At 58.7% G+C, this 57378-nt stretch carries 51 protein-coding genes (1 of these 51 only partly in view); 19 read left to right on the forward strand and 32 right to left on the reverse strand.

All coding sequences use genetic code 11. The features are described 5' to 3' along the window. Nucleotides 1–189 precede the first annotated feature (189 nt). Complete coding sequence (locus ACWKWM_RS14075) at nucleotides 190–708, reverse strand: glycine cleavage system transcriptional repressor (RefSeq protein WP_483846724.1); 519 nt, start codon at nucleotides 706–708, stop codon at nucleotides 190–192. A 442-nt stretch (nucleotides 709–1150) separates the two neighbouring features. On the opposite strand from ACWKWM_RS14075, the gene ACWKWM_RS14080 reads away from it, so the two are divergent. Then, complete coding sequence (locus ACWKWM_RS14080; RefSeq protein WP_483846725.1) at nucleotides 1151–3328, forward strand: malate synthase G; 2178 nt, start codon at nucleotides 1151–1153, stop codon at nucleotides 3326–3328. Between the two features lie 175 nt (nucleotides 3329–3503). Here ACWKWM_RS14080 and ACWKWM_RS14085 read toward each other — a convergent pair whose 3' ends face one another. Beyond that, nucleotides 3504–3950 (reverse strand): response regulator, encoded by a 447-nt coding sequence (locus tag ACWKWM_RS14085; protein ID WP_483846726.1) that lies wholly within the window; start codon nucleotides 3948–3950, stop codon nucleotides 3504–3506. Nucleotides 3951–4178: 228 nt separating this feature from the next. Between ACWKWM_RS14085 and ACWKWM_RS14090 the strand changes: the two genes are divergently transcribed. From ACWKWM_RS14090 to ACWKWM_RS14110, 5 genes are all read left to right on the forward strand, one after another. Further along, a complete protein-coding gene (locus ACWKWM_RS14090; protein ID WP_483846727.1) occupies nucleotides 4179–6113 on the forward strand; it encodes a putative nucleotidyltransferase substrate binding domain-containing protein in 1935 nt (644 codons plus the stop codon). A gap of 13 nt (nucleotides 6114–6126) precedes the next feature. Next, nucleotides 6127–6846 (forward strand): 3'-5' exonuclease, encoded by a 720-nt coding sequence (locus tag ACWKWM_RS14095; RefSeq protein WP_483846728.1) that lies wholly within the window; start codon nucleotides 6127–6129, stop codon nucleotides 6844–6846. 175 nt (nucleotides 6847–7021) lie between these two features. Continuing rightward, a complete protein-coding gene (locus ACWKWM_RS14100; RefSeq protein ID WP_483846729.1) occupies nucleotides 7022–8155 on the forward strand; it encodes a PepSY-associated TM helix domain-containing protein in 1134 nt (377 codons plus the stop codon). Then, complete coding sequence (locus ACWKWM_RS14105) at nucleotides 8152–8331, forward strand: hypothetical protein (RefSeq protein WP_483846730.1); 180 nt, start codon at nucleotides 8152–8154, stop codon at nucleotides 8329–8331. Before ACWKWM_RS14100 ends, ACWKWM_RS14105 begins: the two co-directional genes overlap by 4 nt. A 193-nt stretch (nucleotides 8332–8524) precedes the next feature. Beyond that, on the forward strand, nucleotides 8525–9154 hold the full coding sequence (locus ACWKWM_RS14110; RefSeq protein WP_483846731.1) for a glutathione S-transferase family protein: 630 nt from the start codon (nucleotides 8525–8527) through the stop codon (nucleotides 9152–9154). Nucleotides 9155–9348: 194 nt separating this feature from the next. Here the strand turns inward: ACWKWM_RS14110 and creD are convergent, their stop codons facing one another. The 4 genes from creD to rloA2 all read right to left on the reverse strand — a co-directional run bounded on the left by creD (nucleotide 9349) and on the right by rloA2 (nucleotide 13560). Further along, nucleotides 9349–10713 carry a cell envelope integrity protein CreD gene (creD, locus tag ACWKWM_RS14115; RefSeq protein WP_483846732.1) on the reverse strand — a complete coding sequence of 455 codons (1365 nt, stop codon included), beginning with the start codon at nucleotides 10711–10713 and terminating at the stop codon, nucleotides 9349–9351. Between the two features lie 189 nt (nucleotides 10714–10902). Next, complete coding sequence (creC, locus tag ACWKWM_RS14120; RefSeq protein WP_483846733.1) at nucleotides 10903–12321, reverse strand: two-component system sensor histidine kinase CreC; 1419 nt, start codon at nucleotides 12319–12321, stop codon at nucleotides 10903–10905. After that, nucleotides 12321–13001: a two-component system response regulator CreB gene (gene creB / locus ACWKWM_RS14125; RefSeq protein WP_483846734.1), complete on the reverse strand. Its 681-nt coding sequence runs from the start codon at nucleotides 12999–13001 to the stop codon at nucleotides 12321–12323. Before creB ends, creC begins: the two co-directional genes overlap by 1 nt. Before the next feature lie 58 nt (nucleotides 13002–13059). Further along, nucleotides 13060–13560, reverse strand: coding sequence for a retropepsin-like aspartic peptidase RloA2 (gene rloA2 / locus ACWKWM_RS14130; RefSeq protein ID WP_483846735.1), 501 nt, complete (start codon nucleotides 13558–13560; stop codon nucleotides 13060–13062). Between the two features lie 191 nt (nucleotides 13561–13751). Between rloA2 and yihG the strand changes: the two genes are divergently transcribed. After that, complete coding sequence (gene yihG / locus ACWKWM_RS14135) at nucleotides 13752–14651, forward strand: 1-acylglycerol-3-phosphate O-acyltransferase, YihG family (protein WP_483846736.1); 900 nt, start codon at nucleotides 13752–13754, stop codon at nucleotides 14649–14651. A 74-nt stretch (nucleotides 14652–14725) separates the two neighbouring features. Here the strand turns inward: yihG and ACWKWM_RS14140 are convergent, their stop codons facing one another. The 4 genes from ACWKWM_RS14140 to ACWKWM_RS14155 form a co-directional block, all read right to left on the reverse strand. Beyond that, nucleotides 14726–16171: a catalase gene (locus ACWKWM_RS14140; RefSeq protein WP_483846737.1), complete on the reverse strand. Its 1446-nt coding sequence runs from the start codon at nucleotides 16169–16171 to the stop codon at nucleotides 14726–14728. Nucleotides 16172–16470: 299 nt separating this feature from the next. After that, nucleotides 16471–17304 (reverse strand): thymidylate synthase, encoded by an 834-nt coding sequence (locus ACWKWM_RS14145; protein WP_483839030.1) that lies wholly within the window; start codon nucleotides 17302–17304, stop codon nucleotides 16471–16473. Nucleotides 17305–17375: 71 nt separating this feature from the next. Further along, nucleotides 17376–18188, reverse strand: a complete 813-nt coding sequence (gene lgt / locus ACWKWM_RS14150; protein ID WP_483839031.1) for a prolipoprotein diacylglyceryl transferase — start codon at nucleotides 18186–18188, stop codon at nucleotides 17376–17378. A 60-nt stretch (nucleotides 18189–18248) separates the two neighbouring features. Continuing rightward, complete coding sequence (locus ACWKWM_RS14155) at nucleotides 18249–19028, reverse strand: sulfite exporter TauE/SafE family protein (RefSeq protein WP_483846738.1); 780 nt, start codon at nucleotides 19026–19028, stop codon at nucleotides 18249–18251. 114 nt (nucleotides 19029–19142) lie between these two features. On the opposite strand from ACWKWM_RS14155, the gene ACWKWM_RS14160 reads away from it, so the two are divergent. Then, complete coding sequence (locus ACWKWM_RS14160; RefSeq protein ID WP_483846739.1) at nucleotides 19143–19889, forward strand: NRDE family protein; 747 nt, start codon at nucleotides 19143–19145, stop codon at nucleotides 19887–19889. A 139-nt stretch (nucleotides 19890–20028) separates the two neighbouring features. Here the strand turns inward: ACWKWM_RS14160 and ptsP are convergent, their stop codons facing one another. Both ptsP and ACWKWM_RS14170 read right to left on the reverse strand, forming a co-directional pair. After that, nucleotides 20029–22308: a phosphoenolpyruvate--protein phosphotransferase gene (gene ptsP, locus ACWKWM_RS14165; protein WP_483839034.1), complete on the reverse strand. Its 2280-nt coding sequence runs from the start codon at nucleotides 22306–22308 to the stop codon at nucleotides 20029–20031. Between the two features lie 21 nt (nucleotides 22309–22329). Further along, nucleotides 22330–22809, reverse strand: coding sequence for an RNA pyrophosphohydrolase (locus tag ACWKWM_RS14170; RefSeq protein ID WP_483839035.1), 480 nt, complete (start codon nucleotides 22807–22809; stop codon nucleotides 22330–22332). 165 nt (nucleotides 22810–22974) lie between these two features. Between ACWKWM_RS14170 and ACWKWM_RS14175 the strand changes: the two genes are divergently transcribed. Beyond that, complete coding sequence (locus ACWKWM_RS14175; protein ID WP_483846740.1) at nucleotides 22975–23631, forward strand: histidinol-phosphatase; 657 nt, start codon at nucleotides 22975–22977, stop codon at nucleotides 23629–23631. A 98-nt stretch (nucleotides 23632–23729) separates the two neighbouring features. On the opposite strand, the gene ACWKWM_RS14180 is transcribed toward ACWKWM_RS14175, so the two are convergent. Together ACWKWM_RS14180 and ilvA are read right to left on the reverse strand one after the other, a co-directional pair. Beyond that, nucleotides 23730–24158: a DUF2269 family protein gene (locus tag ACWKWM_RS14180; RefSeq protein WP_483846741.1), complete on the reverse strand. Its 429-nt coding sequence runs from the start codon at nucleotides 24156–24158 to the stop codon at nucleotides 23730–23732. Nucleotides 24159–24345: 187 nt separating this feature from the next. Next, nucleotides 24346–25860 (reverse strand): threonine ammonia-lyase, biosynthetic, encoded by a 1515-nt coding sequence (gene ilvA, locus ACWKWM_RS14185; RefSeq protein ID WP_483846742.1) that lies wholly within the window; start codon nucleotides 25858–25860, stop codon nucleotides 24346–24348. A gap of 252 nt (nucleotides 25861–26112) precedes the next feature. Between ilvA and rpiA the strand changes: the two genes are divergently transcribed. After that, a complete protein-coding gene (gene rpiA / locus ACWKWM_RS14190; protein ID WP_483846743.1) occupies nucleotides 26113–26784 on the forward strand; it encodes a ribose-5-phosphate isomerase RpiA in 672 nt (223 codons plus the stop codon). A 166-nt stretch (nucleotides 26785–26950) separates the two neighbouring features. Here the strand turns inward: rpiA and ACWKWM_RS14195 are convergent, their stop codons facing one another. The 4 genes from ACWKWM_RS14195 to ACWKWM_RS14210 form a co-directional block, all read right to left on the reverse strand. Continuing rightward, the gene (locus ACWKWM_RS14195; protein WP_483846744.1) at nucleotides 26951–27859 is read right to left on the reverse strand and encodes an SdiA-regulated domain-containing protein; all 909 of its coding nucleotides are present in this window, start codon (nucleotides 27857–27859) and stop codon (nucleotides 26951–26953) included. Between the two features lie 207 nt (nucleotides 27860–28066). Then, on the reverse strand, nucleotides 28067–28990 hold the full coding sequence (locus ACWKWM_RS14200; protein WP_483846745.1) for an SdiA-regulated domain-containing protein: 924 nt from the start codon (nucleotides 28988–28990) through the stop codon (nucleotides 28067–28069). Nucleotides 28991–29156: 166 nt separating this feature from the next. Beyond that, the gene (locus ACWKWM_RS14205) at nucleotides 29157–29822 is read right to left on the reverse strand and encodes a fumarylacetoacetate hydrolase family protein (RefSeq protein WP_483846746.1); all 666 of its coding nucleotides are present in this window, start codon (nucleotides 29820–29822) and stop codon (nucleotides 29157–29159) included. A gap of 63 nt (nucleotides 29823–29885) precedes the next feature. Next, nucleotides 29886–31280: an FAD-binding oxidoreductase gene (locus ACWKWM_RS14210; protein ID WP_483846747.1), complete on the reverse strand. Its 1395-nt coding sequence runs from the start codon at nucleotides 31278–31280 to the stop codon at nucleotides 29886–29888. A 170-nt stretch (nucleotides 31281–31450) separates the two neighbouring features. Here ACWKWM_RS14210 and serA point away from each other — a divergent pair, with 170 nt between their 5' ends. After that, a complete protein-coding gene (serA, locus tag ACWKWM_RS14215) occupies nucleotides 31451–32680 on the forward strand; it encodes a phosphoglycerate dehydrogenase (protein ID WP_483846748.1) in 1230 nt (409 codons plus the stop codon). A gap of 76 nt (nucleotides 32681–32756) precedes the next feature. On the opposite strand, the gene gbcB is transcribed toward serA, so the two are convergent. Beyond that, a complete protein-coding gene (gene gbcB, locus ACWKWM_RS14220) occupies nucleotides 32757–33857 on the reverse strand; it encodes a glycine-betaine demethylase subunit GbcB (protein WP_483846749.1) in 1101 nt (366 codons plus the stop codon). Between the two features lie 330 nt (nucleotides 33858–34187). Here gbcB and gbcA point away from each other — a divergent pair, with 330 nt between their 5' ends. Next, nucleotides 34188–35486, forward strand: coding sequence for a glycine-betaine demethylase subunit GbcA (gene gbcA, locus ACWKWM_RS14225; protein ID WP_483846750.1), 1299 nt, complete (start codon nucleotides 34188–34190; stop codon nucleotides 35484–35486). Between the two features lie 861 nt (nucleotides 35487–36347). On the opposite strand, the gene etfB is transcribed toward gbcA, so the two are convergent. From etfB to ACWKWM_RS14255, 6 genes are all read right to left on the reverse strand, one after another. Beyond that, nucleotides 36348–37148, reverse strand: a complete 801-nt coding sequence (gene etfB, locus ACWKWM_RS14230; RefSeq protein ID WP_483846929.1) for an electron transfer flavoprotein subunit beta — start codon at nucleotides 37146–37148, stop codon at nucleotides 36348–36350. After that, nucleotides 37138–38358 carry an electron transfer flavoprotein subunit alpha gene (gene etfA, locus ACWKWM_RS14235; protein ID WP_483846751.1) on the reverse strand — a complete coding sequence of 407 codons (1221 nt, stop codon included), beginning with the start codon at nucleotides 38356–38358 and terminating at the stop codon, nucleotides 37138–37140. Before etfA ends, etfB begins: the two co-directional genes overlap by 11 nt. Further along, on the reverse strand, nucleotides 38358–40304 hold the full coding sequence (dgcB, locus tag ACWKWM_RS14240) for a dimethylglycine demethylation protein DgcB (RefSeq protein WP_483846752.1): 1947 nt from the start codon (nucleotides 40302–40304) through the stop codon (nucleotides 38358–38360). Before dgcB ends, etfA begins: the two co-directional genes overlap by 1 nt. 171 nt (nucleotides 40305–40475) lie before the next feature. Continuing rightward, nucleotides 40476–42536, reverse strand: a complete 2061-nt coding sequence (dgcA, locus tag ACWKWM_RS14245) for a dimethylglycine demethylation protein DgcA (RefSeq protein WP_483846753.1) — start codon at nucleotides 42534–42536, stop codon at nucleotides 40476–40478. 15 nt (nucleotides 42537–42551) lie between these two features. After that, nucleotides 42552–43082, reverse strand: a complete 531-nt coding sequence (locus ACWKWM_RS14250; protein ID WP_483837133.1) for a DUF5943 domain-containing protein — start codon at nucleotides 43080–43082, stop codon at nucleotides 42552–42554. 77 nt (nucleotides 43083–43159) lie between these two features. After that, a complete protein-coding gene (locus ACWKWM_RS14255) occupies nucleotides 43160–44137 on the reverse strand; it encodes a dipeptidase (protein ID WP_483846754.1) in 978 nt (325 codons plus the stop codon). A 228-nt stretch (nucleotides 44138–44365) separates the two neighbouring features. On the opposite strand from ACWKWM_RS14255, the gene ACWKWM_RS14260 reads away from it, so the two are divergent. Both ACWKWM_RS14260 and ACWKWM_RS14265 read left to right on the forward strand, forming a co-directional pair. Further along, nucleotides 44366–44770, forward strand: coding sequence for a lysozyme inhibitor LprI family protein (locus tag ACWKWM_RS14260; RefSeq protein ID WP_483837135.1), 405 nt, complete (start codon nucleotides 44366–44368; stop codon nucleotides 44768–44770). 48 nt (nucleotides 44771–44818) lie between these two features. Beyond that, nucleotides 44819–45241, forward strand: a complete 423-nt coding sequence (locus tag ACWKWM_RS14265; protein WP_483846755.1) for a DUF3010 family protein — start codon at nucleotides 44819–44821, stop codon at nucleotides 45239–45241. 103 nt (nucleotides 45242–45344) lie between these two features. Here the strand turns inward: ACWKWM_RS14265 and ACWKWM_RS14270 are convergent, their stop codons facing one another. Then, nucleotides 45345–46295, reverse strand: coding sequence for a GlxA family transcriptional regulator (locus ACWKWM_RS14270; protein WP_483846756.1), 951 nt, complete (start codon nucleotides 46293–46295; stop codon nucleotides 45345–45347). 315 nt (nucleotides 46296–46610) lie between these two features. Between ACWKWM_RS14270 and cdhC the strand changes: the two genes are divergently transcribed. The 3 genes from cdhC (at nucleotide 46611) to ACWKWM_RS14285 (ending at nucleotide 49256) form a co-directional block, all read left to right on the forward strand. Further along, complete coding sequence (gene cdhC, locus ACWKWM_RS14275; protein ID WP_483846757.1) at nucleotides 46611–47498, forward strand: 3-dehydrocarnitine:acetyl-CoA trimethylamine transferase CdhC; 888 nt, start codon at nucleotides 46611–46613, stop codon at nucleotides 47496–47498. Nucleotides 47499–47679: 181 nt separating this feature from the next. Then, nucleotides 47680–48645, forward strand: a complete 966-nt coding sequence (locus ACWKWM_RS14280; protein ID WP_483846758.1) for an L-carnitine dehydrogenase — start codon at nucleotides 47680–47682, stop codon at nucleotides 48643–48645. A 131-nt stretch (nucleotides 48646–48776) separates the two neighbouring features. Further along, nucleotides 48777–49256 carry a thioesterase family protein gene (locus tag ACWKWM_RS14285; RefSeq protein ID WP_483846759.1) on the forward strand — a complete coding sequence of 160 codons (480 nt, stop codon included), beginning with the start codon at nucleotides 48777–48779 and terminating at the stop codon, nucleotides 49254–49256. Nucleotides 49257–49423: 167 nt separating this feature from the next. Here ACWKWM_RS14285 and fba read toward each other — a convergent pair whose 3' ends face one another. From fba to tkt, 6 genes are all read right to left on the reverse strand, one after another. Continuing rightward, the gene (fba, locus tag ACWKWM_RS14290; protein ID WP_483837141.1) at nucleotides 49424–50488 is read right to left on the reverse strand and encodes a class II fructose-bisphosphate aldolase; all 1065 of its coding nucleotides are present in this window, start codon (nucleotides 50486–50488) and stop codon (nucleotides 49424–49426) included. Nucleotides 50489–50611: 123 nt separating this feature from the next. Then, a complete protein-coding gene (locus ACWKWM_RS14295; RefSeq protein ID WP_483846760.1) occupies nucleotides 50612–50935 on the reverse strand; it encodes an MliC family protein in 324 nt (107 codons plus the stop codon). 50 nt (nucleotides 50936–50985) lie between these two features. After that, nucleotides 50986–51213 (reverse strand): hypothetical protein, encoded by a 228-nt coding sequence (locus ACWKWM_RS14300; protein WP_483837143.1) that lies wholly within the window; start codon nucleotides 51211–51213, stop codon nucleotides 50986–50988. 28 nt (nucleotides 51214–51241) lie between these two features. After that, nucleotides 51242–52405 (reverse strand): phosphoglycerate kinase, encoded by a 1164-nt coding sequence (locus ACWKWM_RS14305; RefSeq protein WP_483846761.1) that lies wholly within the window; start codon nucleotides 52403–52405, stop codon nucleotides 51242–51244. Between the two features lie 16 nt (nucleotides 52406–52421). Further along, nucleotides 52422–53471 (reverse strand): erythrose-4-phosphate dehydrogenase, encoded by a 1050-nt coding sequence (epd, locus tag ACWKWM_RS14310; RefSeq protein WP_483846762.1) that lies wholly within the window; start codon nucleotides 53469–53471, stop codon nucleotides 52422–52424. 179 nt (nucleotides 53472–53650) lie between these two features. Beyond that, entirely contained in the window at nucleotides 53651–55648 is a 1998-nt protein-coding gene (tkt, locus tag ACWKWM_RS14315; RefSeq protein WP_483846763.1) for a transketolase, read from the reverse strand. Nucleotides 55649–55906: 258 nt separating this feature from the next. Between tkt and ACWKWM_RS14320 the strand changes: the two genes are divergently transcribed. Next, nucleotides 55907–56926 (forward strand): ArsR/SmtB family transcription factor, encoded by a 1020-nt coding sequence (locus ACWKWM_RS14320; RefSeq protein WP_483846764.1) that lies wholly within the window; start codon nucleotides 55907–55909, stop codon nucleotides 56924–56926. After that, on the forward strand, nucleotides 56923–57378 hold the 5' end (the start) of the coding sequence (gene metK / locus ACWKWM_RS14325) for a methionine adenosyltransferase (protein ID WP_483846765.1). 735 nt of this gene lie beyond the right edge of the window; 456 of the gene's 1191 nt are visible here — the first part of the coding sequence; it begins with the start codon at nucleotides 56923–56925; its stop codon lies beyond the right edge, outside the window. The genes ACWKWM_RS14320 and metK overlap by 4 nt, the downstream gene beginning before the upstream one ends.

Below are 57378 nucleotides of genomic sequence, written 5' to 3' on the forward strand. Positions count from 1 at the left end.
GCTGTTCGTTGGCTTCCATAAGAATGCCACCGTGGCGCACAGACGCCTCGGCTTGGGCGAGTCCATCCAATTACAGAGATCACCAGCAGCGGGCAATCTCTGTGCTTTTATAGGAGCTAACTTGTTGGCGAGGCGGGATGTCAGGTGCGGCATCTCGCGAACAAGTTCGCTCCTACAGAAATCAGCGGCTCACTCCTGCGACTTGAGCACCAACTCAACCATCAAATCATCGGCCAGCGTTTCGAGGTGCTTTTGCAGCACTTCTAGCGACAACGTGGTCGGCACCCCCAACAAAGCAATGGCGGTAAACAGCGTCTCGCTGCTCATCGGGGCGGGGGACACGTCGGTGGTCAGGCGCTCGACATTGACGCCCTGCCCGGTCAGCAATTTGGTGATATCTCGTACGATGCCGGGCCGGTCGTTGCCTACCAGCTCCATGCTGATCGGCCGGGTCGTGCCCGCATTCTCGACGCCGCTTTCGGCAAACTGAGTGCGGATGCCGTCTTTGGCTAACGCCTGTAGCGCACTGATCAGCTCTTCACGCGATGCGAGCGGCACGCTCAAGCGCAAGATCCCCGCGAACTGCCCAGCCATGTGCGTCATGCGGCTTTCCAGCCAATTGCCGCCATGGCTGGCAATGCAGGAGGCGATCTGTTCAACCTGACCCGGTTTGTCGGGGGCAAATACGGTGACGACGAGATGATCCACAGTCAATTCCTCTTCTTTTGCTTTCAGCAGTCGGGCAAGCCCTGACCTGCACAGGTATCGGCCAAGTATAGGCAGATGCCACGTGAGCACGGCTACGTTACCCGCGATCTTAATCGTGTACTGTTTTAATAATTATCTGGAACAATCTGCCATATTTTTGAGAACATCTTGGCCCTATGCGTGACCGACTATGAAAATCGGGTCGTTCGGTGACATATTTAGTCTGATTCTCACGTCACAAGTCATCATGTAGTATTGCGCCGCAGTCACTACATGACCCTGAACATAACGCTGAAACGATGCCTGAGCCACATCACTGCACACCCAGGCCCAGCCGCCAGCGATGGCATGTTCTGGACGGGTAACAGCGATTCGTCGATGGCTTTAATAAAAAGCGCGCTCAAGATTGAAGCGCAGATAGCTGAGTAGAGTGAGGCAAGCAATGACTGAACACGTTCAAGTCGGTGGTCTTCAGGTCGCCAAAGTGCTGCTGGATTTCGTGAACAACGAAGCCCTCCCCGGAACCGGTCTCGATGCTGCCGCGTTCTGGAGCGGTGCCGATACGCTCATTCACGAGCTGGCGCCGAAGAACAAAGCCCTGCTCGCCAAACGTGATGACTTGCAGGCAAAAATCGACGCCTGGCACCAGTCCAATGCCGGCAAGACTCATGACGCCCCGGCTTACAAAGCTTTCCTGCAAGAGATCGGCTATCTGCTGCCAGAAGCAGCGGACTTTAAAATCACCACGCAAAACGTCGATGAAGAAATCGCTCGTATGGCCGGGCCACAACTTGTGGTCCCGGTGATGAACGCCCGCTTCGCCCTCAACGCGTCGAACGCGCGCTGGGGTTCGTTGTACGACGCGCTCTACGGCACCGATGCCATCAGCGAAGCCGACGGCGCTGAGAAAGGCAAAGGCTACAACAAGGTTCGCGGTGACAAGGTCATCGCCTTCGCCCGCGCCTTTCTCGACGAAGCCGCGCCGCTGTTTGCTGGCTCGCATGTCGACTCCACCGCCTACAAGCTGGTCGACGGCAAACTTGTTGTCACGCTCAAGGGCGGCAGCAATTCCGGCCTTTCAGACGACGCACAACTGATCGGTTTTCAGGGTGAAACATCAGCGCCAACGTCCGTGCTGCTCAAACACAACGGTCTGCATTTCGAAATCCAGATTGACGCCGCAAGCCCTGTGGGCCAGACCGACGCGGCTGGCGTAAAAGACGTGCTGATGGAAGCCGCGCTGACCACCATCATGGACTGCGAAGACTCTATCGCAGCGGTCGATGCCGACGACAAAGTGGTGGTCTATCGCAATTGGCTGGGCCTGATGAAGGGTGATCTGTCCGAGGAAGTCGCCAAGGGCGGCACTACCTTCACGCGCATCATGAACGCCGACCGCGTGTACACCTCGCCCACCGGCGAACCGGTCACGCTGCACGGTCGTTCACTGCTCTTCGTGCGCAACGTCGGGCACCTGATGACCATCGACGCGATCCTCGACAATCAAGGCAACGAAGTCCCCGAAGGCATTCTCGACGGCCTGATGACCAGCCTCGCGGCGATTCATAATCTCAACGGCAGCAGCACCCGCAGCAACAGCCGCACCGGTTCGGTGTACATCGTCAAACCGAAGATGCACGGCCCCGAAGAAGCGGCGTTCACCAACGAGCTGTTCGGTCGCATCGAAGATGTCTTGCGCCTGCCGCGCAACACGCTGAAAGTCGGGATCATGGACGAGGAGCGTCGCACCACGGTCAACCTCAAGGCCTGTATCCAGGCCGCCAGCGAGCGTGTGGTGTTCATCAACACCGGTTTCCTGGACCGCACGGGTGACGAAATCCATACCTCCATGGAAGCCGGCCCGGTGGTGCGCAAAGCGCAGATGAAGGCCGAGAAATGGATTGGCGCGTACGAAAACTCGAACGTCGATATTGGTCTGAAATGCGGCCTGCAAGGGCGTGCGCAGATTGGTAAAGGCATGTGGGCCATGCCGGACCTGATGGCCGCGATGCTGGAACAGAAAATCGCCCATCCGCTGGCTGGCGCGAACACCGCATGGGTGCCTTCGCCAACAGCAGCGGCTTTGCACGCGCTGCACTATCACAAGGTCGATGTGTTCGCGCGGCAGGCTGAGCTGGCTCAACGCGCGCCTGCCTCGGTCGATGACATCCTCACCATCCCGCTGGCACCGAACACAGACTGGACGCCGGAAGAAATCCAGAACGAACTGGACAACAACTCCCAAGGCATCCTCGGATACGTGGTGCGCTGGATCGATCAGGGCGTGGGTTGCTCGAAGGTGCCGGACATCAACGACATCGGCTTGATGGAAGACCGCGCTACGCTGCGGATTTCCAGCCAGCACATTGCCAACTGGCTGCGTCACGGCGTGGTCAACGAGCAGCAGGTGATGGAAAGCCTCAAGCGCATGGCCCCAGTGGTTGATCGTCAGAACGACGGCGACGCGTTGTATCGCCCGTTGGCGCCGGATTTCGACAGCAACATCGCGTTTCAGGCAGCGGTGGAGCTGGTGGTCGAAGGCACCAAACAACCGAACGGTTACACCGAGCCTGTGCTGCACCGTCGGCGTCGTGAGTTCAAGGCGAAGAACGGGCTGTAATTTAGCTCAACAAAAAAGGCGGCGCGTCTCACGACACGCCGCCTTTTTTCGACCACCAATCTGTTGGAGCGAGGCTTGCCCGCGAAGAGGCCAGCACTGGCAATATATATCCAAAACCCGATGCACAGCTTCGCGGGCAAGCCTCGCTCCAACAAACCTGTTTTTAGCGGGGGTTTCACTCCACCCCCAACTCCCGCTTCACCAACCGCAACAGCTGTTTGGTGTTGATCGGCTTGAGCAGGAAGTCCACGACGCTCAGATGCATCGCATCAATCGCATCGCGCACATGCGCGTCGCCCGAGACGATGATGATCGGCAACGCTGCGCGATCGGAATCACGTATCTGCCGAATCAGGTCAAGCCCGTCGCAAGGCGCCATGCGCAAGTCGGTGATAAGCAGTCCGATGGACGGGAGCGTTTGCAGCAAATGCATCGCGCTGTTGCCGCCAGCTGCGGTGATACAACTGATGTCGTTGAGACTGAGGATTTCGGCGAGCAACTCGCGCGCGTCCTTGTCGTCGTCGACGATCAATACCCGTTGTGGCGATTGTGAGGATGGCGCCGACATCACCTCATTGAGGGCTTCGCGCTCTTCATCACTCAAAATGTCGTGATCGAACATACCCGTCTCACTTCCCGTCGACTAAATTCTGACAGCGGATACGTATGAATCTGCTGCACGCATCAACATCTTCCTGCGGTGCATACCGCTTTTTGCTGGCGTTCGCCTGCAGTTCCAGCGCATCAAACAGCAACTGCGCACGCCCTTCAACGCCTAAGACTTACGTCCAATGGGCACTGCCGATTAAGCGGTCGACCATGGAGCTCATAAAAACAAGCGGTGTCAGTCATGAGCAAAGCGGACGCTTTCACCCAGGCAGGAAAAACAGCGGTGCTGCAAAACATTCACGGCACGATGCAATTTCTGCAGAAATTCCCGCCCTTCAACCAGATGGAAAACGCCCACCTGGCTTACCTGGTTGAACAGTGCCAGCTGCGTTTCTACGCTACCGATGAGAGCATCATCAAGACTGGCGATGGGCCAGTAGAACACTTTTACATCGTGAAGCAGGGCCGCGTTGTGGGTGAAAGACCACATTCAGCTAAAGGCGGCACCGAAACGACCTTTGAAATCACCTCGGGTGAGTGCTTTCCGCTGGCCGCTTTATTGGGTGAACGCGCCACTCGCACCGAGCACCTGGCAGCCGAAGATACGTTCTGCCTACAGCTCAACAAGCAGGCCTTCATCAAGCTGTTTGCGCTCTCCAGCCCCTTCCGCGATTTCGCCTTGCGCGGCGTCAGCAGTCTGCTTGACCAGGTCAATAGAGAAGTAAAGCAGAAAGCTGTGGAAACTCTCGGCACCCAGTATTCCCTTAACACTCGCTTGGGTGAACTGGCGATGCGGCATCCCGTGACGTGCGGACCGCAAATGCCGTTGCGTGAAGCGGTCAAGCTGATGGACGAGCAGCAGGTGGGCAGCATCGTGATCGTCGATGAGGCCAAGGCGCCGCTGGGGATTTTCACCCTGCGCGACCTGCGTCAGGTGGTGGCGGACGTCAATGCCGACTTCGGGCTCCCCATCGAGCGCAGCATGATTCAAGCGCCGTTTTATCTGAGCCCCGACGCCAGCGCATTTGACGCCGCCATCGCGATGACCGAGCGGCACATTGCGCACGTTTGCCTGGTCAAGGATCAGCGCCTGTGCGGCGTGGTCTCGGAGCGCGACCTGTTTTCGTTGCAACGGGTGGATCTGGTGCACCTGGCGCGGACCATTCGCACCTCGCCGCGCATCGATGCATTAAGCAACATGCGTGGCGATATCGTGCAGTTGGTAGATCGCATGCTGGCGCACGGGGCGTCATCGACGCAGATCACCCAGATCATCACCCTGCTCAACGATCACATGGTTTGCCGGGTCATCGAACTGACGCTGGAGGAAAAAGGCGATCCGGGCATCCCGTTCACCTGGCTGTGTTTCGGCAGCGAAGGCCGTCGCGAACAAACGCTGTACACCGATCAGGACAACGGCATTCTGTTCGAAGCCACGGACGCGGCCGACGCTGCGCGCATTCGCGGCCAACTGCTGCCGATCGCCGAACGGATCAACCAAAGCCTGGCGCTGTGCGGCTTTGCGCTGTGCAAGGGCGGGATCATGGCCAGTAACCCTGAACTGTGCCTGTCGCGCGTTGAATGGGCGCGGCGTTTTGGTTCGTTCATTCGCGAGGCGACGCCAGAAAACCTGCTGTCTTCGAGCATCTACTTCGACCTGCGCGTAGTCTGGGGCGATGAAAGCGGCGGCGAACAACTACGGCGCAGCATTCTTGATCAGGTAGCCGACAACAAACTGTTCCAGCGCATGATGGCTGACAACGCCTTGCGCCAGCGCCCGCCAGTTGGGCGTTTCAAGGATTTTGTGGTGGCGCGCAAAGGCAGTGAAAAAGACACCCTGGATCTCAAGACGCAAGGCCTGACTCCGTTCGTGGATGGCGCGAGATTGCTAGCGCTGGCCAATGGCATCGCCGCCAACAATACGCTGGAACGCTTGCGCCAACTGGTCGCCAAAGAGGTGATCGATCCACTCGATGGCTCCGCGTATGAGGAGGCGTATCACTTCATCCAGCAAACCCGCATGCAGCAGCATCAACAGCAGAGCCGGCAAAATTTGCCGTACTCCAACCGCATCGATCCGGATGTGCTCAATCATCTGGACCGACGCATCCTGCGTGAATCGTTCCGCCAGGCGCAGCGGCTGCAAACCAGCCTGACCTTGCGTTATCAACTGTGAAACTTCAAAACCGATGAATTTGTTCGAATGGCTCAGGCCAACCAAACGTGCGCAACCGCAAGCTTTGACGATGCAGCAATCAACGCGACTGAGCCAACTGACGCGCCCCAAACCCCTGAGCGAACAGCCGTTGCGCGATCAACGCTGGGTCGTGCTGGACCTGGAAACCAGCGGCCTGAACATGAGCCGCGATGAGGTGCTGTCGATTGGCGCACTGGTGATCGAGGATGGCGCGATCGATTTCGGTCAGCAATTCGAACGCACGTTGCTGCGCACCGATCACAAGCTAAACCCCAGCGTGTTGATTCACGGGCTGGGGCCCAGCGCGATTGCGGCGGGAGTTGAACCGGTGGAAGCGCTGCTGGATTTCATGGAATTTCTGGGGGACAGCCCAGTGCTGGCGTTTCATGCGCCGTTTGATCAACACATGATTGGTCGCGCGCTGAAGGAAAGCCTGGGTTATCGCCTGCAGCATCACTTTTTCGATGCCGCCGAAATGGCGCCGATGCTGTGCCCGCAGGCGTCGTTCCGGCAGGCCGGGCTGGATGACTGGACCGGCTTTTTCGGCCTGCACGCCGAGGAACGCCATCACGCCAGCGCCGATGCGTTGGTCACGGCGGAACTGGCGCTGATCCTGTTCAGCCACGCCCGCCGCCAGGACATCGACAGCCCTGCGCGGCTGGACCAGAGTTTGAGCCAGTGGCGTAGACGGCAGAAATCGCATTCGTTTTAAGGGCGTTACCGCTCGCTGACGACGCAGCGTCTGTTGACGTCTTCTGCGGGCACGACATAACGTGCCCACCAGCGTGAATTACAAATGGGAATCGCTTAGAATCGCGAAGCTGAAAGAAGGGCCACTGCCGCACAGTGGCCCTTTTGCTTTTGGCGCAAACGAGCATTGGAACGTCATGAAAAGCCAAACCATCCGCCGCTGGTCCTTCATCCACACGTGGACCAGCCTGATCTGCACAGTCTTCCTGCTACTGCTGGCGCTCACCGGCTTGCCGTTGATATTTCACCACGAGATCGATCACTTGCTCGGCAACTCGCCAGAGCTCAAGGCAATGCCAGCGGACACGCCGCGTCTGGATTTGCAGCAACTGGTCGCGGCGGCCGAAGCTCATCGTCCCGGTGACGTGATGCAGTACTACGGCAGTGACGACGATGACCCGAACGCCGTGTTCGCGATCATGGGCGCAACCGCAGGGGGCGACCCGAACGATTCCCACACCTTCATGCTCGACGCTCGCACCGGCGAAGCTTTCGAAACACCGTCGGCTAATGGCGGTTTCATGATGGTGATGCTGCGTTTGCACGTGGACATGTACGCGGGGTTGCCGGGCAAACTGTTCTTGGCCTTCATGGGCTTTTTGTTTTTGTTGGCGATTGTCTCAGGCATCGTGCTTTACGCGCCGTTCATGCGCCGGCTGGATTTCGCCACCGTACGCCCGAACAAATCCCGCCGCGTGCGCTGGCTGGATCTGCACAACCTGATCGGCGTTGTAACGCTGACCTGGGCGCTGGTGGTGGGCGTGACCGGCGTGATCAGCGCCTGCGCCGACCTGTTGATATCGGCGTGGCGCGCCGAGAGCATGGCGGCGTTGATCGCGCCCTACAAAGACGTCCCACCGCTGCTGCAACGGGCGCCTTCCACTCATGTGCTGGAGATCGCCGAACGCGCAGTACCGGGCTCGGTGGCGGATTTCATTGCCTTCCCCGGCACCCGTTTTTCGAGCGAGCACCACTACACGGTGTTCATGAAAGGCAGTACGCACCTGACCTCGCATTTGCTCACGCCGGTGTTGATCGATGCCAAGGACTTGAGCGTGACGGCCGTGGTCGAGCGGCCGTGGTACATGGACGCCATGAGCCTGTCGCAACCGCTGCATTTCGGTGATTACGGCGGCATGCCTATGAAAGTGCTGTGGGGCTTGCTGGATGTGTTGACCATCATCGTGCTCGGCAGCGGCGTTTACCTGTGGTGGGTCAGACGCCGGGCCGCGGCGCCTGCCAAGTTGCCTCAGGGCGAGGTGGCGCGTTGAAACGCTCGACCTTCTGGAAAGTATTCGCCCACCCCACATGGATCGCGGTGCTGACAGGGGCAGGCCTGTTCGCAGCGCTGCTCGGCGATGGCTGGTGGGATTCGCTGGCGTGGGTCGGGATGGCGATTCCGGCAGTGCTGAGCGCCAAGGGCTTGATGACACGCCGCGTCATCTGAATTTATCCCGATCTTGTCGGAGCTGACGAGCAACGCAAGGCTGCGATCAGGGTGTTTCAGACCAACCGGTATCGCAGCCCTGCGCTGCTCGTCAGATCCTGCTTGACCTTTAACCCCGGCACTTTCAGGCGGGCTATTGCGGTCTGTTCCTGCGCTGACTAGTCTACGGGGCTGTCAGACAAGAGGAACGTCCATGTCCGCCCCGAGCATGACGCTGTACTACAACGCGGCTTCACCTTTCGCACGCAAAGTGCTGGTGCTACTCCACGAAACCGGACAGACCAGCCGCGTAGGCCTCAAGCCTGTCTCACCCACGCCGGTCAAACCCGACAGCGAACTGTGCCAGGAAAACCCTGCCGGTAAGTTGCCCGCGCTGTGCCTGGCCGATGGCAACGTCCTGCACGACAGCCGGGTCATTCTCGATTATCTCGATTACCAGCATGTCGGCGTTCCGCTGATCCCCCGCGAAGGCTCGGCTAGATGGAGACGCCTGACCCTCGCCTCTCTTGCGGACGCCCTGATGGACGCGGCATTGTTGATCCGCTACGAGACCTTTCTGCGCGCGCCGGAAAAACAGTGGCCCGAGTGGCTCGACAACCAGCAGGAAAAGATCGCCCGCTCGCTGTTGTATTTCGAACAGGAAGCGGTGACCGAGTTGAGTTCCAGTTTTGATATTGCGGCGATCAGCCTGGCAGCAGGTCTGGGCTATCTGGACTTCCGCCAGCCGGACCTTAACTGGCGCAGCAGCTACCCGCGCCTGGCAGCGTGGTATTACGAAGTCAGCCAGCGCCCATCGATGATCCAGACCCAGCCGCCGGTTTGAGCAGTCGTTCCTGCTGATCGAAGGCTGGCATCTGTAGCAGCGAACTTGTTCGCGAGACATCCTGTGGGCATATCGCAGCGCCTGCCTCGCCAACAAGTTGGCTCCTGCAAAGATTCAGTGGCAGGTGCAGCGTCGCCAGCAGCATCTCAACCAAACCCTCCCCCACCCGCTGATCCTCCCGCAACCCCCGCCACCTACTCATGATTCACCTTGACCTTGGCCGGCGCTGGCGCAACGAGGCCGTACCAGTCCAGCTTGCGCGTCAGCACCATGAACACCACCAGCAGACCGAACAGCAGCAACGAACCCATCAACAGTGCGTAGTCCTCGGCGCTGAGCAGCCCGTAAAGCAATGCGTACAGCACACTCAGCGCCAGCGCAAAACCCACTCCCCGGTGCCAGCTCCCGAGTACATGGCAGACGTAAAACCCAATCAGCGACACACAGGCGCTGGCCGACACAAGGTACGCCAGAGCGAAGCCAATGTGCTCGGCCAGCGACAGCAGCAACAGATAGAACAGCGCCAGGGCCGCGCCCACCAACGCGTATTGCACCGGATGCACGGCCAGCCCTTTGAGTACTTCGAACAGCAGAAAACCAGCGAACGTCAGAGCGATGAACAGCAGCGCGTATTTGATCGAGCGATCACTTTTCAAATATTGATCCACCGGCGAAATGAAGCTCACACCGAAGCTTCGGGACTCGAACTCACTGCAGACTTTGTCCACCACGCAGCGGTTGAGTGTTTCCTGCAGGTTCGTTGAGAAGAAGGACGTCTGCCAGCTGGCGCTGAAACCCTCATCAGACACTTCGCGTTGGGTCGGCAGGTAATTCCCGATGAAACTCGGATGCGGCCAATCTGCCGATAGCTGCACGATACTGGTCTTGCCCACCGGGGTGATTTGCAGCTGCCCGGTGCCTTGCAGGCGCAGGTCGAAAGCAAAATTGAGCTGGGCCTGCTCGACGCCGGTTTGCAACGGCAGCTCGACACTCACGCCTTCGCCAAGCAGCGGCACGCGGGTGCCAGGCACGAAATCCAGCTGCTGTCCGTCGAGATCAAGCTTGAGCGCGTTCTCGATACCGCGCACATCGGTGATCCCGACCGCCAGGAACGGCTCCTCAAACTGGTAATCAGCGAAGTCATCGCCCAGACCGAAATGTTCGGGCAGGGCGAAATGGCCGCTGATGTGATTGTCCGCGTGATACAGCCGAGCCTCGTAAATGCCCCGAGCGCGCACTTCGGTCTGCACTTTGCCGTCGAGTTCGAAACGCTCAGGCAAAAAATACAAACGGCCCCGCTCCTGGACCGTGTCTTGATATCGCTCATTGGTCTGGGCATTGAGCTTCCAGATCCGCGTGGTCTTGCGATACGGCACGATCAGTATCGGACCGCTTAGTTGCTGGCTGTAACTGGAGCTGCGGGCGATGTCCTCCACCACTCCGTCGCGCTGGCTTTGCCGATCACTGATCAAGCCATTGATCATCATCAACGGAATCAGCAGCAACAGGATCAACAGCGCGATCACACCTAGTTTGAACAAACTCATGCCACGGTTCATGGGACTCTCCCTTTTTGATGGGGTGAGCTTGAAGAGCGCGTGTAGAGCATGTGTGCGGGAAGTGTGGAGATTGTGTGGAGAAATACAAAACTGTTGGAGCGAGGCTTGCCCGCGAAGTGTGCGACCCGGTTTAACAGAGATACCGCATCATATTCTTCGCGGGCAAGCCTCGCTCCAACAGAGCAACCGTCAATCCAACCAAACCACCACCAACACACCGCCGTCAGCGTTGCCGATCTGTAATTGGCCGCCATGCAGCTGTACCGCTTCTTCAACGAAGTTCAGCCCCAACCCGGTGCTTTTACGTCCGCTGTCGGGGCGCGGCAGCGAATAAAAACGTTCGCTCAAACGCGGCAGTGCGTATTCGGGAATCGGCTCGGCGCTGTTGAACAGCGTGATTTTCAGCCGACCATCCTCGCGCTCGGCAGCGAAGCGAAGCACGCCCCCCGCCGGAGTGAAATCCAGAGCGTTGTCCAGCAGATTGGCGAAGGCCTGACGCAGCAGAAAACGCTCGCCGGTAACAGCCACCTCAGGCGCAATACGCTGATCAATGATCAAGCCCATGCGTTCGATGCGCGCACTGTGGCCGCTCAGTCGCTCATCGATCAGCGCCGCCAATGGCACCACAACCCGTTCCTCCAGCCCTTGCCGCTGCTCGACCATCGCCAGATTCAGCAAACGCTCGATCAACTGCTGAACTCGCGCGCTTTCACTTTCGATGTTGCCGATGAAGCGCTGACGTTGCTCAGGCGTCATGTCTTCGTGCAGCAATTCGGCAGCGCCGCGAATCGCCGCCAGCGGGCTTTTCAGTTCATGGGTCAGCGTGTGCACGTAACGCTCGACGTAGGCCTTGCCTTCCAGTTGCGTGCGCATGTGCTCGACTGCGGTAGACAGTTGCTCCAGCTCCCCTCCGCGGTAATGCGGCAACTCGGCGCGGCGCCCTTCGCTGACGGCTTGGGCATAAGCGGTCAGACGACGCAGCGCGTGGCTCAACCACCACGACAACACCGCGCCGAGCAGCAAGCCCAGCACCACCAACCCGGCGCCGTACCACAGCAATCGGGTTTCAGTGCGGTCGACATACGGCTGAAGCGAGCTGTTGGGCTTGGCCACCGTGACCGCGCCGATGATCTGGCCGTTGTCGCGAATCGGCGCGCCAACGTGCATGACCGAGGTGTTGGGGTCATCGGGATCACTGCGGGTCGAGCGTGCGCCGTATTCGCCGCGCAGGGTCAGGTACACGTCATTCCAGCGCGAGTAGTCCTGCCCTACCGCTTGCTCGGCGGAATCCAGCAGCACGATGCCCTTGGCGTCGGTGACGTAAATACGATTGTTGACCTGATTCTTGGGCATGCCCCAAATCTTCGCGCCAGGCTGGCGCAACCCATAGGCCTTGAGTGCATCGGGGAAGTGGCTCTGATTGAGCGTCCCGGCCTTGACGTCTTCACGAAGAATTTCGGCCAGCAGGTTCGCCGTATCCACCAGCGTTTCTTCGGTGGACTGGCGCACGCCGGGGCGCACTTCTTTCATCACCGTGCTGAGCACGAAGTAACCAGTCAGCGCGATGAACAGCGCGTATACCAGAAAAATCCGAATCCCCAGCGGCATCAGCTGTTTCCTGGGCTGTAGCTGTAACCGAGCCCGCGATGGGTTTGGATCGGCTCGGCGTCGGCGGCGATCAACCGCAGTTTGGCGCGCACGCTTTTGATGTGGCTGTCGATATTGCGCTCGTAACCTGCGTCACTGGAAACGCCCATGGCGTCGAGCAACTGCTCTCGACTGAACACTCGTTCGGGTTGTTCGAGCAAGCTCTGCAGTAAGCGAAACTCATGCCGCGTCAGGCTCAGCGCCTGCCCGCGATAGCTGATCTGCATGCGTTCGGTGCTGATCGAAAACCGCGCACTGCCTGAATTGCTGTCAGTGCGGGGCGTCATGCGCTTGAGGATTGCCCGGACCCGGGCTGTCACCTCCCTTGGGCTGAATGGCTTGACCACGTAATCGTCAGCGCCGATTTCCAGCCCCACCACCCGATCGATTTCGCCGTCACGGGCGCTGAGAAACATCACCGGCACTTCGGTGAATCGGCGCAGTTGCTTGCAGGTTTCGAAACCGCTGATATCGGGAAGACCGATATCGAGGATGATCAGGTCAGCTGGCGTGGCGCGCTGGTGCTCAACCGCCGCTTGCCCAAGCGTCAGCCATGAGGTGGTAAACCCCTCGCCCTGGAGGGCATACACCAGGGTGTCGGCAATGGCGGCTTCGTCTTCGACAATCAGAATGTGGGGCATGGCATCCGAGCGCTTGGGAGAAAGCGCAACGGTGCTGGATGTCAGGCCCCTGCGTCAATCAGCAGTCAGGCTTGTCGGCAATGTAGCGCCGCGCCGGGTTAACCGCTGCGCCGAACTCACGCAAGGCTTTGGCGCCGATCAGCAGCGGATAGTTGAAGTGGCTGCGGTCCACCAGATTGACCTCGACCGTGCGTTTCACGTCACCCAGACACAGCTCCAGATCGACAACCGGGCGCTTGGTCGGATCGACCGGCTCCTCGTCATCATCTCCATCGGAGCGGCCCTTGATGCGGCTGATGCGCGAAACCTTGTGCTCGTAAACCTTGTTATCGGCGTCTTTGGTGGCCAGGCGGAAACGCACCCAGTCATCGCCATCGCGCTTGAACAGCTCAATGTCCTTCGCCGACAGCGAGGCTGTCAGGGCGCCGGTGTCCATCTTGGCTTTGAAAGTTTCGCCGAATTCAGACACCTGAATGTATTCGTAACGGCCGTACACCGTGGGTTCGGCGGCCATGACAGGCAACGCCAGCAAAGAAAGAAGCGCCAGAAGAGATTTCACGTAACAGGATCCTCAAAGGGGTGGGCCGTGCATGAGCCCGATTTTAGACCGCAACGGTGTTCTTCGTTCGATCCCTCAGCAGACGCCGAGTCTATTTGTTTGCGAGTGAAACATTTGTGATCGACCAGCGGATTTGGCGCTGTCGGCAATGCTGCTTATCATTGCCGCCCCATTTGCTCCTGAGTCGTTTTATGCGTCGCGTGCTAACCGGTCTGTTTGTCACGTTCTTGCTGCTGCTCAACACCTTGGTGTTGTTCGGGCCATTGATGGTGTTCGCGCTGCTCAAGCTGGTGTTTCAGGGCGAGATGCGCGATCGCTGCTCGTGGGCAGTGATGTGGATCGCCGAGACCTGGGCCGAGATCGACAAGCTGATATTCAAGCTGTGCATCCCAACCCAATGGGACATCCGCGGCAACGACGGCCTGCGTGACGACACCTCCTATCTGGTGATCAGCAATCATCAGTCGTGGGTGGATATCCCGGCGCTGGTGCAGACGCTGAATCGGCGCACGCCGTTCTTCAAATTCTTCCTCAAGAAAGAGCTGATCTGGTTGCCGTTCCTGGGACTGGCGTGGTGGGCGCTGGATTACCCGTTCATGAAGCGCTACACCAAAGCGTTTCTGGCCAGGCATCCCGAACTCAAAGGCCACGATCTGGAAATCACTCAAGCCGCTTGCGAGCTGTTCAAGCGTCAGCCGGTGACAGTGGTCAATTACCTGGAAGGCACGCGTTTTACCGCTGCAAAAAAAGCCAAGCAAACGTCGCCCCATACCCATCTGCTCAAGCCCAAGGCGGGCGGCGTGGCGTTTGTGTTGGCGGCGATGGGCGAGCAGCTCGACGCGATTCTCGACGTGACCGTGGTTTATCCCCAGGCCGAAATTCCAGGTTTCTGGGATTTGATCAGCGGGCAGGTGCCTCGGGTGATCATCGACATCCAGACTCGCGAACTCGACCCTGCGCTGTGGCAGGGCGATTATGAAAACGACCCGGTGTTTCGCGAGCACGTGCAGAACTGGGTGAATCAGTTATGGATCGAGAAAGACGCGCGCATTACGCAGCTGCTTGAAGAGCGGACCACCACTCCTGTCTGACCTGCGGCTAATCAAATGCGAGTCAAAGAAAAGCCCCCGGCCTTGTGAACCGGGGGCTTTGTCGTTACGGCTATTTAGCGGTGAATCCGCTCCACCGCTGCGGCCACGCCTGCGCCGTATGCCGGATCGGCCAGGCTGCAGTGATCAATGTGCAGTTGAATGATCGGCGTCGACACGCCTTGCAGCGAGCGTGCGGTGTTTTCAAACAATACTTGCTGTTGCGCTGGTGTCATCAGGCGGAACAGATTACCGGGCTGTGAGTAGTAGTCGCCATCCACCCGATGATTCCAGTGGCCGGCAGCGCCTTCTATAGAAAGCGGCGGCTCTCTGAAGTCCGGTTGCTCTTGGAACGCACCTTTGGTGTTCGGCTCGTAGGACGTCATGCCGCCACGGTTACCATCGATACGCATCAGGCCGTCGCGGTGGTAGCTGTTGACGTGCAACGCGGCTTTGGGCGAATTCACCGGAATCTGGTGATGGTTGACGCTCAAACGGTAGCGCTGTGCATCGCCGTAGGAAAACAGGCGGCCCTGCAGCATTTTGTCCGGCGAAAAGCTGATGCCCGGCACTACGTTAGACGGTGCGAAGGCGGCCTGCTCGACATCGGCAAAGTTGTTTTCAGGGTTACGGTTCAGTTCCACCACGCCCACTTCGATCAGTGGGTAATCGGCTTTCGGCCAGACCTTGGTCAGGTCAAACGGGTTGATGTGATAAGCGCCCGCTTCCTTCTCCGGCATGATCTGCACGAACAGTTTCCAGCGCGGGAAGTTGCCGTTCTCGATGCTTTCGTACAGATCGCGGTGGTGCGACTCGCGGTCACGACCCACCAGCTCCTGAGCTTCGGCGTCGGTCAGGTTGGCGATGCCTTGCTGCGACACGAAGTGGAATTTGATCCAGAAACGCTCATGCTGGGCGTTTAGGAAGCTGTAAGTGTGGCTTCCGAAACCGTGCATCTCGCGGTAGCTGCGCGGGATACCCCGATCGCTCATCACCACCGTCACCTGATGCAGGGCTTCGGGCAATTGAGTCCAGAAGTCCCAGTTGTTTTCAGCGCTGCGCATACCGGTGCGGGGGTCGCGCTTAACAGCGTGGTTCAGGTCAGGAAATTTCAGCGGATCACGCAGGAAGAATACCGGCGTGTTGTTGCCGACCATGTCCCAGTTGCCTTCCTCTGTGTAGAACTTGAAGGCGAACCCACGAATGTCGCGCTCGGCGTCAGCGGCGCCGCGCTCACCGGCAACGGTGGAGAAGCGAGCGAACATTTCGGTCTGCTTGCCGATCTCGGAAAAGATTTTGGCGCGGGTGAATTGAGTGATGTCGTGGGTCACTGTGAAGGTGCCGAACGCGCCAGAACCTTTGGCGTGCATGCGACGCTCCGGGATCACTTCGCGGTCAAAGTGCGCCAGTTTTTCAAGAAACCACACGTCTTGCAGCAGCGCGGGGCCATGTGGGCCAGCCGTCTGGATGTTCTGGTTGTCGGGTACAGGGGCGCCGAAAGCGGTCGTCAGTTTGTTGTTCATGGGTGTTGTCTCCACAGGTAAACACTTCATCCGCGCCAGCTGTCTGCTGCCGACCCGGTGTCTATTCGATAGAGAGAACGATATTCAATTAGGCGGTGGGAAGCTCATTGTCACTGCTTACCGGGGGGATAGGCTTTCTCAATTGCTCATTGGCGAATCAATAGTGAACAGCAATCATCAATTTGCGGTTGAACGTCCCGGAGTGAGCCTGCTAGCGATCTGGTTGAGTCAGGCACTTGTTCCGAACCTGACTATCCGCTATCGCGAGCAAGCTCACTCCTACAGCTCTGCTTCAGCGCTTACACCGCCACAGGCGCCTTGATGCTTGGGTCAGCGTCGTAGCCCACGATTTCGAAATCCTCGAAACGATAATCGTAAATGCTGTCCGGACGACGATTGATCTTCAGCGTCGGCAGCTTCTTCGGCGTGCGGGTCAACTGCGTTGCAATCTGCTCTTCATGGTTGGCGTAGGCATGGGTGTCGCCTAGGCTGACGATGATCTCGTGAGGGATCAGGTCGCACTGCTGCGCCAGCATGTGGGTCAATAGCGCCAATGCAGCGGTGTTGTACGGCAGACCCAAAAAGACATCGGAGCTGCGGATATAAAGCTGCATCGACAGTTTGCCGTCAGCCACATAGGCCTGATAGAGCAAATGACAAACAGCCAGCGCCTGACGCCCGGCTTTCACGTTTTCCTGCGGCGAGAGCTTTTCGTCTGGCAGGTATTCGGTGTTCCAGCCGTGGAACAGGATTCGGCGGCTGTTGGGATTGTTCTTCAGGCAGTCGACCATGTAGTCGATCTGATTGATCTTGCCGCCATCCTTGGTCGGCCAGCCAGTCCACTGCGCCCCGTATACAGGGCCCAGATCGCCCTCTTCAGTGGCCCACTCATCCCAGATGGTCACGCCGTTCTCGTTCAGCCATTTGGTGTTGGTGTTGCCGCTGAGCATCCAGATCAGTTCGTTGGCGATGCTCTTGAAATGCAGCTTCTTGGTGGTCAGCAGGGGGAAACCGTCCGCCAGGTTGTGGCGAAACTGACGACCGAACACTGCGGTCGTGCCGGTGCCGGTCCGATCGCCCTTGCGCGTCCCGTTATCGATGACGTCCTGCAGCAGTTCAAGGTATTGCTTCATGCCCAAAGGCCTCTCTGTATCGATGAACAGCCGGGTTGCAACGCCCGGCGCTTCAGTACTTTAGACGCGTGTCAGACGGTCGCGTTTTTCGAAGCCGGTGCGCGGTGGTACGCCAGCCAAATCAGCACCAGACCGGCGATGATCATCGGCAGGCTGAGAATCTGCCCCATCGTGACCCAGCCCCAGGCCAGGTAGCCCAACTGAGCATCCGGGACGCGAACAAACTCGACCACGAAACGGAAGATCCCGTAGAACAGCGCGAACATGCCAGACACGGCCATGGTTGGACGTGGTTTGCGCGAGTAGAAATAAAGAATCAGGAACAGCGCAACGCCTTCCAGCGCGAACTGATAAAGCTGCGACGGATGACGCGGCAACTGCGCCGGATCGCTGAACGGCGGGAAAACCATGGCCCATGGCAGGTCCGTCGGTTTGCCCCACAGCTCAGCGTTGATGAAGTTACCGATGCGCCCGGCGCCCAGACCGATCGGCACCATCGGTGCGATGAAGTCCATCAGCTGGAAGAACGACTTGCCGTTGCGTTTGCCGAACCAGTAAGTCGCGATCATCACGCCGATGAAGCCGCCGTGGAACGCCATGCCGCCTTTCCACACTTCGAAAATCAGCAGCGGATTGGCGATGTAGTTGGGCAGATCGTAAAACAGGACGTAGCCCAGTCGCCCGCCGACGATGACCCCCATGGCGACCCAGAAGATCATGTCCGAGAGCTTTTCCTTGGTCCATGTCGGGTCGAAACGGTCCAGACGACGAGACGCAAGAAACCACGCGCTGCCGATACCGATCAGGTACATGAGGCCGTACCAATGAATTTGCAGTGGGCCGATGGCGACCGCTACCGGGTCAATCTGCGGGTAAGGCAGCATTGCGACTCCTTAGTTGAAACTGGGTTGAAACGCTCTGTGAGCGACACGTAAAAAACGGGATCAGATCAGAAAACTGGTGCCTACCACCACTAACAATAGTGCGAACAGGCGTTTGAGCAGACGAGGCGACAGTTTATGCGCCAGTCGGGCACCGAATTTGGCGAAGAACATGCTGGTCACAGCAATCCCCAACAACGCGGGCAGGTACACGAAACCGAGACTATGCGGGGGCAACAACGGGTCGTGCCAGCCCAGAATCATGAAACTTATTGCACTTGCCAAGGCAATTGGAAAACCACAAGCCGAGGACGTTGCCACCGCTTGTTGCATGGTCAGGCTGCGCCAGGTCAGGAACGGCACGGTCAATGAGCCGCCGCCAATCCCGAAGATTGCCGACGCCCAGCCGATCACGACACCGGCGATAGTCAGACCGGGTTTGCCAGGCGCTCCGCTGGCCTTGGGCTTGAAGTCGAGAAACATCTGGATCGCGACCAGGATCGCAAATACGCCGATGATCTTCTGCAGATAGGGGCCGGAAATGTAGCTGGCGGTCAGCGCGCCGAAGCCTGCGCCGATCAGAATGCCCAAGGTCATCCACGCAACCACAGGCCATTGCACCGCGCCCATCCGATGGTGCGCGCGCACAGACAAGACGGACGTGAACACAATCGTTGCCAACGAGGTGCCTACCGCCAGGTGCGTCAGGACCGATGTATCGAAACCTTGCAGGGTGAAGCTAAATACCAGCACCGGCACAATGATGATGCCGCCGCCCACACCGAACAGCCCCGCCAGCACGCCAGCGCAGCCGCCCAATGCCAGATAGAGCAGAAATTCCATGGGAGCCCCCAAAATGAGACCCGCATGTTACCGGAAGCACGGCTCTGTGCTCTAGCGGCGTGCGATGGATGTCCGACCTATGTGTGCGTAGAGTGGCGAAAAAAGGAGTCCTGCATGTGTTTGATCGTTTTCGCCTGGCGCCCCTCTCACCCGCAAACTTTGGTGCTGGCGGCCAATCGCGACGAGTTTTACGCACGCCCCACGCAGTCATTGGCCCAATGGAAAGATGCTCCAGACGTCTACGCGGGTCGTGACCTGGAGGCGGGCGGTACTTGGCTCGGCATCAACGCTGATGGCCGATTCGCCGCGCTGACCAACATCCGGGATCCGAATCACCCTATGGGAAGACGTTCACGGGGCGAGTTGGTTGCTCAATTTTTGACCGGCACGCTTTCTATTGACGACTACCTGCTGCAGGTCGCCGGACGCGCCGGGGAATATGGAGGCTTCAATCTGTTGGTGGGCGACCGGGAAACGCTGCATTTTTTGAGCGCGACCGATCCCGTGCCACGACAGCTGAGCGAAGGGGTTTATGGGGTGTCCAACGCAGGCCTCGATACGCCGTGGCCCAAGCTAGTGAAAGCCAAAGCGGCGTTGGGAGCGCGTTTGCATGATCCTCAGCCGGCGAAGCTGTTTGAGTTTCTGGCTGACTCCGACACCGCGCCAACTGCCGACTTGCCGGAGACCGGTGTTGGCTTGGCGACTGAAACCTTGCTCTCAAGCGTGTTCATCGCCAGCCCCACGTACGGAACCCGCGCCAGTACGGTATTGATCGTGAATGCTGACGGCAGCCGCCGACTCGTCGAGCACAGTTTCGGGCCGTATGGGGGAAGGTTGGGAGAGGTTGAACTGGATATCTGACTTCTACCAGAACCGCTGACTCACCGACGTCATTCAAGCGTCGATACTCTGTTGGAGCGAGGCTTGCCCGCGAAGCTCAAGACGCGACAAACCTGACACCGTGTCGTCAGCTTCGCGGACAAGCCTCGCTCCAACAGGCTCAGTGGCCTTTGACGGACCCCGGATTGATCATCCGCGAAAGCCCAAGATTGCGCAGCGCCAACTGCAGCGAGCTGTTGATGACCTGCGGATTGTCGTTGGTCATCAATTGCGCGAGCAGTTCCTTGGCCTTGCTCAAGTGGATCTGACGCAGCATCCATTTCACTTTCGGCAGGTTGGTGGCGTTCATCGACAGGCTGTCGAAACCCATTGCCATCAACAGCACCGCAGCAGCAGGGTCGCCTGCCATCTCACCGCAGATACTCACCGGTTTGCCTTCGGCATGGGCGTCACGCACCACGTTCTGCAGCGCTTGCAGCACGGCGGGGTGCAGGTAGTCGTACAAATCGGCCACACGCGGGTTGTTGCGGTCAACCGCCAGCAGGTACTGAGTCAAATCGTTGGAACCGACCGACAGGAAATCCACCTGCCGCGCCAGCTCACGGGTTTGGTACACGGCAGCCGGCACTTCAATCATCACGCCCACGGGCGGCATCGGCACGTCAGTGCCCTCATCGCGCACCTCGCCCCAGGCGCGGTGAATCAGGTGCAGTGCCTCTTCGGTCTCGTGCGTGCCGGAAATCATCGGCAGCAGAATCCGCAGGTTGTTCAGGCCTTCGCTGGCCTTGAGCATCGCTCGGGTTTGCACCAGGAAGATTTCCGGGTGATCGAGGGTGACGCGAATCCCGCGCCAGCCCAGAAACGGGTTGTCTTCCTTGATCGGGAAGTACGACAGCGCCTTGTCCCCGCCAATGTCCAACGTACGCATGGTCACGGGCAAAGGGTGGAACGCGGCAAGTTGTTCACGATAGATCGCCAACTGCTCTTTTTCGCTGGGAAAACGCTGCTGAATCATGAACGGCACTTCGGTGCGGTACAGCCCGACGCCTTCGGCGCCACGCTGCTGAGCCCGCGCAACGTCAGCCAGCAGACCGGTGTTGACCCACAACGGCATGCGGTGGCCGTCGAGCGTCACGCAAGGCAGCTCGCGCAGCGACTCGAGACCTTGAGACAGCTGGCGTTCTTCCTCGACCACCACCGAATACTGCTTGCGCAGGATTTCGCTCGGGTTCGTGAAGACTTCCCCGTGGTAGCCATCGACGATCAACTGAATGCCGTCGACCTTGGAATACGGCAGATCGACCACACCCATGACCGTCGGGATGCCCATCGCCCGGGCCAGAATCGCCACGTGGGAGTTGCCCGAGCCAAGTACCGAAATCAGGCCGACGAGCTTGCCTTCCGGCACTTCCCCGAGCATGGCTGGGGTCAGTTCTTCGCTCACCAAAATGGTGTTGTCGGGGTAAACGAGCGTTTGCTGGCGGGCTTCTTGAAGATAAGCGAGCAGCCGACGGCCAAGGTCTTTGACGTCGGAGGCACGCTCACGCAAGTAAGCGTCGTCCATCAGCTCGAAGCGTTTGACGTGCTCGTTTACCACCGAACGTAATGCGCCTTGCGCCCATTGGCCGGTCTTGATGACGTTGGTAACTTCGCTGCCGAGGGAGGCATCGTCGAGCATCATCAGGTAAACATCGAACAATGCGCGCTCTTCTGGGCGCAATTGTGTCGCCAGCTTTGCTGAGAGGGTTCGCATATCGCTGCGAACACCTTCCAGCGCGGTGTTGAACAGTTTGAGTTCGGCTTGAATGTCGGTAACAGTTTTGTCGGGGACGACTTCCAGATCGGCTGGCGGCAACATGACCACCGCCATGCCCACGGCCGCACCGGGCGAGCCAGGCACGCCGACGAATCTGGCTTCCTGAATGCCCTTGCCCTGACGACCGAGGCCACGAATCGATCCAGTGGCTTCAGCGTGAGCGATAACGCCTGCGAGCTGCGCACTCATGGTCACGAGGAAGGCTTCTTCCCCTTCGTCGAACTGCCGACGCTCCTTTTGCTGGATGACCAACACCCCGACCACACGACGGTGGTGAATGATAGGAGCGCCCAGAAAGGATGCGTAGCGCTCCTCACCGGTTTCGGCAAAATAACGATAGCGAGGGTGATCGGCAGCGTTTTCGAGGTTCAGCGGTTCTTCGCGTGTGCCGACCAGACCGACCAGCCCCTCGTTGGGGGCCATGCTGACCTTGCCGATGGAGCGCTTGTTCAGGCCCTCGGTGGCCATCAGCACGAAACGATTGGATTCGGGGTCGAGCAAATAGACCGAGCAGACCTGGCTGCTCATGGCCTCTTTGACGCGTAACACAATAATCCCCAACGCCGCCTTGAGATCCTTGGCGGAGTTAACTTCCTGGACGATCTTGCGCAGCGTATTGAGCATGGCTCGGGGTCGAACTCCGTGTCAGTCGCGCGCCAGAAGGCGCGGGGCAAGCTCTTTAAGTGCGCGTCGATACACTTCGCGCTTGAATGTCACCACCTGGCCCAACGGGTACCAATAACTGACCCAGCGCCAGCCATCGAACTCCGGTTTACCGGTCAAATCCATCCGCACCCGCTGCTCGTTGGAGATCAGGCGCAGGAGAAACCACTTTTGTTTCTGACCGATACACAGCGGTTGGCTGTGGGTGCGGACCAGACGTTGCGGCAGACGATAGCGCAACCAACCGCGGGTGCAGGCAAGAATTTCAACATCGTGCCGTTCAAGCCCGACTTCTTCATTCAATTCACGGTAGAGCGCGTCTTCCGGCGTCTCCTGAGGGTTGATTCCCCCTTGCGGAAACTGCCAGGCATCTTGGTTGATACGCCGAGCCCATAAGACCTGGCCAATATCATTCGTCAGAATTATCCCGACATTAGGGCGGAAACCATCGGGGTCGATCACGGCTACAACCTCGCAAACGCATGTCGGCGCATTGTTCCACAAAGATCGTGAAAGCAGCAACGAAGCTTCGACAGCTTATTGGCACAACTGCATTAATAGATGCAGCGGCGTCGGAAAACCTCGTATTCTTGTGCTCTTTTTTTAGCTATTTCAGCGAGTAACCGCATGCGTCTGGCTTTATTCGACCTCGACAACACACTTCTCGGTGGCGACAGCGATCACGCCTGGGGCGATTACCTGTGCGAACGCGGCATCCTTGACGGTGCGGCTTACAAGGCACGAAACGATGGGTTTTATCAGGACTATCTGGCGGGCACGCTGAACCTGACCGACTACCTGAATTTCAGTCTGGAAATTCTCGGTCGCACTGAAACGGCGCAACTCGACGAATGGCACCGTGAATTCATGCGTGATTGCGTCGAACCGATGATTTTGCCCAAGGCCATGGCTTTGATTGCCAAGCATCGGGACGCGGGCGACAAGCTGCTGGTGATTACCGCGACCAATCGCTTCGTGACCGCACCGATTGTCGAGCGGATGGGAATCGAGACGTTGCTGGCGACCGAATGCGAGGTCATCGACGGCCGTTACACCGGCAAGACCATCGATGTACCGTGTTTTCGCGAAGGCAAGGTGACGCGTCTGAACCGCTGGATGGAAGAGAACAACTTCAACCTGCAGGACAGCTACTTCTACAGCGACTCGATGAATGACCTGCCGTTACTGGAGCAGGTGACCCATGCGGTGGCAGTTGATCCTGATGAGAAGTTGCGGGCTGAGGCCGAGCGACGTGGCTGGCCGGTGATTTCGTTGCGTGACTGAGATGAGACTATCGCGGGCAAGCGCGCTCCTACAAAGGACTTAGCTGTAGGAGCACGCTTGCCCGCGAAAATATCTGACAGACGCCGAGCAGCTCTGATCTAAACCGGCTTTGCACCCATCAAACCCGCAATCGCCACAAAACACACCGCACTGAAGATCGCCAGCGCCAAGGTGAACTTCGGATTGCCGACAATCACGGGCCGCCGCAGCCGGTTGACCCGCACTGCCAACCACGCCCAACTCATTGCACCGAAGGTGTACAACACGCTTGCCGCCAACAACCAGGTTTGCCCCAGCGGCCAGCCGGCGTAATGCACCAGCCACCAGCCGCTAATCGGCAGCGCCAACAAGCAAAGCCCCATCAGCATCCAGACGAATACCCACGGGCGTTGCATTGTTCGGTTTTGCACCGTCAGGTCGCCGGCACGACGGCCTTTGATGATCCAGAAGGTCAGCGCAAGTCCGCAGATAAACAGCAGCACGGTCGTGACCATGTGCAGGACTTTCAGTGCTGCGAAGTGTTCCATGTTCGGCGTTTCCTTGTTGATGCATGACATTTAGCGTAGCAGCGGGGTGAACGCAGAACCCGTTGGAGCGAGCGGGCGGCGATTCCGACTTGCCCGCGAAGTTGACGACGCGGTTTACCTGACACTCCGCGTATTTAGCTTCGCGGGCAAGTCGGGATGCCGCCCACTCGCTCCTACCGGTTTCGTGCTAGCCGAGAAAGAGCTTGTACGCCGGGTTGTTCGTCTCATCCCAATACGGATAACCAATCTCCGCCAACGCCGCCGGCACCAGATGCCGCTCGTCCTCCGGCACCACCAGCCCGGCCACCACCCGACCGTCCGCCGCGCCGTGGTTGCGGTAATGGAACATCGAAATATTCCACTGCCCGCCCAGCTTGTTCAGGAAGTTGAACAGCGCTCCCGGCCGTTCCGGAAACTCGAAGCGGAACACCACTTCATCGCTGACCCGCTCCGAATGCCCGCCGACCATGTGCCGCAGATGCAGCTTGGCCAGCTCGTTGTCGGTCAGGTCCAGCACCGGAAACCCCTGCTCGGTGAGGCTTGCCACCAGCGCCGTGCGCGGATCGGTGTCGGGATGGGTCTGGACGCCGACGAAGATGTGCGCCTCGCGGTCGGTGTGGTAGCGGTAGTTGAATTCGGTGATCTGCCGCTTGCCGATGGCCTCGCAGAACGCCTTGAAGCTGCCCGGCTTCTCGGGAATGGTCACGGCGATGATTGCTTCGCGGCCTTCACCCAGTTCGGCGCGCTCGGCCACATGGCGCAGGCGGTCGAAATTGACGTTGGCGCCGGAATCGATGGCGACAAACGTCTGCCCGGTCACGCCGTACTGCTCGGTGTACTTCTTGATCCCCGCCACGCCCAGCGCGCCTGCCGGTTCGGTGATCGAGCGGGTATCGTCGTAGATGTCCTTGATCGCCGCGCAAATTTCGTCAGTACTAACCGTGATCACTTCGTCAACGTAATGCTGGCAGATATCAAAGGTGTGCTTGCCGATCTGCGCCACCGCCACGCCGTCAGCGAACAGCCCGACCTGTTGCAGGACAACACGCTCGCCGTAGGCCATGGCCTGTTGCAGGCAGTTGGAATCGTCCGGCTCGACGCCGATGACTTTGATCTCCGGGCGCAGGTATTTCACGTACGCCGCGATCCCCGCAATCAAACCGCCACCGCCCACCGGTACGAAAATCGCGTCCAGCGGCCCCGGATGCTGACGCAGGATTTCCATCGCCACCGTGCCTTGCCCGGCAATAGTGTCGGGATCGTCGTACGGGTGAACGTAGACGTAGCCTTTTTCCTCAACCAGCTTCAGGGAATAGGCCAGCGCTTCGGGGAATGAGTCGCCGTGCAGTACGACAATGCCGCCGCGAGAGCGCACGCCTTCAACCTTGATCTCCGGCGTGGTCTTGGGCATGACGATGGTGGCTTTCACGCCCAAGGTCTTGGCCGCCAGCGCCAGGCCTTGTGCGTGATTGCCCGCTGAGGCCGTAACGACACCGCGGGCCAGTTCTTCTGCGCTCAATTGCGCCAGCTTGTTGTACGCGCCGCGAATCTTGAACGAGAACACCGGTTGCAGGTCCTCGCGCTTGAGCAACACCTGATTACCCAGACGCTCGGACAATTGCCGCGCGCCGTGCAGCGGGGTTTCGACGGCGACGTCGTAGACGCGGGAGGTGAGGATTTTCTTGACGTACTGTTCGAGCATCGGGAAAGCATCACTGGGCAATGGGGCAAGGCCGAGAAGTCTACCCCTCACTCCAGCGCGCGACCACACGAATGGTCGGGTTTTACCGCAGCCATGTCGCTATAATCCCGGCCCTCAATGTGTCGCTATCTCTGTAGGAGCTGCCGAGGCACGACGGCTGCGATGCGATTTATCTGTCACACCGCAATCGCAGCCTTCGGCAGCTCCTACAAAAAGGCATCTTCAATTCAGGCCCCCGTGGAGCCCACCCGCATGACCCAGGATCAACTCAAACAAGCCGTCGCCCAAGCAGCGGTCGATTTCATCCTTCCCAAGCTCGACGACAAGAGCGTCGTCGGTGTAGGCACCGGCTCCACCGCCAACTGCTTCATCGATGCGCTGGCCCTGCACAAAGGCGCATTCGACGGCGCCGTTGCCAGTTCCGAAGCCACCGCTGCGCGCCTCAAGGGCCACGGGATTCCGGTGTATGAGTTGAACACGGTCAGCGATCTGGAGTTTTACGTCGATGGCGCCGACGAAACCGACGATCACCTGAATCTGATCAAAGGCGGCGGCGCTGCGCTGACCCGCGAGAAGATCGTCGCGGCGGTGGCCAAGACATTCATCTGCATTGCCGACGGCAGCAAGCTGGTGTCCGTACTGGGCGGCTTCCCGCTGCCGGTCGAGGTGATCCCGATGGCCCGCAGTCACGTCGCGCGTCAACTGGTGAAACTGGGCGGCGACCCGGTCTATCGCGAAGGCGTGCTGACCGATAACGGCAACATCATCCTTGATGTGCACAACCTGAACATCACCAACCCGGCTGAGCTGGAAGGACAGATCAACAACATCGTGGGCGTAGTCACCAACGGCCTGTTCGCGGCGCGTTCGGCGGATTTGCTGCTGCTCGGCACTCAGGAAGGCGTTAAAACCCTGAAGCGTTGATCAGCAATTCCGCTCCCACTGCAATACAAAATGTGGGAGCGGACCTGTCCGCGAAGAGGCCAGTACATCCGATGCACCTTCATCGTCAAAAACATCGCCTTCGCGGACAGGTCCGCTCCCACGCGTCAGCCTAAGCCGACACGCCTGCGTCGAGTTCAAGCCCGCCTCACTGCTTCTTAAACACATAAAACAGATTCGGCTCGCTCACCAGATACAACGTGCCGTCATCGCCCATCGCAATGCCCTCAGCCTGCGGCACGTTCTTGTCCAGACCCATGCTGCCTTTGCTCAAAGACACGTTAGCCACTGGCCGACCGGTCGTGTCGAGTTCGAGGATCTGCCGCGATTCATCCGACAGCGCCAGTAAATGTCCGCTTCGTTCGTCGAACTGCAAACTGGACAAATCGCGCACGAACAACCCGGCGTTACGCGCCTTGTCTGTGGTCACTTCCAGCACATTCGGCGTGTCGCTGCTGACTTTGGGAAACCCACGTATCTCGATGATCTGTACCGGCTTGCGCTCTTTGGCAACAAACAGTCGTTGCCCCTGTGTGTCATAGGCCAACCCTTCGAAACCGTTATTGCCCCCGGCATCGATGCCCAGTGTTAACTGCTCGGAATCATGGGCATCCAGGAACTTGGTGTCAGCGTCCACATGGATCTTGAACAGGCTTTGGCTGTGCTCGTCGCTGATCACATAAACGCCGGGGCTGATGTACTCCACTGCTTCCGCATCGCCAAAACCGGTCAGCGGGATACGCCGGATCACACGCCCGTCCAGGCTCAACTCGGCAAGTTCGCTGTTTTTGTTGGTGACCGTAAATAAGGTTTTGCGGTCCGGGTCGTAGCTCAGGGCGGAGACATTAGCGTCCAGGCCATCAATGACTTTGCCCTCGATGGCCACCTGGTAGTCGCCCAAGCCCAGGCTCTCAGCGTCGGATGATTGCCAGAATACGTGCCAGCTGAACCACAGCCGCTCGACCACGCGGTATTCGCGGCCGATGAAAAATGAGGCAACCATAAGGGCCAAGCACAGGAAGGCCACCAGAGTTGGAGCAGGAAACAAGCGACGCATCAGGAGGTCCTGGCAAAAAGAAGGCACTTTAATACCACGACAATCTGAAGCGAGTCTTAAATCATCTTCGGTATGCCCTAGGGCGAGCCAACTTCTGTAGGAGACAACTAGTTGGCGAGGGGCTTTAATGCGGTTCTCCGGCAAAAATCCTCTCGCGAACAAGTTCGCTCCTACAGGTACAGGTCCAGAATCAAATCCTGGGTTGGATCATTTCTTTTTGAAGCTGTAGAACAAGTTCGGCTCACTGACCATATACAGCGTGCCGTTCTCGTCCATGGTCACGCCTTCGGCACGGGGAATGGTGGCGTCCAACCCGTTGAAACCGTGCAGCAGGGTCATGAAGCTGACCTGTTCGCCCTTCTCGTCAAGTTCCAGCAGCATGTGGGATTCGGCGGACAGCACCAGCAAATGCCCAGTGCGCTGATCCGCGTGAAGCGCTGAAAGATTGCGCAGGTCGAGGTTGGTATTGCTCAGCTTCTTCTTGTCGCCCTTCAAAGGGCTGTGTCCGTCACTGTCCCAAGTGAACAATGCAGGCGGGCGCTCTTCGCCAAGCCAGATTTTCTGATTTTTTGCGTCCCAGGCGATGCCTTCGAAGGCCTTGTTCTGGTCTTTCGACGGGCCGAGGTCGTACTTGGGGAAGTCAGCGATATTCAGGGTTTTGGTGTCCGGGGTCACCGTCACGATGGTCATCAAATGCTGACGCTCGTCGACGATGGCGATCAAGCCGTTCTCCAGCACCGCCACGCCTTCGGGATTGCTCCAGCCCACCAGCGGGATCTTGCGGATCACATCACCGTTGAGTTTGAGTTCGGACAGGAAGGCATTTTTGCCCATCACCGAAAACAGTGTCTTGGTCAACGGGTTGTACGCCAGATCCGACGCCTCGTCCTTTTCCATGCCCGCCAACGGCTTGGCATCGATGTCGACGATGTAGTCCGGCAACCAGATGCTCGCGGCGTGCTCTGCCGGGGTGACATTTTGCTCGCGCATCCACAGCAGGCCCCGATCATCCCAGTGAAAGGCATACGCCAGCCCATAGCCGATAATGAGCAGCAGGATCAGCCAGCCATACCAGCGCACGCGCGGCAATCGGCCTTTGGGTTTACCCGGTGAATCAGCATGAATGGCCATCAAAGCGTTCCCGAAAAGGTCATTGGCACAAAGCCATGAATCAGTAGTCGGCGCGAATTATCCAGATCGACTGTGAAAAAAACGCCAACGGGCCCCCGAATGACGCAGACATAAAAAAGCCGCCTGCGCATTCATCGCAGGCGGCGCTTTGTCAGCCAGACATCAATCAGCGCACATCACTTTCGAAGCGACTGTGCCCAGGCAACTCCAGCACGATTTCATCACCCACTGTGAACGGCCCAACTCCCGCAGGCGTACCGGTCATGATCAGGTCGCCGGCCTGCAGCGAAAAGTTTGAAGCGATGTGCTGAATCATCGGCACAATGGGGTTGAGCATGAGGCTGCTGTTGCCGTCCTGGCGAACTTCGCCATTGATGGTCAGACGAATCGGGATATCAGCGAGATCCGGGAAAGCATCCGGCGAGACGAAAGGCGCAATCACCGCCGCGCCGTCGAAGGATTTGCACAATTCCCACGGCAGCCCCTTCTCCTTGAGCTTTGATTGCAAGTCACGCAAGGTCAGGTCCAGGCCGGGCGCAAAGCCGGAAATCGCATCCAGCACTTCTTCGCGATCCGGGTTTTTACTCAGCGGCTTGCCGATCAGCACTACAATCTCGGCTTCGTAATGCACGGAGCCGCGATCCGTCGGAATGGTGAAACCGCCTTCCAGCGGCACCACACAACTGCCCGGTTTGATGAATAGCAACGGCTCGGTCGGCACCGGATTGTCCAGTTCCTTGGCGTGCTCGGCGTAGTTGCGACCGATGCAGACCACTTTACCCAACGGAAAATGAATCCCCGTTCCATCGACATACTTGTGCTGGTAGCTCATGGGTGCTCCTGGGCTAAGGGTTGTCTAGGGACTGATTGTTTTTTGATCAAAAACCCCGACGCATCACAACGCGAAAATCTTGCCGGGGTTCATGATGCCGTTAGGATCGAACACCGCTTTAACGGCTTTCATGTATTCAATTTCGACCGGAGAGCGGCTGTAAGTCAGGTAATCGCGCTTGGTCATGCCTACGCCGTGCTCGGCGGAAATAGAACCGTTGTACTTCTGCACGATCTCGAACACCCACTTGTTGACCTTGGCGCACTTGGCGAAGAACTCGTCTTTGCTGAGGTTTTCCGGCTTGAGGATGTTCAGGTGCAGGTTGCCGTCGCCGATGTGGCCGAACCAGACGATTTCAAAATCAGGGTAGTACTCGCCCACGATCGCATCCACTTCCGCCAGAAACGCCGGGACTTTCGAAACAGTTACCGAGATGTCGTTCTTGTAAGGCGTGAAGTGCGAAATGGTTTCGGAGATGTACTCGCGCAGCTTCCACAGATTGTGCAGTTGCTGTTCGCTCTGGCTCATCACGCCGTCCAGCACCCAGCCCTGCTCAACACAATGCTCGAACGTGGCCAGCGCATCGTTGGCAACTTCTTCGCTGGTGGCTTCGAATTCCAGCAGCGCATAGAACGGGCAGGCCGTATCGAACGGCGAAGGTACATCGCCACGGGCCATGACTTTGGCCAGCGCCTTGTCGGAGAAGAACTCAAAAGCGGTCAGATCGACTTTGCTCTGGAAAGCATGCAGCACCGGCATGATCGCGTTGAAATCACTGGTGCCGAGGACCATCGCAGTCAGGTTTTTCGGCGCACGGTCCAGACGCATGGTGGCTTCGACGACAAACCCCAGCGTGCCTTCCGCGCCTATAAACAGCTGACGCATGTCGTAACCGGTGGCGTTTTTGATCAGGTCTTTGTTCAGCTCCAGAATGTCGCCCTTGCCGGTGACGACTTTCAGCCCGGCGACCCAGTTGCGCGTCATGCCGTAGCGAATGACTTTGATCCCGCCGGCATTGGTGCCGATGTTGCCGCCAATCTGACTGGAACCCGAAGAGGCAAAGTCCACCGGGTAATACAAGCCGTTGTCTTCGGCCAGGGTCTGCAACTGCTTGGTGATTACGCCCGGCTGGCAGACGGCAGTGCGGTCGGTCAGGTTGAGTTCGAGCACCTGGTTCATGTAATCGAAGTTCACTACCACTTCACCGTTGGCGGCGACAGCTGCAGCCGAAAGACCTGTACGACCACCCGACGGTACCAGCGCAACCTTGTGCTCATTGGCCCAACGCACGATGGCTTGAACTTGCTCGACGGTTTTGGGAAACACGATGGCTGTCGGCGCAGGGGCGAAATGCTTGGTCCAATCCTTGCCGTAAGCCTCAAGGGAGTCGGCGTCAGTGAGCACTTTGCCAGGCTCAACCAGGGTCTTCAGCTCATCAATCAGGGCAGGATGGTTCATCACAGAACTCTCGAACAATTCATGGTCATCCTGAGAACGGCTCACGTCCAGGAATGGGGTGTTTCGCGGGGAGCGTATGCTAGCATACGCCCCCTGCCGATCGAGCCTAAGCCCGATATGCAAGCGCTTCACTTTCCTGCCATTTTTCTTCGGGACACAGGTTTACGCAGATGAGCAAGACTTCCCTCGACAAGAGCAAGATCAAGTTCCTTCTTCTCGAAGGCGTCCACCAATCCGCCGTCGACGTCCTCAAGGCCGCCGGTTACACCAGCATCGACTATCACACCAAGTCTCTGCCGGAAGCCGAACTCAAGGAAAAGATTGCCGACGCCCATTTCATCGGCATTCGCTCGCGCACCCAATTGACCGAAGAACTGTTCGACAGCGCCAAGAAACTGGTCGCCGTCGGTTGCTTCTGCATTGGTACCAACCAGGTTGACCTGAGCGCTGCCCGCGAACGCGGTATTGCGGTGTTCAACGCCCCTTATTCCAATACCCGTTCTGTCGCCGAACTGGTATTGGCCGAGGCGATCCTGCTGTTGCGCGGCATCCCTGAAAAGAACGCTTCCTGCCACCGTGGCGGCTGGATCAAGAGCGCGGCCAACTCGTTCGAAATCCGTGGCAAGAAACTCGGCATCATCGGGTACGGCTCAATCGGTACGCAGTTGTCGGTTTTGGCTGAAGGCCTGGGCATGCAGGTGTTCTTCTTCGATCCGCTAACCAAGCTGCCACTGGGCAACGCGACCCAGGTTCCGAGCCTGAACGAACTGCTGGGCATGGCCGACATCGTCTCCCTGCACGTGCCTGAGCTGGCATCCACTCAGATGATGATTGGCGAGAAAGAAATCCGCGCCATGAAGAAGGGCGCGATCCTGATCAACGCCGCACGCGGCACAGTGGTAGATCTCGACGCCCTGGCTGACGCGATCAAGGACAAACACCTGATCGGCGCGGCCATCGACGTGTTCCCGGTCGAGCCACGCTCCAACGACGACATCTTCGAAAGCCCGCTGCGCGGCCTGGACAACGTGATCCTGACCCCGCACATCGGTGGCTCAACCGCTGAAGCCCAAGCCAACATCGGCCTGGAAGTGGCGGAAAAGCTGGTCAAGTACAGCGACAACGGTACGTCGGTGTCCTCGGTCAACTTCCCGGAAGTGGCCCTGCCGGCTCACCCTGGCAAGCACCGTCTGCTGCACATCCACGAAAACATTCCGGGCGTGATGAGCGAGATCAACAAAGTCTTCGCTGAAAACGGCATCAACATCTCCGGTCAGTTTCTGCAGACCAACGAGAAAGTCGGTTACGTGGTGATCGACGTTGACGCTGAGTACTCGGATCTGGCGCAAGAGAAGCTGCAGCACATCAAAGGCACCATCCGCAGCCGCGTTCTGTTCTAGGTCGCACTCGCTGCAATGAAAAAGGAGACCCTCGGGTCTCCTTTTTTTGTGCCTGACTTTCAGCCGTTGCGGGCGATCAATACTCGATCCGCACATCGCCCTTGGGTACGCTGCAGCACGACAGGATGTAACCCTCTTCCACGTCGTCGTCGGTGATGCCGCCGTTGTGCTCCATTTCCACTTCGCCGCTCAGCTTCATGACCTTGCAGGTGCCGCAAATGCCCATGCCGCAGGCTTTAGGAATCATCAGGCCCAGCTTGGCCGCAGCGGCGTGGACGGTTTCGCCCGGCCCCACACGAATGCTCTTGCCGGTGTCGGTGAACTCGACCTGATGCAGATCGGCGAAGTCGATTTCCGGCGCGTCCGCTGCCTGCTCGGCGTGTTCCACAGCGTCGGCACGGGCTTCGGGCGGTGTCGCCCCGAAGGATTCCTCGTGGTACTGCTCCATGTTGAAGCCGTTGGTTTCCAGCAGACGCTTGATGGCATTCATATACGGCGTCGGGCCGCAGCAGAATACTTCGCGCTCCATGAAATCCGGCGCCATCAGCTCGAGCATTTTCTGGTTCACGTAGCCGCGATAACCCGCCCACGGTTCGCCTAGACCATGCTTCTCACAGACGATGTGCAGGCTGAAGTTGTTGATCCGCGAGGCCATCTGCTCCAGCTCGCGGTGGTAAATGATGTCTTTGGGCGAGCGGGCGCTGTGCACGAAGACCATGTCGACATTGGCGTTGGTGTCGTAAAACCAGCGGGCCATGGACATGACCGGCGTGATACCAACACCGCCGCTGAGGTAGAGAATCTTCGGATTGGGGAAGTCGATGGCGTTGAACAGACCGACCGGGCCATGAACCGCCAGCTCCTGACCTTCGTGCAGCGTGTCGTGCAGCCAGTTGGAGACCTTGCCCCCCGGCACGCGCTTGATGGTGACTGAAAAGCTATAGGGTACCGACGGCGCGCTGGAAATGGTGTAGGAGCGCATGATCGGCACGCCTTCGATTTCCAGCTCCAGGGTGACGAACTGCCCCGGCTTGAAAAAGAACAGGATCGGCTGGTCGGCCATGAAGCAAAAGGTGCGCACGTCCCAGGTTTCCTGGATCACCTTGACGACCCGCACGAGGTGGCGGCCATTGGCCCAGGTCTGGGTGTTGACCGGGCTGAGGAAACTCTGGGACATGCTCAATCTCCACGGCCGACAGTCGGCCTCTTATGGTGCGGATTCTGCGTAACGGCGCGTTCGCCTATTTACCTATCAGCGACATTCACATACTTATGGCGACCAGCCCCATACCATCGGGGTTAGGCCGTCGGAAACGGATTCGGCCATGTCGCCCATGGATAAGGATCTGTCCTCGCCGGGCTCCACACTCGCCGTTAAATGGTTACGCATTTTTTACGGCGAACCCCGAGCGACAGAAACCACCGTCGCCAAGCATGCCAGACACAAAACACAACCGTATTAGCCACATTCGCCGACCGATTAGATGCGGTCATGAGGACTTGAAAGATGGACGTCACCGCAACGTTGAGCTTGGGCGATCCGCTGGAACCTGCACGCAAGGCCACTGCCGAGATGCTGCAGAACCGCGAGCGCACGTACTCGCTGCCGCAGCCTTTCTACAGTGATGAGCGGCTGTTTGAAATCGACATGCAGGAAATCTTTCAAAAAGAGTGGCTGATTGCGGGGATGACCTGCGAGATCCCGGCCAAAGGTAATTTTCTGACGTTGCAAGTCGGTAAAAATCCGGTTGTCGTGGTGCGGGGTGCCGACGGCGCGGTGAACGCGTTTTTCAACGTCTGCCGCCATCGGGGTTCGCGCCTGTGCACCAAGGAAAAGGGCAAAGTCGCCAAGCTGGTGTGCCCTTACCATCAGTGGACTTATGAGCTGGACGGTCGTCTGTTGTACGCCGGCACCGAGATGGGCGCTGACTTCGACATGAAGCAGTTCGGCCTCAAGCCGATCAATTGCAAAACCGCAGGTGGCTATATTTTCATCAGCCTGTCGCAAAACCCGCCCGCCATCGACGCGTTCCTGCAGACCCTCAATCACTACATGGAACCGTACGACATGGAGAACACCAAGGTGGCGGTGCAAACCACCCTGGTGGAAAAAGCCAACTGGAAGCTGGTGCTGGAAAATAACCGCGAGTGCTACCACTGCAACGGTTCGCACCCTGAGCTGCTGAATACGCTGCTGGAGTGGGATGACGTGACCGACCCGCGCGCCGATCAGGCGTTCAAGGACCACGTCGCCGCCTCCGCTGCCGCCTGGGAAGCCGAAAAAATCCCGTTCGCCCACGCCAGCTTCGGCCTGCGTAACCGCATCGTGCGCATGCCGCTGCTCAAGGGCACTGTGTCGATGACGATGGACGGCAAACAGGGCAGCAACAAGCTCATGGGCCGCATCAAGAACCCGGACTTGGGCTCGATGCGCATCCTGCACCTGCCCCACGCCTGGAACCATTGCATGGGCGATCACGTCATCGTTTTCACCGTGTGGCCTATAAGCGCTCAGGAAACCATGGTCACCACCAAATGGCTGGTGCACAAAGATGCCGTCGAAGGCGTCGACTACGACGTTGCTCGTCTGCGTGAAGTCTGGGACGCCACTAACGACCAAGATCGTCGCCTGGCCGAAGAAAACCAGCGCGGCATCAACTCCATCGCCTACCAGCCTGGCCCGTACTCCAAGACCTATGAGTTCGGCGTCGTCAACTTCATCGACTGGTACAGCGCACGCTTGCTGGAAAACATGGGCGCCGAGCCCGCGGCGTATTTACAGGGTGTGGCGGTTAATCACGAATAAGGCATGTAGCGCCTGAGCGGGCCTCTTCGCGGACAGGTCCGCTCCCACGAGATTTGCGTCGTACTTGTGGGAGATCCACTCCCATGAGATTTGCGTCGTACTTGTGGGAGCGGACCTGTCCGCGAAAGCGCTATTGGTATCAACGCTGATAATTGATCGGGAAATGATCAAACCTCGCAACACACTCCCCGCAGAGCCCCGCAGCCATCCACAAACAACTTATCCACAGCTCAACCCACAGCTTTTGTGGGAAAGTAGATTCTGCGTTGTAAGAAAAACCATAAAAAACCGTGACTTATTCTAAAACCTGTTTTCCGAAACCCTCTGTACGTTTTTTGATCAACACTCTGAACGGCACGTACTTAAAGGGTTATAGCGGACAGCGAACACCTTATCCACAGATCAGCCAACAGAGAATGTGCGCAATTCGTGCATCATCCCGGCGGCTTGTGGAAAAACGGGATATCTCATCCGTCCCAGGCCTGCAGTGATGATAAGCAGAACATTAGATCGTATTTGATCATTAATTGATCAACACCTTACAGCCCTTGTGTTACGAGGCCCACAGCCGATAGCGAACAACTTATCCACATAACCGCTCACAGAGAATGTGCGCAACTTTGAAGGGTCCACGTTGATGATCCTGAATAAAATCCCTTTAAAATCCGGTAGATAGCCTGATCAAATTTTGTACAATACCCTACAAGCTACGGAATACATGATCTCTAGCGATCACCGAACAGGTTATCCACAGGTGGGTCAACAGCGATTGTGGGTAACGAACTAATCTGAACGCCACGAGTTATTGTATCCGGCGCAAAAAAGGCGCCGTGTAGGCGCCTTTTCTTTGAAGGGTGAGATCTACCGAACGACCCCCTCTTCAATCAGCAGTTTGAGAATCGCCGCTGCACCTTCCTGCGCACTGACTCCCTTGAGCACTTGCCCACCGCCGCCGCTGGCCTTGGCGGTTGCAGCCTTCATGCGGTCCGCGCCGCTTTTGGCCTTGATAACCTTCAGCCGCTTGGGTCGCGGTTTGGCGGGTCTTAGCGGATCTCCTGCGAGCAACTCGTCGATAACCACTTCCACGTCTTCTACCCCCAGCAATCCACGCTGGGCAGGGCCGTACGCGCTCTGCCGCGGCTTGGGCGCTGCGTTATCCACAGTGGCCAGAAACGGTAGACGAACTTTCAGCCGACGACGTTGGCCGCGCGGCAATGCTTGCAGCACTTGGGCGGTACCATTGCTGATGGATTCAACCTCAGCCAGGCCAACTACTACAGGCCAGCCGAGTTTTTCGGCCAGCAAATAGGGGAGCATGCCAGAGCCTTCGCCGGTTTCTGCCTGACTGCCGGTCAGCACCACTTGAACGCCGGATTCGCGGACGTAGTCAGCTAAACCGGGCAATGCATCTGCACCGGCAGGCTGTTCCAGCACATGCAGTTCATCCAGACCCATACCGAGATAAGCACGCAAGGCTGGCTCATTGGGATCACCTGCGTGCAGCACGTGCAAGTTATCCCCAGCCAGTTGCATACCGAGTTCCACGGCGCGGGCATCCTGTTCGGCGCGACGAGGTCGGCCCGACGTTGGATGCGCACCAATGGACACAAGGCTGATGACGTGCAGTAGGCTTTTATCCACAGGCTGACTATTAGGCTGCATCACGTTTCGCCCCATTGCGATATTCCTCAACTGCTTCAATCAGCGCATCGAGAATGGCAGCGCTTTCGCCGATGACGGACAAATCGGCCCGCTTGATCATGTCGCAGCTCGGATCAAGGTTAACGGCCACGACCTTGTCGCACGCGCCAATCCCCTGCAAATGCTGGATCGCACCCGAGATACCCACAGCCACATACACCCGCGCAGTTACCCAGGTGCCGGACGCTCCAACCTGACGATCTCGTCCCATGAAGCCGTCGTCCACCGCCACGCGAGAGGCGCCTTCGGTAGCGCCCAAAGCCACTGCCGTGCGGTGGAACAAATCCCAGTCCTTGACGCCATTACCGCCTGAAAAGATGAACTCGGCTTCCGCCATGGGGATAAGTGCCGGATCAACAGCAACCGCCCCAAGGTCTTCGATACGCGGCAAGCTGCGCGCGAGGGTTGTGGATAACTCCACCGGCAAGGCTTCGTGCCGGGTTTCGCTAACCGGTTCGGCGCACTCAGCAGCGGCAAGAATCAAACGCGACACTCGCCGAGCAAGGTCTTCACGCCCTGCGCCCGCACGCCCTGTGGACACTTCATCTTTGACCTGCCACACCCTTGTCGCCGGGCGCTCGCCGATGCTGGCCGCGAAGCGTCGCCCTACCTCGCCTCCGCCCGTACGGCTGTCCGGCAGCAACCAATGGCGCGGATCGAACTGGTTATCCACAGCCCGTAGCCCTTGCACACGCTGCTCGGGGGAATAGCCGCTGAATTCACCACCCTCCAGCACCAATAAGCGATCGACGCCGGCGGTCTCGAAAGCATTCTCTTTATGCTCGCCAAACACGATAGCTAACACCGCGCCATCCTGGCCGGCAAGGCTGTGGGCCAAGCCGAGCAAATCGCGGTCGTGACTGCTCAGGCGACCGCCGACCATGTCCGGCACTACGGCGATATAGAAAGCCGGAGCAGCCACCTGATGCAGCGGCAATTGCACTTCAACGGAGGCCGAGCGCTTGACCGCCCCGCCCTGCTGCGCGCCACTGCGGTCGATTCGCTTGATACCGTTAGGCCCGATGAAACCCAAGCCGTGCACATTCTTGCGCATCAGGCCGTTGGGCCCCATCCAGCTGCTTTGCGCAGGCTGCATGGCCGCGTGCAGCGGATGCAGGCGGTTGCGGGCGATCCAATCGGCGCGGGGGTCGCGGCGGATAATGTCGCTCATCAATGGGCCTCCGCAGGTTCACGTTTGGTAGGAGCAGTTTTGCTGGGGATAACTTCTTCCAACAGGGCGTCGGCCACCAGCTCAGCGATGTCTTTGATCAATGGCCGCGGTTCGACCACGCCTTCGAGCATCGCGGTGCATTGTGGACAACCCACGGCCACCAGTTCCGCGCCAGTTTCGCGGATGTCTTCCATGCGCATGTCGGGGATACGCTGCTTGCCGGGGATGTCGGTAATCGGCGCACCCCCGCCGCCACCGCAACAACGAGAACGGAAACCGGAACGGACCATTTCCTTGACCTCGATGCCGAGCGCGCGCAGCACTTCACGTGGCGCCTCGTATTCGCCGTTGTAGCGGCCGAGGTAGCACGGGTCGTGATAAGTCACGCTGGTGCCTTTGTGCTGACCGATGTTCAGCGCGTTGTCGCCGATCAATTCGGCCATGTAGGTGCTGTGGTGCTGTACCAGGTAGTTGCCATCGAACGCGCCGTATTCATTTTTCAGCACGTGAAAACTGTGGGGGTCGCACGTAACGATGCGCTTGAAGCTGTATTTGCCCAGCGTCTGAATGTTGCGTTTGGCGAGCATTTGGAAGGTAGCCTCATCACCCAATCGGCGGGCCACGTCGCCGCTGTCGCGTTCTTCCAGGCCCAGCACTGCGAAGTCGACTTTGGCAGCTTTCAGAACTTTGACGAACGCGCGCAAGGTGCGCTGATTGCGCATGTCGAACGCGCCATCGCCGACCCAGAACAGCACGTCAGTGGTTTTCACTTCGCTGAGCAGCTTGAGGCTCAAATCTGCTGCCCAGTTCATCCGTCCGCCCGGCGCAAAACCGCCGGGGTTGTCGGTGGCGATGAGGTTTTCCAGGACTTCGGCGCCCTTGTTCGGCGTCGCGCCTTTTTCCAGCGTCAGATGACGGCGCATGTCGACGATGGCGTCTACGTGCTCGATCATCATCGGGCACTCTTCTACGCAGGCGCGGCAGGTGGTGCAAGACCAGAGGGTTTCAGCATCCACCAAACCGTTGACGATGGGCTGATGCGGATTCCCACCGTGTTCACCGATTGGCTTGCCTGGGTACGGGCTGCCGGCAAACTTGGCATCAGTGCCACCAGCCAGGCCGACGACCATGTCCTGAATCAGTTTTTTTGGGTTTAGGGGTTGGCCAGCGGCGTAGGCCGGGCAGGCTGCTTCGCATTTACCGCACTGCACGCAGGCATCGAAACCCAGCAGTTGGTTCCAGGTGAAGTCTTTGGGTTTTTCCACACCCAGCGGCGCTTTCGGGTCAGACAAGTCCAGCGGCTTCAAACCGGTCGAGCGACCGCCACCAAAGCGTTCGGCGCGACGGTGCCAAGCCAGATGCAGGGCACCGGCAAAGGCGTGTTTCATTGGGCCGCCCCAAGCCATGCCCAAGAACAATTCAGAAACGCCCCACAGCACGCCGATCCCGAGGATGACAGCCAGCACCCAGCCGCCGAAGTCTTCCGGCAGGATACCCGCGACCGGCAGTGTCACCAGAAAGAACGACGCCGAGAACGCCAACAGACTTTTCGGCAGGCGCATCCACGGGCCTTTCGACAGGCGAGCCGGTGGATTGAGACGACGCAGAAACATAAAGATCGCGCCGACGAACATCACAGCCGACATCAGCAGAAGGGCGTACCCCAGAAACCGGTTATGCAACCCAAAACCATGAACCAGAATCGCCAGCACGATAGACGCCACCGCCCCGCCCGCCGTGGCGACGTGGGTGTTGGCGATGTATTTGTCCCGCGCCACGACGTGGTGCAGATCGACCATGTAGCGCTTGGGCATCGCCAGCAAACCGCCGAGCAGATCGACCTTGGACGCGCGACCGTTGCGCCAGAGCATCGCCCGCTTTGCCGCGCCGAGCACGGCCAACGCCAGCGCTGCAAACAGCAGGATGGGAAGAAGGGTGTTTAACATGTGGAGCTCCCAAAGACCTCAGGTCTTGCACGGGTCGGGCTGAAATACGGTCTTTGTAGGAGCTGCCGAAGGCTGCGATCGACCAGGAACCGGTCACGCGGCATCAAGCAAGAAGGTCCTGCGGACCTTATCGCAGCCTTCGGCGGCTCCTACATTGATCGGTGTCGCTCGTTAAAAGTCTTTGCAGAGCCGCAACGCGTCGTAAATCGCCGCATGCGTATTTCGCTGCGCCACGCAGTCGCCGATTCGGAACAGCAAGTAGCCGTCACCGGGCTGGCTCAACGACGGCTGCGGCTGGATGGCGAACAGGGCTTCGATATCAATCTGGCCTTTATTGCGCGAGTCTTCCTTCAAGCCGTAATACAGCTCTTCGTCAGGCCGCACGCCGTTTTCCACCACCACCTGATCGACCACCCGCTCCTCTTTCGCGCCGGTGTATTCGTTCTCCAGCACGGCCACCAGCTTGTCGCCTTCGCGGTAGACCTTCTCCAGCATCATGTCGCCCGTCATGATCACTTCTTTGGGGTACATGCTGCGGTAGTACGTCGGGAACGACGTCCCGCCAATCGCAACGCCCGGCTTGATGTCATCGGTGACGATCTCGACCTGGCTGCCCTTGTCGGCCAGGAAGTCGGCGGTCGACATCCCGGTGAATTCACAAATTGTGTCGTACACCAGCACGTTCTTGCCCGGCGCCACTTTGCCGTCAAGGATGTCCCAGCTGCTGACGACCAAGCCTTCAGCCGCGCCCCAATGCTCGTTCTGCTCGATGAAAGGATGGCCCCCCACCGCCAGCACGATCACGTCCGGACGCAGATCGCGAATGGCAGAAATATCTGCAGCCGTGCCCAGGCGCAGATCGACTTTCAGACGCGCCAGTTCCAGCTGGAACCAGCGCGTGATACCGGCAATCTGGTCACGCTGCGGCGCTTTCGAAGCCGTGGTGATCTGGCCGCCAATAGCGTCTTTTTTCTCGAACAGCGTCACGTCATGGCCACGTTCAGCCGAAACCCGCGCTGCTTCCATACCGGCAGGGCCGGCACCGACGATCACCACTTTGCGTTTCACGCCGGTGGTTTTTTCGATGATGTGCGGTACGCCCATGTACTCGCGGGAGGTCGCGGCGTTCTGGATGCACAGCACATCCAGCCCTTGATACTGGCGGTCGATGCAGTAGTTGGCGCCGACGCATTGTTTGATCTGGTCCACCTGACCGGCTTTGATCTTGGCGATCAGGTGCGGGTCGGCGATGTGCGCGCGGGTCATGCCGACCATGTCGACGTAGCCGCCTTCCAGAATGCGCGTGGCCTGATTCGGGTCCTTGATGTTCTGCGCGTGCAGCACAGGCGCCTTGACCACTTCCTTGATCCCGGCCGCCAAATGCAAAAACGGCTCCGGTGGATAACTCATGTTCGGGATGACGTTGGCCAGGGTGTTGTGGGTGTCGCAACCCGAACCCACGACGCCGATAAAGTCGATCATGCCGGTCTGGTCGTAGTACTTGGCGATCTCCTTCATGTCCTCGTGGCTCAAGCCATCGGGGTGAAATTCGTCGCCACAGATACGTAAACCTACGCAGAAGTCAGGACCGACCTCCTTGCGCACGGCTTTGATCACTTCAAGCCCGAAACGCATGCGGTTTTCGAAACTGCCGCCCCACTCGTCCGTGCGCTTGTTGACGCGGGGGCTCCAGAACTGGTCGATCATGTGCTGGTGAACGGCGGACAACTCGACACCGTCCAGACCACCGGCCTTGGCACGGGCGGCAGCACTGGCGTAGTTGCCGATCACGCGCCAGATTTCTTCCGGCTCGATGGTTTTGCAGGTCGCGCGGTGCACCGGTTCACGGATGCCCGACGGCGACAGCAGCGTGGGCCAGTGGTCGCCGTCCCAACGGGAGCGACGGCCCATGTGGGTAATCTGAATCATGATCTTGGCACCGTGCTTGTGCATGGCGTCAGCAAGATTCTGGAAATGCGGGATGATTTTGTCGGTCGCCAGGTTGACCGATTTCCACCAGCCTTGAGGACTGTCGATGGCTACGCTGGAGGACCCGCCGCAGATTGCCAGACCGATGCCGCCCTTGGCTTTCTCTTCGTAGTACTTCACGTAGCGGTCGGTAGTCATGCCGCCATCGGTGGCATAAACCTCGGCGTGCGCGGTACTCAACACGCGGTTGCGGATGGTCAATTTACCGATTTGAATCGGTTGAAACATCGCTTCAAAAGCCATGACAGAAACCTCGACTTACAACGGCTTGACGATGAACAGGCCGTCGTCGTGGCCTTCTTCCGAACCGCCGTAAACCTGCTCGGCCACCGTGCGGATTTTGCTGCCGCTGGCTTCCAGCACTTGGTCCATGGCGCCGGCAAACCAGCCAGTGAACATGTAGTCGACCTTGCGACCGACCTTGCCGTAGACGTAAACGAAGGCGGAGTGCTCAAGCTTGACGCTGGCAGTGCCTTTTTCCAGATCGATGTCCTGAATCTTGAACAGGCCCCACCCGCGCTGGGACAGACGATTCATGTAGTGCTCGAACACCGCAACGCCTTCAATGCCGTGGCATTCGGCTTCTTTCTCACACCAGTGCCAGGCGGATTTATAGCCGGCCTTGTAGAGAATTTCGGCGTAGGCATCAGCGCCGAGGACTTCTTCGATGCCCATGTGGTTGTTGACGAAAAAGTGGCGTGGCACGTACAGCATTGGCAGGGCATCGGAAGTCCAGACACCGGTTTCGCTGTCGACTTCGATTGGCAATTGCGGGGCGATTTTAGCCATGGAAACTTAACTCCGGAAAATTCAGTTAATGCCCTCTACGCGAATGGCAGAGGGAAAAGATTCAGTGTCTGGGAGCGTTATTCGCCCCAGACGTCGCCCAGGATGCGCATCCAGTTCTCGCCCATAATCTTGCGCACGACACGCTCGGAATGACCGCGCTTGAGCAGGGTTTCCGTCAGGTTCGGAAACTCGCCGACGGTGCGGATGCCCAGCGGATTGATGATCTTGCCGAAGCTGGTCAGGCGGCGGGCGTAGCCCTTGTCGTGGGTCAGGTATTCGAAGAAGTCCTGGCCATGGCCCTGGGTGAAGTCGGTGCCTATGCCGATGGCGTCTTCGCCGACGAGGTTCATCACGTATTCGATGGCTTCGGCGTAGTCGTCGATGGTCGAATCGATGCCCTTGGCCAGGAACGGCGCGAACATGGTCACGCCGACAAAACCGCCGTGGTCGGCGATGAACTTGAGTTCGGCGTCGGATTTGTTACGCGGGTGTTCTTTGAGACCCGAAGGCAGGCAGTGGGAATAGGTCACTGGCTTCTTGGATTCGAGGATGACTTCTTCGCTGGTCTTGGAGCCGACGTGGGACAGGTCGCACATCACACCAACGCGGTTCATTTCGGCGACGATCTCGCGACCGAAACCCGACAACCCGCCATCACGCTCGTAGCAACCGGTGCCGACGAGGTTCTGGGTGTTGTAGCACATCTGCACAATGCCAACGCCCAGCTGCTTGAAGATCTCGACATAACCGATCTGGTCTTCGTAGGCGTGGGCATTCTGGAAGCCGAACAGGATGCCGGTCTTGCCCAGCTCCTTGGCCTTGCGGATGTCGGCGGTGTTGCGCACCTGAATCACCAGGTCGCTGTTTTCGCGGATCAGTTTCTGGCTGGAAGCGATGCTGTTGACGGTCTGCTGAAAACCTTCCCACACCGACACCGTGCAGTTGGCCATGGTCAGGCCGCCTTTGCGCATGTCTTCGAACAGCTCACGGTTCCACTTGGCAATGATCAGCCCGTCAATAACGATGCTGTCGGCGTGCAATTCGGCTGGGCTCATCAGGCTGTCCCCTTTAGGCTAATCACGCGCCGAATCGTCTGCCGGCGCTTTGGGGCCAGCATATGCCTGAGGGTCATGGAAGCCGGGTGCAAAAACGACAAGGGGTTTGCCGAAAGCGTCAAGAAACGACAAAGGGTGATGGCGCGCGTCTGCTGCCTGCGTTTGATAACTGTTCTTTGGCTCGCGCTTGGGCGAGAATCCGACGCATCACTGGATCGGGACGACGCAATGAAAACGATTTTGCTGGCTCTGGCTCTATTTGCGACAGGCGCTCACGCCGCGCAGGACCCGGATTCGACGCCGTGCGACGGCGTCGACGAAGACAAGCAGACGCTGGAATGTTCGGTGTACAGCCGCGATACCGCCGTCAAATTGCTCGATGAGAACTTCCAGAACCTGATGGAACGGGTGCAGACCCAGTTCGGTGCCAACAAGGCTCAGGCTGACGAGTTCACTGGCAAACTGAAAGTGGCGCAGGAAGCGTGGAAAAAGCTGCGTGACGCCGATTGCGCCGTCGAGGTGTTCCCCGACAAGCCAGGCACCAAGGATTACAACATCAGCCAGAACGATTGCCTGGCGCGCACCAGCGACGAGCGCTCCGAATACCTGGAAACCATCGCCCAGTCGGACTGATCGTCAAATGAGATACCCTGACGCCCTTCACGAGCTCAAGGCATCCCCATGAAAATCTGTGGCGTAGAAATCAAAGGCAGCGAAGCCATTTTCGCTGTCGCCTCCCGCGCAACCGGCGCACTCGAACACCTGCCACTGGCCACCAAGAAAATCGCCCTCGAAGACGACGATGAGTCGGCTAACGTCAAAGCCTTCAGCGCATTGATCGGCAAATTCGTGCGCGACAACGACATCACACAGATCGCCATCAAGAAGCGCAGCAAGAAAGGCGAATTCGCCGGCGGCCCGACCACTTTCAAGATCGAGACGATCTTTCAGTTGCTCGAAGGCTGTGAGGTGACGCTGTTGTCGCCACAGACCATCAACGCGCAGTTCAAAAAGCACAACTTCGAACTGCCTGCGGCGCTGAACAAGTATCAACATGAAGCTTATAAAGCGGCGTGTTCGGCGTTGATGAAAGTCGGGAAGTGAACGCAACTTTGTAGGTACTGACGAGCACCGCGAGGCTGCGATTGCGGTGTGCCAGACAGATTGCATCGCAGCCTCCCGCTGGTCGTCAGCTCCTACAGGGGCGTCAGGCTGACGATTTCTTTTCACGTCGATCCTCCCTCGGACACTGCGTAAAGCGCGCTCGATAGCTACGAGTGAAATAAGACGGCGATTCAAAGCCACAGGCAATGCTGACTTCCAGCACGCTCATGTCGCTCTGACGTAACAGCTGTCGAGCCTTCTCCAGCCGCAGGCCGAGGTAGAAATTGCTCGGAGTGTCATTCAGGTGCAGCCGAAACAGTCGCTCAAGCTGGCGACGCGTCACCTGAATGCCCTCCGCCAATTCAAGCGTACTCAGCGGCGGCTCGGTGTGTTGCTCCATGACCCCGATCACTTGCACCAGTTTCTTGTTGTTGATGCCGTAACGCGTAGCAATCTGCATGCGCTGGTGGTCTTTACGCGGGCGGATGCGGCCCAGCACGAATTGCTCGGAGACCTTGATCGACAGATCCGGCCCGTGGGCCTGGCCGATCAGGTCGAGCATCATGTCGATGGACGCCGTCCCTCCCGCCGAGGTAATCCGGCGGCGATCAATTTCGAACAATTCTTGCGTGGCCTGCAGTTTGGGGTAGGACTCTTTCAAGGCGTCCAGCGCTTCCCAGTGCAAGGTCAGACGATAACCGTCCAGCAGACCTGCTTCGGCCAGCACGAAAGCACCGGTATCGATAGCGCCCAGCGTGACACCTTCGTGATCCAGGCGGCGCAGCCAGTGCTCCAGCGCTGGCGTGCAAAACTTGAGCGGATCGACACTGCCCATGACCCACAACGTCGCGCCCTTCTTCAGCGGCTCCAGCGCTGCATCGGCGTTGACCGACATGCCATTGCTGGCAATCACAGCTCCGCCATCGAGGCTCAGGATGTGCCAGCGGTACAACTCGCCACCGAAGCGATTGGCGACACGCAGGGGTTCCACGGCCGAGACAAAGCCCATCATCGAAAAACCGGGCATCAACAGAAAGTAAAAGTCTTGGGACATCGTTGGAGAAAATCCTAGAGGGCACCACGGTTTCTGTAGGAGCGCGCTTGCCCGCGATTATGGTGTGTCAGTCAAAAAATTCATTCCAGACTGAGCTTCTTCGCAGGCAAGCGCGCTCCTGCACAGAATCAAGTTCACAGACGGAGCAGCAATACACCTACTCCCGAACCGCGGCAACTGTGCAGGTCGCTGCTGTGCAAGAGCTTGTCGCCGCTGTGCGTTTTAACTGGCCTTGAGCTGCGTAGCTTTGCATCTCAAAAGCGGGCAGCAAAAGCCTGCACGACCGACCGAACCTGGCCTGCAAGGAACCCAAACATGAATCACGACGTCATCATCACCTGCGCACTGACCGGTGCTGGCGACACGACCGGGCGAAGCCACTTGGTCCCGATCACACCCAAGCAGATCGCTGCCGCTGCGGTTGAAGCCGCAAAAGCGGGGGCGACGGTGGTGCATTGCCACGTACGCGATCCTGAGACCGGCAAGTTCAGCCGCGACGTTGAGCTGTATCGCGAAGTCATGGATCGCATTCGTGAGGCGGACATCGACATCATCGTCAACCTGACCGCAGGCATGGGCGGCGACCTGGAAATCGGTGCGGGCGAACGTCCGACGGATTTTGGGCCGAATACGGATCTGGTTGGCCCTTTGGCGCGGCTGGCTCACGTTGAAGCGCTGCTGCCGGAAATCTGCACACTGGATTGCGGCACCCTCAACTTTGGCGACGGCGACACCATTTACGTGTCCACCCCGGCGCAACTGCGTGCCGGCGCCAAGCGGATTCAGGAACTGGGCGTGAAGGCTGAGCTGGAAATTTTCGACACCGGGCATTTGTGGTTCGCCAAGCAGATGATGAAAGAAGGCCTGCTGGACGATCCGCTGTTTCAGTTATGCCTGGGCATCCCGTGGGGCGCGCCCGCCGACACCACGAGCATGAAAGCGATGGTCGACAATCTGCCAGCCGACGTGGTCTGGGCCGGGTTCGGCATTGGTCGCATGCAGATGCCGATGGCGGCGCAAGCCGTGCTGTTGGGCGGTAACGTGCGGGTCGGACTGGAAGACAACATCTGGCTGGATAAAGGTGTGCTGGCGAGCAATGGCGCACTGGTGGAACGCGCCAGCGAAATCCTCAGCCGCCTGGGTGCGCGGGTCATGACCCCGGCAGAAGGGCGCGTGAAGATGGGCCTGAAGAAGCGCTTTTAATCCTGCATCAATCCATGTAGGAGCGTGGCTTGTCCCGCGATCTGACGCGAAGCGTCAGTAAATCCGGCGAATACGGTGTGCCTGTAATACCGATTGCGCAATGGTGACGACCGGTGCCCGGTCGATCGCGGGACAAGCCACGCTCCTACAAGAATCAGCCGAACCTCTTCGAGTAATCCACATGACCTTCATCACCCACATCAAAACCTTCGCGGCACTGGGCAGCGGCGTTATCGGCAGCGGCTGGGTCGCGCGGGCCTTGGCTCACGGCCTGGACGTCGTGGCCTGGGACCCGGCGCCCGGCGCTGAAGCGGCCCTGCGCAAGCGCGTCGCCAATGCCTGGCCCGCTCTGACCCAAAAAGGCTTGGCCGCCGGCGCTTCGCAAGATCGCCTGCGCTTCGTGGCAACGATTGAGGAGTGCGTCCGCGATGCGGACTTCATTCAGGAAAGCGCCCCTGAGCGGCTGGAGCTGAAACTTGATCTGCACAGCAAAATCAGCGCTGCAGCCAAGCCCGATGCACTGATCGGTTCCAGTACCTCAGGGCTGCTGCCTTCAGAATTCTACGAAAGCGCGACCCACCCCGAGCGCTGTGTAGTAGGTCACCCGTTCAACCCGGTGTATTTGCTGCCGTTGGTAGAAGTGGTGGGCGGCAAGAACACGGCGCCGGAGGCCGTTCAAGCGGCTATGCAGGTTTACGAGTCGCTTGGCATGCGACCGCTGCACGTGCGCAAGGAAGTCCCGGGGTTTATCGCCGACCGTTTGCTCGAAGCGTTGTGGCGCGAGGCGCTGCATCTGGTCAACGACGGCGTCGCAACCACTGGTGAGATCGACGACGCGATCCGCTTTGGTGCGGGTCTGCGCTGGTCGTTCATGGGCACCTTCATGACCTACACCCTGGCGGGTGGTGATGCCGGGATGCGGCATTTCATGGCGCAGTTTGGCCCGGCGTTGAAACTGCCCTGGACTTACCTGCCCGCACCGGAGCTGACCGACAAACTGATTGATGATGTGGTCGATGGCACCACGGATCAGCTCGGCACCCACAGCATCGCAGCGCTTGAGCGTTATCGCGATGATTGCCTGCTGGCGGTGCTGGAAGCGGTGAAAAAGACCAAGGAGAAACATGGGATGGCGTTTAGCGAATAGTCACAGTGATCGTTCCCATGCTCTGCGTGGGAACGCCTTTCTGGACGCTCGGCGTCCGCTGATGTGACGCAGCGCGTCACGGGTTGTGCTACACGCGGAGCGTGGGAGCCATCACTAACCCGGTACTTTTTATGCCAACTCTTACCACCTACAAAACCCCAGTCCTCAAAGACTGGGTCGATTACAACGGCCATCTGCGCGATGCGTTTTATCTGCTGATCTTCAGCTACGCCACCGATGCGTTCATGGACCTGATCGGCCTGGACAGCAGTAACCGCGAAGGCAGCGGCCATTCGCTGTTCACTCTGGAAGCGCACATCAATTATTTGCACGAGGTGAAGCTGGACGAACAAGTGGAGGTTCGCACCCAGATCGTCGCCCACGATACAAAGCGCGTGCACCTCTATCACAGCCTGCACCGGGCGGGCGTGGATGAAACGTTAGCCGCGAGCGAGCAGATGCTGTTGCATGTGGACCTGGCGGGTGGAGCGAAATCGGCGCCATTCAATGAGCAGTCGCTCGAACAACTGAGCGGGATTCTGGCCGGGCAGGCTGATCAACTTGCGCCCGCCTACATCGGACGCGTAATAGGCCTACCGCCACAACGCTGACCCTGTAGGAGCTGCCGAGGCACGAAGGCTGCGATTGCGTTGTGTCAGGCTGACCGCGATCGCAGCCTTCGTGCCTCGGCAGCTCCTACGGAGAACGCATGCGATTCCAAATCCCACGCAAAAAAAGCCCGCATCACTGCGGGCTTCTTTTTTAGCCGAGCCTCAGATCAATTGACCTTCGCGTTCAGCTCGCCTTTGGCGTAACGCTCGAACATGCCTTCCAGGGAGATCACTTTGATCTTGGAAGCATTGCCAGCTGTACCAAACGCTTCGTAACGGGCGATGCAGACGTCGCGCATGGCGGTGACTGTTTTCGCCAGATATTTACGTGGGTCGAACTCGCTCGGGTTCTTCGCCATGAACTCGCGAATCGCGCCGGTAGAGGCCAGACGCAGGTCGGTGTCGATGTTGACCTTACGCACGCCGTGCTTGATGCCTTCAACGATTTCTTCGACCGGCACACCGTAGGTTTCTTTGATGTCGCCGCCGTATTCGTTGATGATTTTCAGCCATTCCTGCGGCACGGAAGACGAACCGTGCATCACCAGGTGAGTGTTGGGAATGCGCTTATGGATTTCTTTGATGCGCTCGATCGCCAGGATGTCGCCGGTTGGCGGCTTGGTGAACTTGTAAGCGCCGTGGCTGGTGCCGATGGCAATGGCCAAGGCATCGACGTTGGTGCGCTTGACGAAGTCAGCGGCTTCTTCCGGATCGGTCAGCATTTGACTGTGATCGAGCATGCCTTCTGCGCCGACACCGTCTTCTTCACCGGCCATACCGGTTTCCAGCGAACCGAGCACACCCAGCTCGCCCTCAACCGAAACGCCACAGGCGTGAGCCATGGCCACAACGCGTTGGGTGACGTCGACGTTGTAGTCGTAGTCGGCCGGGCTTTTGCCGTCTTCGCGCAGGGAACCGTCCATCATCACCGAGCTGAAACCCAGCTGGATCGAACGCTGGCAGATGTCAGGGCTGGTGCCGTGGTCTTGGTGCATGACCACCGGGATGTGCGGGAATTCTTCGATTGCCGCGAGGATCAAGTGGCGCAGGAAAGGTGCGCCGGCGTATTTGCGCGCACCGGCCGAAGCCTGAACGATCACCGGGGAATCGGTCTTGTCAGCCGCTTCCATAATGGCGCGCATCTGTTCCAGGTTGTTCACGTTGAATGCGGGGACGCCGTAGCCGAATTCGGCTGCGTGGTCCAGCAGCTGGCGCATGCTGATAAGTGCCATTGTCTTTTTCTCTCCCGGTGGGGTCGTTGATCGTGCATGCCTGCCGTGTCGGCGGCTGCTGTTCAAATTATAGGGGCGTATAAATCACAAGCCCGGTGCTGCATCGATCAGAGTACAAAGCGGTTACTGCGCCTTGCAGCCTCGACCGATCAAATCGTTGGTCGCGTCCCAGTAAACCAGGCCTTCGCTACCTTTGTTGTCGAATGCCAGCACGCCATTACTGTACAGCGTGCCGGACGCGCCGGGCTCAGCCTGAAGCCGAAACACCTGCTCGCTCTGGTTCAAGCGCACATCGACCTCTTTCTTGGCCGGGTCTGCATAGCGCCAGAAGACTTCAGCCTTGCTGTCACACACCCAATGGGTCCATGGCTCGGCGGGTTTGGAGGCTGTCATGCTGGCGCAACCGCCCAGCACTGCAAGTATCGCAAGGGCAATCAAGCCTTTCATTACCACTCCTGGGTCATTGATACGTCACTAATCACACGCAATTACCGCGCCTATCGGCAGGCTACAGGCCCAACGGCCGGCATGAAGTCATACTTTTCCCAGAACTCGGGACCACCGCGCTTATAAACCACTGGCACGGTTTCAGCCTGCCAGCCTGCTTGATAGCAGCTGACATGAAGCAACTCGCTTCCCGCCGGCTGCGCCTCCTCGGCTTCAGGCTTGCTGGCACAACCGCCCAGCAGACCCGCTATCAGCAATAGTGGTAGTGGCTTGACCATCTGACTCCCCTTCTCCAAAGCCTGATATTCAGGCCTTGGCGCGTTGTTCCAGGATTTCCACGGCAGGCAGCACCTTGCCCTCGACGAACTCGAGGAACGCGCCGCCACCGGTAGAAATGTAGGAGATTTGATCGGCAATGCCATATTTATCAATGGCCGCCAGCGTGTCGCCGCCGCCTGCAATGGAGAATGCCGAGCTGTCGGCAATGGCCTTGGCAAGCGTCTTGGTGCCTTCACCGAACTGATCGAACTCGAAAACGCCAACCGGGCCATTCCACAGAATAGTCTTGGAAGATTTCAACAGTTCGGCGAACTGCTTGGCGGTCTGTGGGCCGATATCGAGAATCATGTCGTCGTCGGCAACATCGGCAATTAGCTTGACGGTGGCTTCAGCATCTTCAGCGAAGGCTTTGGCAACCACCACGTCGACCGGCAACGGCACGCTGACCTTGGCCGCAATGGCGCGCGCGGTGTCCAGCAGGTCTGGCTCGTACAGCGATTTGCCGACTTTATGCCCGGCTGCCGCGAGGAAGGTGTTGGCGATGCCGCCGCCGACGATCAACTGGTCACAAATGGTGCTGAGGCTGTTGAGCACATCCAGCTTGGTGGAAACCTTGGAGCCAGCAACGATGGCAGCCATTGGCTTGGCCGGTGCGCCCAGTGCTTTGCCCAGCGCATCCAGTTCATTGGCCAGCAGCGGGCCAGCGGCTGCGACTTTGGCGAACTTGGCGACTCCGTGGGTCGAGCCTTCCGCGCGGTGAGCGGTACCAAAGGCATCCATCACGAACACATCACACAGAGCGGCGTATTTGTGCGCCAGCTCGTCAGTGTTCTTTTTCTCGCCTTTGTTGAAGCGCACGTTCTCGAACAGCACGATCTCGCCGGCCTTGACGTCGACACCGTCGAGGTAATCGGCCACTAGCGGGACCTCACGACCCAAGGCTTTGCTCAGGTACTCAGCTACTGGCTTGAGGCTGTTTTCGGCGGAGAATTCACCTTCGGTCGGACGACCCAGGTGGGAGCAGACCATGACAGCCGCACCCTTTTCCAGCGCCAGCTTGATGGTCGGCAGCGAAGCAAGAATACGTGCATCGCTGGTGACGACACCGTCCTTGACCGGGACGTTGAGGTCTTCACGGATCAGTACACGCTTACCTTGCAGATCGAGATCGGTCATCTTCAACACGGTCATGAGGCTTTCCCTGTTTTTACTGTTGTTGTTGCGAGACGCGCAGGTAGTGCTCCGCGACGTCCAGCATTCGATTGGCAAAACCCCATTCATTGTCGAACCAGGCCAGCAGGTTCACCAGTCGCGGGCCGGACACCCGGGTCTGACTGGCATCGACAATGGCCGAATGAGGGTCATGGTTGAAATCACAACTGGCGTGCGGCAATTCGGTGTAAGCCAATAACCCTTTCAGCGGGCCGCTGGTGGCGGCCTCGCGAAGAATGCGGTTGATCTCCAGTGCATCGGTATCACGGGCAGTCTGCAGCGTGATGTCCAGGCACGAGACGTTGACCGTAGGCACTCGAACAGCTTTGGCCTGAATTCGGCCCGCAAGTTCCGGTAACAGCCGCTCGATCCCACGCGCCAGACCAGTGGACACCGGAATAATCGACTGAAAGGCAGAGCGCGTACGGCGCAGGTCTTCGTGATGGTAGGCATCAATCACCGGCTGGTCGTTCATGGCCGAGTGAATGGTGGTGATCATGATGTATTCCAGGCCCAACGCCTGATTCAGCAATTGCAGTAATGGCACGCTGCAATTGGTGGTGCAGGAGGCCGCGGATACCAGCAGTTCATGCCCGGTCAGCGTGTGCTGGTTGATGCCATGGACGATAGTGGCATCGACATCGGCCTCGCTGGCCATCGGCTGCGAAAACAAGACACGCGGCGCGCGGGCAGCGAGAAAGCGCTCGCCGTCGGCACGGGTGTTGTAGACGCCGGAGCATTCGAGCACCAGATCAATGTCCAAAGCGGCCCAGTCGATACCTTCGGGCGTCGCGCTGCGAAACACTTTGATGACGTGATCATTGATGTGCAGAAAATCGCCTTCGACCCGTACTTCACCGGGGAACCGGCCGTGTGTCGAATCAAAGCGCGTGAGGTATTCGAGGCTAGCCATGTCGGCCAGATCGTTAATTGCCACTACTTCAAAACCGGCCTTGGCACCACGTTCGCACAGCGCGCGCAAGACGCAGCGGCCGATACGGCCGTAACCGTTGAGTGCGACTCGATAGGGACGGGATTGGGGCATGGGGGTTCTCGCAGGTATATCGAAAACTTGTAGGAGCGAGGCTTGTCCCGCGATCTGCCGGGAACCGGCAGCAAATCAGACGACCCCGGTGTGTCAGTCACAACGGGGTCGCATGATTTACTGCTGCTGCGCAGCAGATCGCGGGACAAGCCACGCTCCTACAAGGCCGCGTGTGTTTCTCAGTCTTCCAGCAGCTCTTCAGCCGTGGAAATGACGTTCTCCAGCGTAAAGCCGAACTCTTCGAACAGCGCAGGCGCAGGCGCCGACTCGCCGAAGGTGGTCATGCCGATTACGCGGCCTTCCAGGCCCACGTATTTGTACCAGTAGTCGGCATGAGCTGCTTCGATGGCGATACGCGCGCTGACCTGCAACGGCAGAACCGATTGCTTGTACGCGGGATCCTGCGCTTCGAACACGCTGGTGCACGGCATGGAAACCACACGCACGTTGCGACCCGAAGCGGTGAGTTGGTCGTAGGCCAGAACAGCCAGGCCGACTTCCGAGCCGGTCGAAATCAGGATCAGCTCAGGCTCGCCCACGCAATCGCGCAGTACATAACCGCCACGGGTGATGTTTTCCAGCTGCTCTGCATCGCGAGCCTGATGGGTCAGGTTCTGACGCGAGAAGATCATCGCCGAAGGACCATCATTACGCTCGATGGCGTATTTCCAGGCCGCTGCCGACTCCACGGCGTCGGCTGGACGCCAGGTGTCCAGGTTCGGCGTGGTGCGCAGGCTGGTCAGTTGCTCGATCGGCTGGTGCGTCGGGCCGTCTTCGCCCAGACCGATAGAGTCGTGGGTGAACACATAAATGACGCGCTTCTTCATCAGCGACGACATACGCACCGCGTTACGCGCGTATTCCATGAAGATCAGGAACGTTGCACCGTAAGGCACGAAACCGCCGTGCAGCACGATACCGTTCATGATGGCGCCCATGCCGAACTCGCGGACGCCGTAATGCAGGTAGTTGCCGCTGGCGTCTTCGCCGGTGATGCTCTTGCAGCCTTTCCAGATGGTCAGGTTGGAACCGGCAAGGTCAGCCGAACCGCCGAGGAACTCAGGCAGCAGTGGGCCGAAGGCGCTCAGGGCGTTCTGGCTGGCTTTACGGCTGGCGATGGTTTCGCCTTTGGCGTTGACTTCAGCCACGTAGGCTGCGGACTTCTCGGCGAAGTCAGCCGGCAGCTCGCCGCTCATGCGACGGATCAGCTCGTTGGCCAATTCAGGGTGCGCTGCGGAGTAAGCCGCAAAACGCTGATCCCATTCAGCTTCGGTCGCGAGGCCTTTTTCCTTGGCGTTCCACTCGGCGTAGATGTCAGCCGGGATTTCGAACGGGCCGTGGGTCCATTTCAGTGCAGCGCGGGTCAGGGCGATTTCGTCGTTGCCCAGTGGCGCGCCGTGGCACTCTTCTTTGCCTTGCTTGTTCGGCGAGCCAAAACCGATGGTGGTCTTGCAGCAGATCAGGGTTGGCTGATCGCTTTTGCGCGCGGTGTCGATGGCGGTTTTGATTTCTTCGGAATCGTGACCGTCAACGTTGCGGATGACCTGCCAGCCATAAGCTTCAAAGCGCTTAGGCGTGTCGTCGGTGAACCAGCCTTCGACTTCGCCGTCGATGGAAATGCCGTTGTCATCGTAGAACGCGATCAGTTTGCCCAGTTGCAGCGTACCGGCCAGGGACGCGACTTCATGGGAAATGCCTTCCATCATGCAGCCGTCACCCATGAAGACGTAGGTGTGGTGATCAACGATGTTGTGGCCAGGACGGTTGAACTGCGCGCCGAGAGTCTTCTCGGCAACCGCGAAACCAACGGCGTTGGCAAAACCCTGACCCAGCGGACCGGTGGTGGTTTCAACGCCTGGGGTGTAACCGTATTCCGGGTGACCCGGCGTGCGGCTGTGCAGTTGGCGGAAGTTTTTCAGGTCATCGATGGACAGGTCGTAACCGGTCAGGTGCAGCAACGAGTAAACCAGCATCGAACCATGGCCGTTGGACATGATGAAGCGGTCACGATCGGCGAATGCCGGGTTGGTCGGGTTGTGTTTCAGATAGTCACGCCAGAGGACTTCAGCGATATCCGCCATGCCCATCGGGGCACCTGGGTGGCCGCTATTGGCCTTTTGCACGGCATCCATGCTAAGGGCACGAATGGCATTGGCACGCTCACGACGGCTGGGCATCGCTGATCTCCTGGGGCAGAAAGAATATGGGATCTGAAAAAGGCGGCCATTTTCCCTCAGGCATAGCTTGGGGGCAATGACAGATAACGCCGCAGCTCGATTTTCCTGAGCTACCGGGTTTTTTATCTCAGCTGACCACCCTACAGCACGCAGACGGCAGAATCACTGCGCCCAACCATCGCCACCCATCGACCAATATCAAAACATTTTGATATTGGTCTTGCGGCCTGGCAGGTCGATAACTAGACTGCCTGCCTTATGAATCTACGCGTCCCTGTCATCGACCATGATCCTTGCGACGACCTGGCTGCCCTGTGCAAGGCCGGGGGCGATCCGTTGCGGCTGAATGTGTTGCGGGCGCTGTCCAACGATTCGTTCGGTGTATTGGAGCTGGCGCAGATTTTCGCCATTGGCCAGTCCGGCATGAGCCATCACTTGAAGGTGCTGGCCCAGGCCGATCTGGTGGCGACGCGCCGTGAGGGCAATGCGATCTTTTATCGCCGCGCCCTGCCGCATATCGAACAGACCGGGGGCAAGCTGCACGCCGCCTTGCTCGAAGAAGCAGACGGACTGACCTTGCCCGAGGACGTCCAGGCAAGAATCGGATTGGTGCATCGCCAACGCGCGACGGCCAGTCAGGATTTTTTCGCCCGCACCGCTGAAAAATTTCGCGCCCAGCAGGATTTGATCGCTGGCATTGCGCAGTACCGCGACAGCCTGTTGTCGCTACTGGACAAGTTGAGCTTCGACGCCGGCGCCACAGCGCTGGAAGTGGGTCCGGGTGACGGTGGTTTTTTGCCCGATCTGGCGCAGCGCTTTCGCCACGTCACGGCGCTCGACAACAGCCCGGAAATGCTCGATCTGGCCAGACAACTGTGCCAGCGCAAAGCACTGGATAACGTGGAGTTGCGACTGGCCGACGTTTTGGGCGACGTCCAGTTGCACGCCGACTGCGTGGTACTGAACATGGTGCTTCACCATTTCGCTGCGCCAGCTGAGGCATTGAAACAATTGGCCAACTTGTTGCAGCCGGGCGGCAGCCTGCTGGTGACCGAGTTGTGCAGCCACGACCAGAGCTGGGCCAGGGAGGCCTGTGGCGATCTCTGGTTAGGTTTCGAACAGGAAGATCTGGCCCGTTGGGCCATCGCTGCGGGGCTGGTCCCCGGGGAAAGTCTGTACGTAGGCTTACGTAATGGTTTCCAGATACAGGTCCGCCATTTTCAGCGACCGGCTGGCGACACTCAACATCGGTATCAATCAGGAAACCCGTCGAGATGAGCGAATACTCCCTTTTCACCTCCGAGTCCGTGTCCGAAGGGCATCCGGACAAAATCGCCGACCAGATCTCCGATGCGGTTCTGGACGCCATTATTGCCGAAGACAAATTTGCCCGGGTCGCGTGCGAAACCCTGGTCAAAACCGGCGTCGCGATCATCGCCGGTGAAGTCACCACCTCGGCCTGGGTCGATCTGGAAGACATCGTCCGTAACGTGATCCTCGACATCGGCTACAACAGCTCCAACGTTGGTTTCGACGGTGCCACCTGTAGCGTGATGAACATCATCGGCAAGCAATCGGTGGACATCGCTCAAGGCGTTGACCGCAGCAAGCCGGAAGATCAGGGCGCTGGCGACCAAGGTCTGATGTTTGGTTACGCCAGCAACGAAACCCCAGAATTGATGCCTGCGCCGATCGCGTTCTCGCACCAGTTGGTCAAGCGCCAGGCCGAA

This window comes from Pseudomonas rosaeacicularis, from assembly GCF_057128745.1.

Excerpts from the sequence above, each read along its gene's own strand:
- ACWKWM_RS14080 (WP_483846725.1), top strand. The coding sequence starts at position 1,151 with ATGACTGAACACGTTCAAGTCGGTGGTCTTCAGGTCGCCAAAGTGCTG.
- ACWKWM_RS14085 (WP_483846726.1), bottom strand. The coding sequence starts at position 3,950 with ATGTTCGATCACGACATTTTGAGTGATGAAGAGCGCGAAGCCCTCAAT.
- ACWKWM_RS14090 (WP_483846727.1), top strand. The coding sequence starts at position 4,179 with ATGAGCAAAGCGGACGCTTTCACCCAGGCAGGAAAAACAGCGGTGCTG.
- ACWKWM_RS14095 (WP_483846728.1), top strand. The coding sequence starts at position 6,127 with ATGAATTTGTTCGAATGGCTCAGGCCAACCAAACGTGCGCAACCGCAA.
- ACWKWM_RS14100 (WP_483846729.1), top strand. The coding sequence starts at position 7,022 with ATGAAAAGCCAAACCATCCGCCGCTGGTCCTTCATCCACACGTGGACC.
- ACWKWM_RS14110 (WP_483846731.1), top strand. The coding sequence starts at position 8,525 with ATGTCCGCCCCGAGCATGACGCTGTACTACAACGCGGCTTCACCTTTC.
- creD (WP_483846732.1), bottom strand. The coding sequence starts at position 10,713 with ATGAACCGTGGCATGAGTTTGTTCAAACTAGGTGTGATCGCGCTGTTG.
- creC (WP_483846733.1), bottom strand. The coding sequence starts at position 12,321 with ATGCCGCTGGGGATTCGGATTTTTCTGGTATACGCGCTGTTCATCGCG.
- creB (WP_483846734.1), bottom strand. The coding sequence starts at position 13,001 with ATGCCCCACATTCTGATTGTCGAAGACGAAGCCGCCATTGCCGACACC.
- yihG (WP_483846736.1), top strand. The coding sequence starts at position 13,752 with ATGCGTCGCGTGCTAACCGGTCTGTTTGTCACGTTCTTGCTGCTGCTC.
- ACWKWM_RS14140 (WP_483846737.1), bottom strand. The coding sequence starts at position 16,171 with ATGAACAACAAACTGACGACCGCTTTCGGCGCCCCTGTACCCGACAAC.
- ACWKWM_RS14145 (WP_483839030.1), bottom strand. The coding sequence starts at position 17,304 with ATGAAGCAATACCTTGAACTGCTGCAGGACGTCATCGATAACGGGACG.
- lgt (WP_483839031.1), bottom strand. The coding sequence starts at position 18,188 with ATGCTGCCTTACCCGCAGATTGACCCGGTAGCGGTCGCCATCGGCCCA.
- ACWKWM_RS14155 (WP_483846738.1), bottom strand. The coding sequence starts at position 19,028 with ATGGAATTTCTGCTCTATCTGGCATTGGGCGGCTGCGCTGGCGTGCTG.
- ACWKWM_RS14160 (WP_483846739.1), top strand. The coding sequence starts at position 19,143 with ATGTGTTTGATCGTTTTCGCCTGGCGCCCCTCTCACCCGCAAACTTTG.
- ptsP (WP_483839034.1), bottom strand. The coding sequence starts at position 22,308 with ATGCTCAATACGCTGCGCAAGATCGTCCAGGAAGTTAACTCCGCCAAG.
- ACWKWM_RS14175 (WP_483846740.1), top strand. The coding sequence starts at position 22,975 with ATGCGTCTGGCTTTATTCGACCTCGACAACACACTTCTCGGTGGCGAC.
- ACWKWM_RS14180 (WP_483846741.1), bottom strand. The coding sequence starts at position 24,158 with ATGGAACACTTCGCAGCACTGAAAGTCCTGCACATGGTCACGACCGTG.
- ilvA (WP_483846742.1), bottom strand. The coding sequence starts at position 25,860 with ATGCTCGAACAGTACGTCAAGAAAATCCTCACCTCCCGCGTCTACGAC.
- rpiA (WP_483846743.1), top strand. The coding sequence starts at position 26,113 with ATGACCCAGGATCAACTCAAACAAGCCGTCGCCCAAGCAGCGGTCGAT.
- ACWKWM_RS14195 (WP_483846744.1), bottom strand. The coding sequence starts at position 27,859 with ATGCGTCGCTTGTTTCCTGCTCCAACTCTGGTGGCCTTCCTGTGCTTG.
- ACWKWM_RS14200 (WP_483846745.1), bottom strand. The coding sequence starts at position 28,990 with ATGGCCATTCATGCTGATTCACCGGGTAAACCCAAAGGCCGATTGCCG.
- ACWKWM_RS14205 (WP_483846746.1), bottom strand. The coding sequence starts at position 29,822 with ATGAGCTACCAGCACAAGTATGTCGATGGAACGGGGATTCATTTTCCG.
- ACWKWM_RS14210 (WP_483846747.1), bottom strand. The coding sequence starts at position 31,280 with ATGAACCATCCTGCCCTGATTGATGAGCTGAAGACCCTGGTTGAGCCT.
- serA (WP_483846748.1), top strand. The coding sequence starts at position 31,451 with ATGAGCAAGACTTCCCTCGACAAGAGCAAGATCAAGTTCCTTCTTCTC.
- gbcB (WP_483846749.1), bottom strand. The coding sequence starts at position 33,857 with ATGTCCCAGAGTTTCCTCAGCCCGGTCAACACCCAGACCTGGGCCAAT.
- gbcA (WP_483846750.1), top strand. The coding sequence starts at position 34,188 with ATGGACGTCACCGCAACGTTGAGCTTGGGCGATCCGCTGGAACCTGCA.
- etfB (WP_483846929.1), bottom strand. The coding sequence starts at position 37,148 with ATGCAGCCTAATAGTCAGCCTGTGGATAAAAGCCTACTGCACGTCATC.
- etfA (WP_483846751.1), bottom strand. The coding sequence starts at position 38,358 with ATGAGCGACATTATCCGCCGCGACCCCCGCGCCGATTGGATCGCCCGC.
- dgcB (WP_483846752.1), bottom strand. The coding sequence starts at position 40,304 with ATGTTAAACACCCTTCTTCCCATCCTGCTGTTTGCAGCGCTGGCGTTG.
- dgcA (WP_483846753.1), bottom strand. The coding sequence starts at position 42,536 with ATGGCTTTTGAAGCGATGTTTCAACCGATTCAAATCGGTAAATTGACC.
- ACWKWM_RS14250 (WP_483837133.1), bottom strand. The coding sequence starts at position 43,082 with ATGGCTAAAATCGCCCCGCAATTGCCAATCGAAGTCGACAGCGAAACC.
- ACWKWM_RS14255 (WP_483846754.1), bottom strand. The coding sequence starts at position 44,137 with ATGAGCCCAGCCGAATTGCACGCCGACAGCATCGTTATTGACGGGCTG.
- ACWKWM_RS14260 (WP_483837135.1), top strand. The coding sequence starts at position 44,366 with ATGAAAACGATTTTGCTGGCTCTGGCTCTATTTGCGACAGGCGCTCAC.
- ACWKWM_RS14265 (WP_483846755.1), top strand. The coding sequence starts at position 44,819 with ATGAAAATCTGTGGCGTAGAAATCAAAGGCAGCGAAGCCATTTTCGCT.
- ACWKWM_RS14270 (WP_483846756.1), bottom strand. The coding sequence starts at position 46,295 with ATGTCCCAAGACTTTTACTTTCTGTTGATGCCCGGTTTTTCGATGATG.
- cdhC (WP_483846757.1), top strand. The coding sequence starts at position 46,611 with ATGAATCACGACGTCATCATCACCTGCGCACTGACCGGTGCTGGCGAC.
- ACWKWM_RS14280 (WP_483846758.1), top strand. The coding sequence starts at position 47,680 with ATGACCTTCATCACCCACATCAAAACCTTCGCGGCACTGGGCAGCGGC.
- ACWKWM_RS14285 (WP_483846759.1), top strand. The coding sequence starts at position 48,777 with ATGCCAACTCTTACCACCTACAAAACCCCAGTCCTCAAAGACTGGGTC.
- fba (WP_483837141.1), bottom strand. The coding sequence starts at position 50,488 with ATGGCACTTATCAGCATGCGCCAGCTGCTGGACCACGCAGCCGAATTC.
- ACWKWM_RS14295 (WP_483846760.1), bottom strand. The coding sequence starts at position 50,935 with ATGAAAGGCTTGATTGCCCTTGCGATACTTGCAGTGCTGGGCGGTTGC.
- ACWKWM_RS14300 (WP_483837143.1), bottom strand. The coding sequence starts at position 51,213 with ATGGTCAAGCCACTACCACTATTGCTGATAGCGGGTCTGCTGGGCGGT.
- ACWKWM_RS14305 (WP_483846761.1), bottom strand. The coding sequence starts at position 52,405 with ATGACCGTGTTGAAGATGACCGATCTCGATCTGCAAGGTAAGCGTGTA.
- epd (WP_483846762.1), bottom strand. The coding sequence starts at position 53,471 with ATGCCCCAATCCCGTCCCTATCGAGTCGCACTCAACGGTTACGGCCGT.
- tkt (WP_483846763.1), bottom strand. The coding sequence starts at position 55,648 with ATGCCCAGCCGTCGTGAGCGTGCCAATGCCATTCGTGCCCTTAGCATG.
- ACWKWM_RS14320 (WP_483846764.1), top strand. The coding sequence starts at position 55,907 with ATGAATCTACGCGTCCCTGTCATCGACCATGATCCTTGCGACGACCTG.